This is a genomic window from Pseudomonas sp. UBA5568 (assembly GCF_002425525.1).
Lineage (GTDB): Bacteria > Pseudomonadota > Gammaproteobacteria > Pseudomonadales > Pseudomonadaceae > Aquipseudomonas > Aquipseudomonas fulva.
On record NZ_DIMK01000058.1, the window covers coordinates 1 to 57,671 of the forward strand.

The window sequence follows — 57,671 nt, forward strand, 5'->3', positions numbered from 1 at the left end:
CCGTCGCGCCCAAGGCAGCCGGCGCCGCTGTGACGGCAGCCCCCACCTCGGACTATGGCCGCTCAGTGGTGCTGAAAAACAGCAAGCTGATGCAGATCACCGATGCTGCGGGCTGCAAGTGGGTGCTCAATAGCACCATCATCAGTGAAGGCGACACCCTCACGTTCGGCACCACGCCGGCCATGCCCTGTCCGGCTTCCGGCTTTGGTGCGGGCAATTTTGAGAAGATCAGCTGGAAAGCCGAAGGCACCTACCGCGGCAACGACTGGAATCGCATCTACGTCCACCCCAGCGCCTTGATGTTCAGCAAGCGTTACGAGGCGGCGGTCAAGGACAAGTCGGTCAGCTACCTCACGGCCGAAGCGGACCAAGTGGCGTTGCTGGTGGGTGAAATTCCCGATCGGAACATGAAGGTATACCTGGCGTTCGCCCGTCCTACCTACGGCGCTGTAGGGCCGTTCCTCGCCGACCCGTACTACGTCGGCGTAACCCCGGACGACGCCTTCGCCCTGGACCCGGCGAAATACAAGGAGACTGCGCTGCAGGCCTTCGACCTGATCAAGAACGCATCGCCGAGCACCACCGATGTGGCCGACCTGCTCATCGTCAAGGACCTGTCGGCCATTTCCAATAGAATCTGGGGCAACGACGACCAGAAGATCGTGCGCAACCGCATCGGCATGGGCCGCCAGGGTCTGTACTTCGATGTGCGCAACGGCACCAACTGGGCGCAGCAGCGCGAGAAGCAGCGCGTGCGTGAAGCCCGCAATCGTCAGCAGCAGTTGGCCTGGGAGCACACCCGTGTGCTTGAGCGCTACCAGCAGTTGCAGGAGCGCATGGGTGAATTCAAGGGGCGTGAAACCGAGGCACTGGCGCAGATGGCCGGCATCAAGGTGCGTTTCCCTTCGCCGCTGCAGCAGCAGGACCCTACGTCGTCGCAGAACGTGACGCCGATGATGGTGCATGTCACCGGCAAGAAGGGCGAGTTCTACACCGTCGACTACCCAGGCGAAGGGCGTCTGCTTGCCGAGCAGCAATACCCCGAAGGCTGGTACGTGGCCCAGGTTGCCAACGCCACCCCTTACTACCCGCTCGAAGACGGTCGCGCCATTCCTACCTACCGCGCCTACAGCGTGGGCGAGCCGAAGGCCTGCGAGCAGGAGCGCTGCGCCGATCGCGTGTCTTATGGCGCCGTGCTGGCCAAGGAATTCCCCAATGCAGGCATCGACTCCAACTGGACGCCCGAAGTCTCCCAACAGTTTGTGAACGACTGGAAAAACGCGTCGGCACAGGTCCAGTAAGGCATAACCCATGATCAAGCAGATGAACGCAAAGCAGAAGTTGATTGGCGGTGTGGCGGTCGTGGCGGTAGCGCTCGGCGTCACCTATGCCGTGGTGTCGAGCAGTGGCAAGAAGCAAGCCATGGCGTACTACGAAGACTTCAAAGAACGCTACTTCCTTGAAGACGTGCTGTCCGAAGGCGACATTTCGTATTCGGCGCTCTCCGGTAACCTGACAGTGGCCGACCCGGAGGTCCGTGTGGCCGCCGTGCAGACCAACGGCGCGCAACAGTTCATGCGCAGCATGGCCGGCGTGATGGCCTCGATGCGCGGCATGGACATGCACGAAGGCCTGGGCAACTGGGCCGAGTACCAGATGAACGCACTTGAATCACGCTACGTGACCGGCGTTTTCCTGAAGGCCGATGCGTTGAAACTGTCGCACAGCGGTGACAGCAAGGATGGCGAGATCCATGTCCAGTTGCTGGGCATGCAGATGGCCGACCCGTATATCGCGGCCCAGGGCCAGGACATCGTCCGTGTCGCCGATGTGAGCGACGAAATCCAACCTACCGCCGAGCTGACGGCCAACGGCCGCGCGAGCCAGGCGAAGATGCCTTGGGGGGTGAACCTGGCGGCGCGCCAGCCTGTCACAGGCGCTTTCCTGGTCAACAGCACAGGGCAATTCGGGACCAGGATCGACCTGGACCTCACGTTGCAGCGCTCCAGCGATGGCGAGGGCGTGATGACGTTCGTGGTCACTCACCGCAACGACGGTTCGAAGGTGGGCGAAATCGTGCGCAAGGCCACCTTGCACTCGATGCCCGAACTCGATGATGTGCAGGCCCAGTTCAAGGCAGCCCTGGGCGGCCAGATCGTCGCCGCCTTCAGCCCGCCTTCTGGCCTGGCCATGTTCAGCGAGGCAGTGTCGGAACTGGCGCGCAAGGCCAAGGTGGAGCGCTATGAGCTCAGCTACAGCGGCTTCAAGCCCGTGCTTACGGCATTCGAAGCCTTCCAGCACACCACGCCCAACGCCAAGTTTGCCGACTTCTGCCAAGCGGTAGGGTTTTCTAGCTGGAGCAGCGACTTTGGCACCAAGGCCAAGCAGCACAGCGATTCGGAATGCGCCATTGCGCAGAAGCTGGCGGCTGGGGACGACTTCGAGGAAACCTACAGCTTCAAGGAAGGCAAGAGCCTGTACGCCGCGTTGTTCGTGAGCAAGGCGTATGAGCTGGAGACGAACTAGGAGGTTGTTGGGGCGGGCCGTGTGCTAACCGCCTGCATGCCCGGGCCGCGTTGCGGCCCATCGCGGCCGGTCCGGTGCCCCGGCAAGGCCGTTCCCACACGGACTGTGTGACGCCTGAGTTAGCGGCCTTGCCGTTACGCCCCCCCTGGGCGTCACCCACCTACCACACCCGCTCATCCCCCACATCTTCAAGCACCTGCCCCAAATCCAACTCAACGGACAGTGCAATCAAACTGGCATGTCCATCCTCGCCCTCAGGCCAAACCGTCACCTGGGTGTCCGCTGCCAGCACAAGCTGATCGCCGCTTTTCATCAGCTGCTGCGTGCCATCGGCCTTGATAACCCTCAAGCCACCGGCGGTGGCGAACAGAAGCAGGTCGTTGACCGGGTTCAGCCGGGCTGCAGCACGCAAGTGGCGGTACTCCACGATCCAGCCCTCGGCCAGGAACGTCTTGCTCAGCTGGTAGTTCAGCGAGCATTTGAGCGACAGGTCATCCAGTGCCGCGATTACCTGGTCCTGTGGCAAGCCCTTGGGCATGAGGCGGGCAAACTCGCTCAGGTTTGCCAGTGTCACGTGTTTACGGGCAGGGCTCATGCCAGTGTCCTTGTAGATTCGATGCCGTTACGCACAGGTGCAATTGAGATCGACGTCACGCCACAAGCGTGATGGCGACGTGCGCGGCAATGCCTGCCGCCACGCTGAAAATCAAACTCCGGGTGAAGTAGGCCACGATCACCACCGGCACGGCGGCCAGCATGTCGGCGTTCATGGCCATCAGCGAGCCGTCCTTGGCCATCAGCAGCGCGGGCACGGTGATGCTGGCGATGATCGCCACGGGCAGATACTCGATGACGTCGTTGAACACCTTGGGCGTGCCCTGCATTCGGAACAGCAGGGGCGTGGCCCGGGTGAAGTAGGTGATGGCCATCATCAAGGCCACCGCGCCGATCAGGTATTTTTCTTCAGGCATAGGCCTACTCCGCAGCCCACGGCCGTAGCCACGAACACATTCAAAGGGGAGGGGTACAGCGCGTTGAGCAGGCAGGTCGCGGCAATCACCACCAGGGCGACGATCAGCTTGGGCCGGCTGTTGCACAGCGACACCAGCACGAAGATCATCATGGCGGTCAGCGCGTAGTCCAGCTTGAATGCAGAGAAGCGACTCAGCGCATCGGAGGCCACGGCGCCGAGCAGGGCGCCGGCAATCCAGCTGGCGTGGCACCAGGTGTTGAACTGCAGCAGGTAGCCAGGCGGGGTGTACTTGCCGGCTTGCAGGCGTTGGCTGTGCAAGGCGAACGATTCGTCGGTCAGGCCAAAGGCATACATCAGCTTTTGCGACCTGGAGATGCCCAGCCCATCGCTCTGCTTGGCCATGTACATGGCCATGAGCATGTGCCGCGAATTGATCAGCAGCGTTGACAACGCGATGGTCAGCAACGGCGCACCCGAGGTGATCAGCGCCAGCGCCGCGAACTGCGCGGCGCCTGCGTAGACGAACACGCACATCGCCACCGGGAGCCACAAGGGCAGCCCGGCGTTGATGCACATCACGCCAAACACGAAGCTCACGACGAAGTAGCCGGTGATCACCGGCAAGGCATCGACGAAGCTTTCCCTGCGCGAGACCGGGTGCAAGGCGAGGTCGGTCATAGATCGACCTCGCAGGTGATCTCGCCGCGCGTCTGGCTGAAGCCCTGTCGGTTCCAGAACCGCACAGCCGACGCATTGTCCTGGTCGATGAACAGGAACACCCGGCGGATGCCATGCTGACGGAAGTCGTTGAGGATCGAGTTGGTCAGGGACGTGCCGATGCGGCTGTGGCGATAGTCCGGCGACACTGCCAGGTGGTTGATGGTACCGCGTGTACCCATCGTCCCCCCGGCCACGGCACCGATGATCGCCCCGCTGTGGTTTTCCGCCAGGTAGCAGAACGTGTTGTCATGGCTCAACAAGCCCTTGAGCAGGTCCTCGCTCTGCCAGTCACAAAACGCAATCTCGTCGAACCGCTTGAGGAAATTGACCAGGCGCGTGGCATGAAACGGCGTGGCCTTCTTGATGGTCAGGCCGTTCATGCGGTCGGGCACGGCAACGCTGCGCGTTGCCTGCTCAAGGCTATTTGACAATGTCATGTTCGGTCCCCGGCCGGGAGAAGGAGATGGCGATGATCTGCCGATAGCCCATTTCCGATTCGCTGGGGTTGGTGGCCGGGGTAACGTAGTGCTGCAGCTCGCGGTCGAGGAAATACGTGGTGTCGAGAATTTCCTGGTAGGTGCCGGAGTCGATCACGTTCGACTGTTTGTCATAGACCTTGCTGGTGGCGCCTTCGATGTTATGGCGGCCCCAGAAGTGCACGCCGCTGAAAGGGTAGCCATCGCAATGGATGCCTTCTGGCGTGATTTCGATCTGCTCGCCGGGTTTGACCTCGATGCGGATCTGGTGAACCTGGCACTGCCAAGGCACGTTGTGCAGCTCTTCGGGCAGCACGGCCTTGTACACATCGAAGTCCAGCTTGATCAGGGCGCGCAGCACCGGTGAGTTGAAGACATCGCTGGACACATCGTCAAAGTGGCGCCGCATGCCACCCACATACTGGTTATGGGCCTCGGACTGTTCATAGGCACGGTGTTCGAGCTGCTGCAGCTCGCCGGTCGCCGGGTTGAAGTCGAAATCGCTGTAGCGGCGGTAGCGGGTACCCTTGTCGGCCTGGCCGTAGTACTTGTCCACGCCCATGGTTTCCCAGCTCTTGGAGAACGCCACGAAATGGCCAAAACCGCCATTCAATGCGAAGTCCTTGCCCAGCACGTTGACTGTCTTGTTCAGGCGCAGTGCGTCATCAATATTCCGTTTGAGTGTAAGCATTGGCATCTCTTCCCGTTGAAATCTGGGCGCCAATCTAGCAGGCGAAATGATGGCAGAAACTTCACTTTTTTTTGAGGTGCCTCAACCGCCGCTTGTTGCCAGCCGACGTACCGAGCAGACAGCGGCGGCGGTTGTGCGTTATCCTTCCAGGCCTTGTTGCATGCGGGCTTGAGCACGTCTTGGGAGGGGTGTCGAATGGATATCAAGGTGCTGCGAAACATCGCCAACGTCGCGAGAACGGGGTCGATCACCGATGCCGCCGAGCAGGTCCACGTGACGGTGCAGGCGCTGGCGGCGCAGTTGAAAAAACTGGAGGATCACTGCGGCTTCAAGCTGTTTGACCGCACCAACAAAGGCGTGTCGCTGACGCAGGAAGGGGTCGGGATCCTGCCCCATGTGCTGGAGATCGTGCGCTGCTCCGAACGCATGCAACTGAAGATCAAGCAGCTGCGCGAACGCCAGAGCCAGCCATTGCGGGTCGCCCTGAACAGCACCCTGTCGATGGAGATCAACCAGCAGATCATGGCGGGTGTGGCCAGCAACCTGTCCGGGTGCAGCCCCATCTTCAGCTGTTCCGAATCCCCCGACAACCTCACCAAGCTGGCCAAGGGCGAAGCCGACATGGTGGTGATCCTGGGCGACAGCATGCCCGAGGGGTTCTATTCGGTTTCGCTCAAGGGCTTGCGCATCGAGGTAGTGGCCTGCTCGGTCAGTGGCGACACCGCCCCGTCGGTGGTCATCAAGCCGTTGCCCGAATGCCCGTACGCCTCCATCTTCTCGCGCTTCGCCAACCACCAGGGCGGCGGGCTCGAGGCAGCGACCGTGTTCCATTCCGGCAGCGAGATCGTCAGCGTGTCGATGATCAAGAGCTTCGGCGGCATGGGCGTGCTGTCGCGGGCTGTGGCCGAGGCGAACGACTTGCACGTCTGGGAGGGGTATTCCGAATACCTCGATGTGTACCTGGTGATGAAGGAGCCCTGGATCGTGGAGGAGGAGTTTCCTCAGTTCTACCCCAAGACGGCGCCGATGCACGCCTTCGAGTCGATCAATGCCTGAAGGGCCGCCAGCCTGAGACAACCTGTCGTCTTGCGCTTGGCCGCCCAATTTGTTTGTGCTGGCATTTCGGTTACAATCGGAAAAACGATTCAGTGATGTAGGTCAATGCGACAAAAGCCTGATTCGTTTTCCGGTTCTCTGGCTGCTGAACAATGATCAATAACAAGCCTGCGCTGAAGAACACGCGTTACCTGGGTCAGCCACAGGCCCACCTCCGTTCTCCTGACTGGAATTGATCAATGTTCAAGAAAGCTGGCAAGACCTTGCTGGGTCTGGCTGTCGCTGCAACTGTCATGCACGCACACGCCGCAGAAACCAAGAAAGTCGACGTACTGTTGGTCGGCGGCGGCATCATGAGCTCCACCCTGGCCGTCTGGCTGCACGAGCTGGAGCCGAGCTGGTCGATGGAGATGGTCGAGCGCCTGGACGGCGTGGCCGAAGAAAGCTCCAACGGCTGGAACAATGCCGGTACCGGTCACTCCGCGCTGGCTGAGCTGAACTACACCCCCGAAGACAAAGACGGCAACATCAACATCTCCAAGGCCATCGAGATCAACGAAGCCTTCCAGATTTCCCGTCAGTTCTGGTCTTGGCAGGTACGCCAGGGCGTGTTGAAGAACCCACGCGCGTTCATCAACACCACGCCGCACATGAGCTTCGTGTGGGGCGACGACAACATCAAGTTCCTGAAGAAGCGCTATGAAGCGCTGCAGGCAAGCCCGCTGTTCCGCCCGATGCAGTACTCCGAAGATCACGCGCAGATCGCCAAGTGGGTCCCGCTGATGATGGAAGGCCGTGACCCGGCCCAGAAGCTGGCCGTCACCTGGACGCCAATCGGCACCGACGTGAACTTCGGCGAAATTACCCGCCAGTTCGTCGGTCACCTGCAGACCCAGCAAGGCTTCGACCTGAAGCTGTCCAGCGAAGTGCAGGACATCAGCCGCAACAAGGACGGCTCCTGGCACGTCGAGTACAAGAACCTGAAGGACGGTAGCAAGTCGGCTACCGATGCCAAGTTCCTGTTCATCGGGGCCGGTGGCGGCGCGTTGAAGCTGCTGCAGAAGTCCGGTATTCCGGAAGCCAAGGAATATGCAGGCTTCCCGGTGGGCGGCTCGTTCCTGGTGACCGAGAACCCAACCGTTGCCATGCAGCACATGGCCAAGGCCTACGGCATTGCTTCCACCGGTGCGCCGCCCATGTCGGTACCTCATCTGGACACCCGCGTGCTCGACGGCAAGCGTGTGATTCTGTTTGGCCCGTTCGCGACCTTCTCGACCAAGTTCCTGAAGAATGGCTCGTACCTGGACCTGCTCAGCAGCACCACCACCCACAACCTGTGGCCAATGACCCGCGTGGGTATCGACCAGTATCCGCTGGTGGAATACCTCGCAGGCCAGCTGATGCTGTCTGACGACGACCGTTTCGACGCGCTGCGCACCTACTTCCCGAATGCCAAGAAGGAAGACTGGAAACTGTGGCAGGCCGGTCAGCGCGTGCAGATCATCAAGCGTGACGAAGAGAAGGGCGGCGTGCTGAAGCTGGGCACCGAAGTGGTGGCCTCTCAGGACCGCACCATTGCAGGTCTGTTGGGCGCCTCGCCAGGTGCATCGACTGCTGCGCCGATCATGCTGAACGTGCTGGAAACCGTGTTCAAGGAGAAGGTCGCTACTCCAGAGTGGCAGGCCAAGATCAAGGAAATCGTCCCAAGCTACGGCACCAAGCTGAACGACTCGGCCGCTGCTACTCAGAAAGAGTGGAACTACACCGCCGAAGTGCTGCAATTGGCCAAGCCGCCGGTCATCGACGAAAGCGTCGGTACCAGCGCAGTCGCGCCAAGTCAGCCGGTTGAAAGCAAGCCCGAGAACGACATGGCCCTGTAATTCACGGCCCTGATGTAATCGAAAAGCCACGGGGGTCACCCCGTGGCTTTTTTTTTGCGCGGTTTACGGCAGGCAGGGCGCAGGCGAGGTCGCGCCTTCGCAGGCATTCGGCAGCCTTGAGGGTGCAGGAGGCGATTGCTTAAGAGAATCCGGGCAAGCACAGGTCGCTCAGACCTGGCGCAAAATGCAGTCCAGCAACCCCGGAAAACGCTCCCCGAGCATGTCGCTGCGCAGCGAGTTCATGTGCGTGGTGCCCACATTGCGAGTGTGTACCAACCCTGCGTCCCTCAACACACGAAAATGGTGGGACATGCTCGACTTGGGCCGCCCTCCGTCCAGCTCGCCGCAACTGGCCTCGGTCACCCCAGCAAGATGGCGGACGATGCCCAGGCGCACCGGGTCGCTCAAGGCGTACAGCACGCGTTCGAGAATAAGGTCATCAGGATTGGGATGTTTGTAGGCTCGCATGGTCTGCATGATACCGGGGCTTTCCATTATTGCCATAGTTCGATTATGATCGAACTACAGTATTCAATGATCCTGGAGTGTTCCATGGCAGCCCTGTTCGAACCCTATACCCTCAAAGACGTCACCCTGCGTAACCGCATCGCCATCCCGCCGATGTGCCAATACCGCGCTGAAGACGGCATGATCAACGACTGGCACCATGTGCACCTGGCTGGCATGGCCCGAGGCGGCGCCGGTCTGTTGGTGGTCGAGGCCACGGCGGTATCGCCCGAAGGCCGCATCACCCCAGGCTGCGCCGGCATCTGGAGCGATGCCCATGCCCAGGCGTTCGTGCCCGTGGTGCAGGCGATCAAGGCGGCCGGCTCCGTGCCCGGCATCCAGATCGCCCACGCCGGTCGCAAAGCCAGCGCCAACCGCCCATGGGAAGGCGATGATCACATCGCAGTCGATGATCCACGTGGCTGGGAAACCATCGCCCCGTCGGCCATCGCCTTCGGTGCCAACCTGCCCAAGGTGCCGCGCGCCATGACCCTGGACGAAATCGCCCGGGTCAAGCAGGACTTCGTCGATGCAGCGCGCCGTGCACGCGACGCCGGCTTTGAGTGGATCGAGCTGCACTTTGCCCACGGTTACCTGGGCCAGAGCTTCTTCTCCGAGCACTCCAACCAGCGCACCGATGCCTACGGTGGCAGCTTCGAAAACCGCAGCCGGTTCTTGCTCGAAACCCTGGCAGCGGTACGCGAAGTGTGGCCTGAGCACCTGCCGCTGACAGCTCGCTTCGGGGTGCTGGAATACGATGGGCGTGACGAGCAAACCCTGGAAGAGTCCATCGAGCTGGCGCGCCGCTTCAAGGCCGGCGGCCTGGACCTGCTGAGCGTAAGCGTGGGCTTCACCATTCCTGATACCAACATTCCATGGGGCCCTGCCTTCATGGGCCCGATTGCCGAGCGCGTGCGCCGCGAAGCCGGTATCCCCGTCACCTCGGCATGGGGCTTTGGCAAACCGGAGCTGGCCGAGGCGGCCGTACGCGCCGAGCAACTGGACCTGGTCTCGGTCGGTCGTGCTCATCTGGCTGACCCGCACTGGGCGTATTTCGCGGCCAAGGAGCTGGGCGTGGAAAAGGCTGCCTGGACCTTGCCAGCGCCCTATGCACACTGGCTTGAGCGGTATCGGTGATCGGGCTGGGGCTGCGCCTGCAGCCCCCCCATCTTTACTTCGGCTTACCAACGTGGGTAGATCAGACACGGCTGCGCTTCAAACCTCAGCTCTGATCGCACCATTGACGAGACGGGGTTGAGACGGTGTGACAGGCGCACGCTGTGGCTGTGGCTGTAGAAGATCAGGGTAGGATTCAAGGTTCTCCTGCCACTCCAACGTCCCGACCAATTCAATGGCTTTTTTATTGTGAAACGCAGCCAGCGATTCGGCTTCCATTGCGCGCACCTTTGCGCTTTTAGCATCCTTTTTTAGCTGTGAAGCCTGGGCTCGCCACTCCAACTTCAGGTGGGGCGTCGGCGCTCGGGTGCTTTGCGACAGGTGGTGGGCCGCAGCTTTGCGAAGACGAGCTACCTCAGCTCGATGCAATGCTGCCTCCTTCAGCTTGTGCTTCCGAGCGACCGTATGGCCGGCAAGTTGCCCGTGGCGATAGTCCGAAATGCGCTGAACTGTTCGTGGAGGTCTTGTACGACCATTGAAAACGGTCAGGACGGTAGGGGCTCGCCCCGATGGGTCGCGCAAATTTACAGGGTCGGCTTTGCAATAGGCATAACCATTCAGCCCACCTTGCTCAAACGGGGTCAGTGTATCCACTGACAAGAATCGCATCAGCGTAGGGCTGAAGCTTCTTACTCCATTCCCGAGCGGGTAAATGCTTGCCCTGTAGTCATAATGTTGACCTACGAATGCTACGAGTGAACAGCTGTGGCCGAAGCCCCAGGGTAGGTATGCAGCACGTCGTAGATCAATCCCAAAATGCGTATGCATATGCAGTGAGTCCATTTCAGGAAGACTGCCTCGAGCCTTGCCAGGTAATGACATTCAGGCACAGCATAGGTGACGAGGTGGGCCCTTCGACACTGTCATTTTTGGTAGGCCAAAGGACCTCTACGTTCGCTTACTTAGACTGTGCGTTATAGGTGCTGTCATCTAGATCACCCAACTGAGATCCGCGCTAATGAGCCAGGGTATTTTGCAATATTGCCTGCGCCTCGGCGAAGCACTGCTCGGCAATTGCCGAGCGGGGCTCGCTGCGGCGCAGTAGCAGGCCTACCGGGCTGTGGATGGCGGCATCGGTGACCGGCACGATGCGCAGGTGCTCGCTGAGGCTTTCCAGGCCGCAGCCCAGCGGCATGATGGCGCAGCACAGGCCAGTGGCGATGGCCTGGATCAGCTGAAAGCTGGAGTCGCTTTCCAATACAGCATTCGGTTCCAGGCCGCGGCTACGGAAGCTCAAGTCCAGCGACTGCCGGTAATGCATCCCCTTGCTCAACAGGCCCAGTGGTGTATCGCCCAGCTGGTCCCAGCGCAGGCTTTGGGCGTCGAACTGAAAATGCCGGGTATCGTGCAGCAGGCCCATGGTCGTGGTACCCAGCTCGATGACGTCGAAAAACTGCGTGTTGACCTGGTCCAGGTAGCAGATGCCCAAGTCCAGTTGGTTACGGCTCAGGCCGTCGATCACCTGTTCGGAGCTGAGCGAGCTGAGCTCGAAGTGCAGGCCCGGGTACTTGGCCCGCAACGGCAGCAGCAGTTGCATCGGGTTGAAACTGGCCAGCGGCACCGTGCCCAGGCGCAGGCTCCCCACCACTTGGCCGCGGCAATGGGCCGCCTCGGCGTGCAAGCCGTCATGTGCGGCCAGCAGGGTCCGTGCCCAGGCCAGGATGCGTTCGCCGGCCTCGGTGAACCCTTCGAACCGCTGACCGCGCTTGACGAGCACCAGGTCCAGTTCGTCTTCCAGGTTGCGCAGGCGCATGGACAACGTGGGCTGGGTGATGTGGCACAACGCAGCGGCCTGGCCAAAATGGCGAGTCTGGTCGAGGGCGATGAGAAACTTCAGTTGCTTGATATCCATGCCTGCGCCTGCTAAAGGGTTGCGCCGACAGTAACGTACCGTGGCGATAGATGCCATTGATCGAGCCGTTTGCGCTATCGATTGGACGCTGGCAGCGCATGTTACTAGCGTGACCGCCACCTCATTGGAAGGAGCTGTGCTGTGCGTGTTCAACCTGATGCGGTGTTCGTGCCGCTCAACATCGCTGTCTTGACCGTCAGCGATACCCGCACTGTCGAGAGCGATACCTCAGGTGCGCTGCTGGCGGACCGCTCGGTGGACATGGGTCACCACCTGATTGCACGGGTTCTGCTCAAGGATGATCTTTACAAAATCCGCGCTCAGGTGGCGACCTGGATTGCCGACGAGCAGGTGCAGGTGGTGTTGATCACAGGTGGCACAGGCTTTACCGGCAGGGACAACACCCCGGAAGCGGTCGAATGCCTGCTGGAACGGCGCGTGGACGGGTTCGGCGAGCTGCTGCACGCCCTGTCCATTCTGGATGTCGGCTCATCGGCCGTCCAGCGCCGCGCCTTGGCAGGGCTGAGCAATCATACGCTGGTCTGTTGCCTGCCAGGTTCTACCGGGGCCTGTCGTACTGCCTGGGAAGGCATCCTTGCCGAACAGCTCGACGCCCGGCACCGGCCTTGCAATTTCGTCAAGCACGTGCGGCTTTAGCAGGAGCGGGTGCCTACCAAAGATCCCTGGCTCAGCAGCATTGACCGACCTTTGAGCGACCTTGTCAGGGCGCCAAACCGGCTGCGCAAGAGCCCCAATCGCTCGCAGCCGTCAAGGCACCCCGGCGTCTGGTCAGTGGAAAGGAATCACCCCACGTGCCTGAGCATAGGTCAGGTTGCCTCGGTGAATCCGCAACTCCTCGCCCACGGCAGCGCTTCTGACCTGTTCCCTGTAACCCAGCTTGCGCTGCCGCCACAGTTTCAGATGACCTTTGCCGAACGCCGTCGGTGCGGCGGCCGCGTCATTGAAATGAAAGTGAGCGGCCCACAGGGGCTTGCCGCGCTCGCTGTCTGGCGCTTCGAGCACATCGATGCGGTACTCATCCAGATAACCTTCGGCCAGCGCCTGCCGCGGCCCTTGATAGGTCACCCGCACCAGCCCTTGCTTGTGCAAGTAGTGCAAGCCTTCTGCACTGGGAAAGCGTGTGGTGCTGTGCAGCTTGACCAGCACCTCGCGTTTGCCGTCGCGCAAGGCCACCAAGGCATCGTCCAGGCGTTGCAGCAGTTCAGAGTCCGCTTCACTGTCGGCTAGCTGATCGCGCAGTGTCTGCACTTCCCCTATTTGTGCATCGAGCATCGACGTCAATGAATGGCTATCGATATCTTCTTCGACCAGCTTGCGCGCTTTGGCAAGTACGTTCTGATTCTGAGCAAGCATCCCTTCAGCCAGCGCTTGTTCCTGACGTTCGCTTTCCGGTGTGGGCGCCCTGGGGGGTGATACCTTGCCCACAGCAGGCAGTTGTTCGACCCATGTGCCACTTTCCCGGGTGAAGGTATGCAGTGCCGTCTGGCTGAAGGTCCCGCGAACTTGCAGCACAGGCTGCCCATCCACGATCGACTCCGAACCGATCACCGTCTGGCCGGCCGCTGTCTTGGCCACCTGCAACGCCTGCCGACGGTACACCGGACGGGTGGTGGAGTGTTGCTGGCCGACGGCCTGCTCGCGTAATGCGATGACCAGCGCGTCGCCGGCCATGGTCTTGAGCTCGACCATCTGTTGTCGATACGCCTCGAGGCGCTCGATATCCACGAGCTCGCTGCCCAGCTGGGCAATACGCTGACTGTTGAGAATGGCGGCCGAATATTCATCCCAGGCACTCTGCAGAATATCGATACGCTGAGCAGTCTGCAGGTCGGTGAACAGGGACAGATGGTGAGCATTAGCGGCCACCCGCAGGCGCTCCCCGGCAAGTGCAGCCCTGAATACCGCGTAGTGCGCATAGTCTTGCAAGGCCTCAAAACGCAGCGCCATCTCAACCAGGCCCATGGCCTGGAAGAACCGTATGTTTGGCGTGGTGGTGGTGCGCGCTTCGATGATCTGGGCGATGGTCCTGTCCGCTGCGTGAGTGCTCGGTACCGTCATGTCCAAATCGGTAACAGCAAGCAGCCGATCGAGCGCCGCCATGTATTCGATGATCAAAGGCTGGTCGATAATGATGCTTTCAAGCACTTCACGGTACTGGTCATACGCGGCTTGGCGCACCTCAGGTGGCGCGGCGTTGAGCGCCGTGGTCAGTCGGTCATACTCACTGAAGCGACCGGTATGCAACTGCTCTTCGATGATGAACTGCCCATAGCCAATCAAGTTGCGCCTGACATCTGCCAACGCCTGCCGCTGTTCTGGCGCATAGCTGGTGCTGGCCATGTAGCTACGGTCATCGAACAGGGCAACCATGTTGCGCTCGGCCTCAAGGTAGCTCTGGAAAATCCCTACAGCGGATTCGATACGCTGGCGGCGCAAGTTCTTTATCTGCGCCAGCAACTCCGTATGCCGTTTGGCAAACAGCCCGGTTGCCCGCTCGAACTGGGCATGCTGTTCAGGATCTTGCGGCGGCGGTTGCTTGAGTCGCTCATCCACTTTCAGCCATTGAGCGCGAGCGGCCTCGATGCGTGGGCGCAGGCCTTCATATTCAACGGCGCCTCTTTCCGCGTCGTCGAGGCTTTTTTCGACCGCCTGCTGCGCGGTTCGGATCCGACGGACCAACCGCTCGCGCAAGCGCTGCTGAGTGCTTGAACCAGGTCGGTCCCCGCCGCCGCGCAGTCGCGTATCGATACGCCACCCTTGTGGGTCGCGTCTGATCAGTGGCCCCTGGCTGCCATCCGGCCCGACGATGCGGGTAAGCCCATCGGCCGAGTCGACCGCATAAGCCTTTCCTTGCAGCCGCACATAGCGCCCATGCTCAAGCTCATACAAGCCTTCCAGAGGCCCTTGCTTGATCACCGACCCGCCGTCCAGGCTTACCGAGGCAGCCATGGCTTGCAATCGCGTGCGTTGAACCCCGGATAGCTCATTGAAACCCTGGGCGCCCCGCCATGCAAAATCGAGTTGTGTGGTCGCTTGCGCCTGCAGTGCCTCGACCGTGGACACACTGCCCGGCTCAGGCAATGGCAACGGATCGATATCGCCGCCCAGTCGCACCGAGGCTGGATCGATACTCAGCCCAGTCTGCGCCCCGGCGTGGGGCGGCTCCGTTCTGGGAAGCTGCGCATGGATCAGCACCATCAGTGTGTTGTTCAGCAGATCCACCACAGCTTGGGTTCGATCCGTAGCGCTGCCTTCAAGCAGCAGTTTCAGGTCCTCGGCTACTGCAGTCATACCGATGTACAGCAAGGCAATCGAAGAGATCGGCCCCGGTAGAGCGGGCGCGACCACGTTCAGCAACTGCCAGGCAAACGTCTTGATGGACTGCCAGCGTAACTCGCTGTTGCTCATGGCGCTGCGGTCGGCCAGTTCGAGCAGCATCGAGCGCTTGGCTTCGAACAGGTTCGCATCGATGTCATGGGTCCAGAACGTCAGCGCGAGTTCAACAGGGGCTGGCTTGCTCAGTGGCGCGTACGGATCGAACACCCAGTGGGGCAGATGGGGCTCTTTGAAGCCGCCCTTGTCGTAAACGGCCCGGTGCGCTTGGTCGAGCCATGCCAGCACCTCTTCCTGCACGCGGCCGGGCTGGGCAATCTCCTGCATGAGGCCGTGCGGGTCCTTGAATTGTTTGAGCGCGCCCCTGTGCATCGGACAGTACAGCAACAGTGCGCCGCTATTGGCCACCTGGATGACGAAGAAACCGTGCGCCTTGTCGACCAACTGCGAGTCGGGCGAGCGCTTGAAAGCCAGGGGCGCGATGGCCAACGCCTTCTCATTGCTTGCGGGTAAACGGCAAAAGCTTGCCACCGCCGCATAGCTGCGTGAGTCGATATGCCCGGTACACAGCGCGAAGGCAGCATCGAGCATAAGGCCCAAGCGCCATTGCGCCGCAAAGGCGTTGAGGTGGCTGGCTTTGTACTGTTCATCCCCAAGCAAGCCATCGAGGTAGCGCGGATAGGTGCCGCCTATGTCTACAGTGGCAACCAACTGGCGCAGGTACTCGGGGTCAAGCCACGAAGGGATCTGCCCATGGGTGCGATGGGCTACAGCGGCTACAGGGCTTGCGCCGGTTGCCTCAAGGCGACCGATGGCGTACTCGGTCAACGTCAGCGTCTTGCTTTCTATCAGCTGCGGGAAACCCAGCCCATGGCCGTCATTGGCGTAGGTATTGACGGTCAGTAACAGGTCATCCGCGTCGAAGGCGCCGTCTGCAGGGTGATCGGCCAGCATCTGTTCGCGTAGCTTGCGCCGCGCATAGGGTTGCAGATCATCCGGTTCTGCAGGGGGCTGGGCATTTGCCTGGGAGGCCTGCAACACGCAAACATCTATCAGCGCCTGGAGATAGCGGCTCTGACTGTTGAAGTCTGCGTTCAACAATTTCTCAGGCAGATCGATGGCCAGCTGTTGAGTGGGCAGATCGGCCCTCTGGGCGAAGAACTGCGAGGGGTCGACCACGGCCTGGTAGGCAGACGCCAACTCATCCACCGTGTTCAGATCGCTCAACCGTACACGGTTCAACCGCGACAGCAGGATTTCAAGCAATACGCCGGACAACAAGGCAAACGCGTTACCGTCAGCTTCGTAGAGCGCCCACGAAAAACCGTCATCGGTCGCTGTCGGCCGGTACTGCGTCTGCAAGTAGGTGCCAAAGTCCTCTAGCGAGGTGAAACCTTTCACATCCCCTGCAGACGTGCACCAGAGTGTCACGTTGGCCACTTCGCTACTGGCGTTCACCAGCAGCCCAGGCAGCAGTTCACGGGTGCTGGCTTCGCCCAGGCGCCAATGCATGCGTACGGTATGCACGGCAAAACCCTCGGTTCTTTCGAGCAGCAGATCCTGCAAGCATCGCTGCTCATCAGCGGTCAACGCCTGATCGGCCAACCCACTCAGAAGCCCGGCGCGAAGCACCTGTTGAACCCAGGTATCGTGATCGTTGCCGTTGCCTGCATTCCAGTAGTCGATCTGAGCCTGTGCAAAGCACGCATGAAGGGTCGGCAGAAACGCATTGAATGCGTCGTTAAGCGTGCCGGGGTCGACAAGGTCATCATCGGCTGTTTCGAACGCATCGGGGATGGCAAAAAAGCGAAGCGGTGGTTTGAGGCTGAAGCGGTCCTGGCGGGAAAAATCCACCGGTGCGCCATCAAGAAAGCGTTGCAGCACAACCTCGACAAGCGGGGTAACTGTCCAGTAGCCGTCCACGTGCCAGCGAAGAAATTTCAGCGGTTCGGCCGTTTTCATGTCGGGGCGGTGAACGGCCACCTTGGGGTAATGCGCGATGATCAGGTTCATCAGTTGCTCGCCTACCACTTGGCGCAGGGTAGGGCGGTTGCCAAAGCGCATGGCGATGGCACGATTGAGGTCATGTGGTGCAGGTGGATGGGGGTGGGAAGAGGGCATGCTTGGAGCTCCTTGTGGGTTCTAACCACAATGTTCCAAGCGTGCCAAGGCACCCGGTGCTATCTATGTGCTGCACATCGGTCAAGGCCTTTGGCTGCGCCCAGGCATGGCGCCGTGCTGTCTGCACTTGCCCGCCAGCCTGGACCAACATTCTTCGAATAAGTCAAGAACCGACCTGTTCAAATCCCTCGCACCGTGCTACAAACTGGTTAAGCAATGATCTAGCTGCTTGATAACGAAGGGAAAATCATGACGAAGTCGGAGCTGATCGAACGTATTGTCACCCATCAAGGGCTACTCTCGTCCAAGGACGTAGAGCTGGCCATCAAGACCATGCTTGAACAGATGTCACAATGCCTTGCTACCGGTGATCGCATCGAGATCCGCGGTTTTGGCAGCTTCTCGCTGCATTATCGGGCACCACGGGTAGGTCGTAACCCCAAGACCGGCCAGTCGGTCAGCCTCGAAGGCAAGTTCGTTCCGCACTTCAAACCCGGCAAGGAATTGCGTGATCGGGTCAATGAAGAAGAAGACGAGGCTCACACCTGATTTCCTAGGAGCAACCCAATGCGTAACCTCAAGCGTGCAATGGCAGCTGTCTTCGTTCTGCTGCTGGCGGCTGTAGTGCTGTTCTTCGTGCTGGAAAACCAGCAGACCGTAGCCTTGACCTTGTTTGGCTGGGTTGCGCCACAGGTGCCCGTGGCAGTGGTAGTGCTGGCAGCGTTGATCATTGGCCTGGCCGTTGGGCCTTTGCTGGGCGCCTATGGCGTGCAGCGCAGCAAGGGCAAAATCCGTGCTTCGGCCCGCGAAGCGGCGCTGAGCGGCAAATAAAGATTTTTCTTAGGTTGCTTTAGGAAATGCCTGCCTATTAAAGCAACGGTCACCATGGACTAATTGCTCACTTCGTTTTAGCCCCTGGCGAGAGTGCGCAGCATGGATTACCCCGGCCTAACCCACCACGGCGCGGTACGCGGCGTGACGGGTTCCTGCCATCAGCTTCATTTAGGTCCTGGCGTCAGCCTGCTGGTCGACTGCGGTGCCGAGCAGGGCGCCGATGCCACACCGGGCGCGCAGGGCAACGCGCTCGGGTTCGACATCACTGGCATCCAGGCCCTGATCGTCACGCACGTGCACCTGGACCACGTAGGCCGCATTCCGGCATTGCTGGCCCAGGGGTACCGCGGCCCCATCCTCTGTAGCGAGCCCTCCGCCAGGTTATTGCCCCTGGTGCTCGAAGACGCCTTCAAGCTCGGCATCGACAGCACACCTGCCCAAGTGGCCCGCTACATCGCCCTGGTACAAAACCTGATCGTGCCCCTGCCTTTCGGGCACTGGCATACCTTGGTTCAGCACCCGCAGGTGGCTTGCGCCATTCGCTTGCAGCGTGCGGGTCACCTCTTGGGTTCAGCCTACGTCGAATGCGACATCCAGCACGGGCCAAACAGCACGCGCTATGTATTTTCAGGTGACCTGGGCCCGGGCAACGACCCCTTGCTGCGCCCCTTGCAGCCCCCGGAGCACGCCGATGTGCTGGTGCTGGAAAGCACCTATGGCGACCGCCTTCACCCACCCACTGGTGATCGCATCCAGCGACTGGAAGCGGCCATCGACCGCGCACTGGCCGATCACGGCACCTTGCTGATCCCGGCCTTCAGCCTGGGGCGCACCCAGGCACTGCTCCATGACCTCGAAGATGTCCTGCACCGCAAGGCCTTGTTGGGCAAGACGGGCCCCTCGCCACAAGGCGAGCCCGTGTATTGGTCGCAGCTGCCGATCATTCTCGATTCGCCCCTGGCCCAGCGCATTACCCAGGCCTACCGCGACCTGCACCCTTATTGGAACGAGCAGGCCAGGGCGCGCCTGGCAGATGGCCGCGACCCGCTCGCGTTCGGCCAACTGATCAGCGTAGACACCCACGCCCGTCACCAGCAGGTGGTCAACTACCTAAAAAGCACCGGCAGGCCCGCCATCGTCATTGCAGGCAACGGCATGTGCTCGGGCGGGCGCATCGTCAATTACCTCAAGGCCATGCTGGGCGACCCCAGGCATGAAGTGATGTTCGTAGGCCATCAGGCCAAGGGCACGCCCGGTGCGGTGATCCAGGCCAGCGAACGGGGGCAGGGCCTGGGCCAGGTGGACCTGGAGGGGCAGTACTACAGCATCTGGGCCAAAGTGCTGACCCTCGGTGGCTATTCAGGCCACGCCGACCAGGCCGGCCTGGTCGCCTTCGCCACCAGCAGCGAGCGTGCCCCGGCGCGCATTGTGCTGGTGCATGGCCGGGCCGGTGCGAAAACGGCGCTGGCACAGGCGCTGCAGCGGCGCACGCAGGCGCTTGGCTGGCCAACCCAGGTGGAAATCGCAAGATAATGCGAGCGATTCACGGAACGATGGGCGCCGACGTTGTCTGATACACACCACGGCTCACCACCCCCTCGCGCGACCTGCCCGAGGCGATCACCAGGTAGGGCATGTCGGCCACGCTGGCCGCAGCCTGCGCGCAAGCTACAAAGCGTATTCTCTGGTATTCTTCGCCGTGATGCTTGCGTCTCGAGCCTATGGATAGCCAGAGATTACTCACGCTAGGCGCGTAACTTAGCGGCGTTGCGCTGTGCGCGACGACGATCAGAAATAAGACTCATGCTGGCCAATTGAACCATCAACTGGCTGTTAAGGATCCGAATATGGAATTGATCCCGGTTATTCTTTCCGGTGGCGTTGGCAGCCGTTTGTGGCCTGTTTCTCGTGAGGCTCACCCCAAGCCGTTCATGACCCTGCCCGACGGGCAAAACCTGATTCAGAAGACGTTCCTGCGCGCCTCCAAACTGGACGGCGTTGCAGAAGTTCTGACCGTCACCAACCGTGAACTGCTGTTCAAGACCGAAGACGAATACCGCGCCATCAATACCCAGGGCCACCCCCAAGGCTATATTCTCGAACCGTTCGGTCGCAACACCGCCGCCGCCGTGGCCGCTGCCGCCCTGCAACTCCAGCAGGTGCATGGCCCGCAGGCCTACATGCTGGTGCTGGCTGCCGACCACCTGATCCAGGACGAAGCGGCGTTCTCCCAAGCCGTAAACCGAGCGGTGCACCTGGCCGAGCAAGGTTGGCTGGTCACCTTCGGCATCAAGCCCCAGTACCCCGAAACCGGCTTCGGCTACATCGAAGCGGCCGCCGATGGCGCGCTGGACGGTGGCCTCAAGGTCGCGCGCTTCGTCGAGAAGCCCGATGCCGCCACCGCCGAAGCCTATGTAGCCGCCGGCAACTATTTCTGGAACGCCGGCATGTTCTGCTTCCAGGTCGGCACCGTCATCGAGCAGTTCCAGGAACACGCCCCGGACGTGCTGCACGCCGTGGCCCAGACGCTGGAGGCCTCGCGCCACACCACCGCCAAGGGCTACAGCTGCATGGCGCTCGACCCCGACACATTCGCCAATGTGCCTGACATCTCCATCGATTACGCCCTGATGGAGCGCTCACGCAAGGTCGCGACCATTCCCTGCGACATCGGCTGGAGCGACATTGGGTCGTGGAACGCCGTCAGCGAACTGACCGCCCCGGACGAATCGGGCAACCGCTTCGAAGGCGAAGTGCTGGCCCACGCATCGAGCAACAACTACGTCACCACCGAAGACCGCCTGGCGGCCCTGGTCGGCGTGCAGGACTTGCTGGTGGTCGACACCCCCGACGCCCTGCTGATCGCCCACAAGGACCACGCCCAGGACGTCAAGCACATCGTCAAGCGCCTGAAAAGCGATGGCCACTCGGCGCACCTGCTGCACCGCACCGTGCATCGCCCCTGGGGCACCTACACCACCCTGGAAGACGGCGAGCGCTTCAAGATCAAGCGCATCGTGGTCAAGCCCAAGGCATCCCTGTCCCTGCAGATGCACCATCACCGCAGCGAGCACTGGATCGTGGTCAGCGGCATGGCCGTGGTGGTCAACGATGACAAGGAGCTGATGCTCAACACCAACGAGTCCACGTTCATCCGCGCCGGTCACAAGCACCGCTTGCAGAACCCGGGCGTGATCGACCTGGTGCTTATCGAAGTTCAAAGCGGCGACTACCTCGGCGAAGACGACATCGTGCGTTTCGAGGACAATTACGGTCGTTGCGACGCCTGAGTCCAGGCTTTCCCGTCGGCCCGTCGTGCCTGGCCAGGCACCGGGCCGGTCTTCGGTCGCCCACCGTGGCCGGCTATCCCTGTTCAGACTGTCGGCGCCCCTGGCGCCACCGCATTGAGTGAGACGTATGTACCCACCCATCCAGACCCGTTGTTTCAAAGCCTACGATATCCGCGGCCAAGTGCCTGCCGACCTCAACGATGACGTGGCCTACCGCATTGGCCGCGCCCTGGTGGCCGAGCTGGGCGGGCGCACCTACGTGGTGGGCCGTGACATGCGCCTGGAAAGCCCCGGTTTGTCGCTGGCGCTGATCAAAGGCCTGACCGAAGGCGGCGCCGATGTGATCGACATCGGCCTGTGCGGTACTGAAGAAGTGTACTTTGCCACCAGCCATCACCAGGCCGACGGCGGTGTGATGATCACCGCCAGCCATAACCCCAAGGGTTACAACGGCATGAAGCTGGTGCGCGAGCAGTCCCGCCCGATCAGCGGCGACACGGGCCTGAACGACATCCGCCAGCGCGTCGAGGCCGGTAGCCTGGGTGAGCCTGCCGCCAAGCCCGGCCAGGTGCGCGAGGTGTTCGACAAGACCGCCTACATCGACCACCTGCTCACCTACGTCAACCTCGACACCCTCAAGCCGCTCAAGGTGCTGGCCGACCCCGGTAACGGCGCTGTGGGCCCGGTGATCGAGCTGCTCAAGGCACGCCTGCCCCTGGACATCACCCTGATCAACGGCGAGCCGGACGGCAACTTCCCCAACGGCATTCCCAACCCGCTGCTGCCGGAAAACCGCGACCTGACCCGCCAGGCCGTGCTCGACACCGGCGCCGACATGGGCATCGCCTTCGACGGCGACTTCGACCGCTGCTTCTTCTTCGACAACCAGGGCCGCTTCATCGAAGGCTACTACGTGGTCGGCCTGCTGGCCGAGATGCTGCTGGCCAAGCACCCTGGCAGCAAGATCATCCACGACCCACGCCTGACCTGGAACACCATCGAACAGGTGGAAGCAGCCGGCGGCGTGGCCATCCAGAGCAAGACCGGCCATGCCTTCATCAAGGAGCGCATGCGCGCCGAAGACGCCGTATACGGCGGCGAAATGAGCGCCCACCACTACTTCCGCGACTTTGCCTACTGCGACAGCGGCAACATCCCGTGGCTGCTGGTGGCCGAGCTGATGAGCGTGACCGGCAAGACCCTGGCCCAGCTGGTGGACGAGCGTATCGCCAAGTTCCCGTGCAGCGGCGAGATCAACTACGAGGTGGCCGATGTGAAAGGCACCATCGACAAGATCCTGAACCACTACCTGCCGCAAAACCCCAGCGTCGACCGTACCGACGGCATCAGCGTGGCCTTCGCCGACTGGCGTTTCAGCCTGCGCGGCTCCAACACCGAGCCCCTGCTGCGCCTGAACGTGGAAAGCCGTGGTGATGAAGCGCTGGTGGCGCAGCACGTCGCGCAAATCGCCCGTTTGATTCAAGGATAACTATGTTAGGCATGTTTCGGGGCGTCTGGGATTACCGGGGCTTCATCCTCACCTCCATCAAGAACGAGTTCATCTCGCGCTTTGCCCGCAGCAAGCTAGGCGGCCTGTGGATGATCATCCACCCCCTGGCCCAGGTGGCCATCTACGCGTTGATCCTGTCCAACGTGCTGGGCGCGCGCCTGCCCGGCATCGACAACAAGTACGCCTACGCGCTGTACCTGATTGCCGGCATCCTGGCCTGGAACCTGTTCGCGGAAATCGTCGGGCGCTGCCTCACGGTGTTCATCGAACAGGGCAACCTGATGAAGAAGATGCGCTTTCCGCGCATTGCGCTGCCGGTGATCGTGGTGGGGTCGTGCCTGCTCAACAACCTGTTGCTGTTCATCGCCGCCATGATCATCTTCGCCTTGCTGGGCCATGCGCCCAACGCGCAGATGCTGTGGCTGCTGCCCCTGACCCTGGTGGTGGTGGCCTTCGCCGTCGGCCTGGGCCTGGTGCTGGGTGTACTGAACGTGTTCTTGCGTGACATTGGTCAGGTGGTGCCGATCATCATGCAGGTATGGTTCTGGTTCACGCCGATCGTGTACTCGGTCAACATCGTGCCCGACTACCTCAAGGGCACCCTGGACATCAACCCGATGTATGCCATCGTCACCGGCTATCACAACGCGCTGGTCTACAAGCTTGCGCCGAACATCGCCGAACTGGGCGTCACGGTCGCCATTGCCCTGGGCCTGATGGTACTGGGGCTGTTCCTGTTCCGCAGGGCTTCTGCCGAAATGGTGGACTCGCTATGACACTTCTGTCCGTCAGCAACGTAGGCAAGGCCTACCGCAGCTACCGCTCCGAATGGCAGCGCATCGCGCGCTGGTGCTACTTGCCGGTCAAGGCCAGCAGCGAGCATTGGGTGCTCAAGCACATCAGCTTCAACATCGAGGCCGGTGAATCCATCGGCCTGGTGGGGCAGAACGGCGCGGGCAAGTCCACGCTGCTGAAAATGATCACCGGCACCCTGCAACCCAGCGAAGGCACCGTGCGCGTCAACGGCCGCATCGCCGCCATCCTCGAGCTGGGCATGGGCTTCAACGCCGAGTTGAGCGGGCGTCAGAATGCCTACCACGCCGCCGGCCTGATGGGCTTTACCACCGACCAGATCGACGGCGTGATCGACGACATCGAGGCGTTCGCCGAAATTGGCGAGTACTTCGACCAGACCGTGCGCACCTATTCCAGCGGTATGCAGATGCGTGTGGCCTTTGCCGTCGCCACGGCATTCCGCCCCGAAATCCTGATCATCGACGAAGCCTTGTCGGTGGGTGACAGCTACTTCCAGCACAAGAGCTTTGGCCGCATCAAGGAATTCCAGCAGGCTGGCACCACGCTGCTGATCGTGTCCCACGACCGCGCCGCCATTCAGGCCCTGTGCAACCGGGCGATCCTGCTGGACGGCGGCACCGTCATCAAGGACGGGCCACCTGAAGAGGTGATGGATTACTACAACGCCCTGATCGCCCAGAAAGAAAACGCCACCGTCGAAGTGCAAACCCTCGAGAACGGCGCAGTGCAAACCCGCTCGGGCAGTGGCAAGGCCAGCATCGCAGGTGTCTCGCTGCTCAACGCCCAGGGCGCTGCCGCCGAATACGTGACCGTGGGCGAGGACGTCTGCCTGACCGTGGACGTGGCCATCAACGCCCCGTTGCCCGAACTGGTGGTGGGCTATGTGATCAAGGACCGCCTGGGCCAGGACGTATACGGCACCAACACCCACCACCTAGGGTGTGCCCGCAAGGACCTCGCCCAGGGCACGCAGCTGTCGTACCGTTTCCGCTTCCCCGCCAACCTGGGCGTGGGTTCTTATTCCGTCGCCGTCGCGCTGCATGCGGCCGATGCCCACGTGGTGGACAACTACGAGTGGCGCGACCTGGCCTTGGTGTTCAACGTCGTCAACGTTTCGGAAAGTACGTTCGTAGGCCTTGCCTGGATACCTCCGACCGTGGAGTGCAGTAATGGATAGTCGATTCTACCGGGCGTTCGAAGACCGCCATCGTGGCTCCCGGGCGCTGATCGCCAGCCGCCTCGAAGTCTACCTGCCGTTTCTGGCGCCGCTCAAAGACCTGTACCCCCAGGCGGGCGTGCTGGACGTAGGCTGCGGCCGTGGCGAGTGGCTGGAAATGCTGATTCGTGAAGGCTATGACGCCAGCGGTGTGGACCTGGACGAAGGCATGCTCGAAGCCTGCCGCGAACTGGGCCTGCCGGTGCGCACCGACGATGCGCTCAACGCGCTGCGCCAGTTGCCCGATGCCAGCCTGATCGCCGTCAGCGGCTTTCACATCGCCGAGCACATTCCCTTTGCCGTGCTGGAAGAAATGGTTGGCGAAGCCATGCGGGTGCTGCAACCCGGCGGCTTGCTGATCCTGGAAACGCCCAACGCTGAAAACGTAGTGGTCGGCACCAACAATTTCTTCGTCGACCCCACCCATGACCGCCCGATCCCCAGCCTGCTGCTGTCGTTCTTGACCGAGTTCAAGGGCTTTGCCCGCTCCAAGGTCCTGCGCCTGCAAGAAGCGCCGGACCTGCGCGAGCCGGAGCGCAAGCTGGGCGTGATGGACGTGCTGGCCGGCACCAGCCCGGATTACGCCGTGGTGGCGCAGAAGCAGGCACCTGCCGACGTACTGGCCGCGTTCGACGCACCGTTCGAGCAGGTGTATGGCGTAGCGCTGGACGAATTGGCCTCGCGTTATGACCAGGCCCTGGAGGGCCGGTTGAATACCCTAGAGAATCAGATGGCAACCGAAGTACATGACCTGCTCGGCTCCCTGAAAGCCGAACAAGCCGAGCGCGTGCAATTGCTCGAGGCAGGGTTTGCGCAAGAGCGCGAGCGCTTGCAAGCTCAACTGGACAACGAGCGCGAGCATGCCCAGCACGCACTGGCCCAGGCACGCGAGCAGGCCGAACGGCTGCAACTCGAGATGAACACCTCGCTGAGCAACGCCCACCACTGGTACCTGCGCGCCACCGCGCTCGAACAGCAGTTGACCACATTCCAGAGCAGCACCGTGTGGCGCGCGACCACGCCCGTGCGCAAGCTGGGCCACCTGGTCAAGCACCCTCGCAGCGCCGCAACAACCGCCAAGCACACCCTGCGCCGCGTCGCGCCCCATGCACGGCTGTGGCTGGCCCGTCGCCCTGCCGTCGAGCGCAAGGTCAGGGCCCTGGTTCAACGCAGCCCCTGGCTTACTGGCGTGTTGCGTGACCTGTTGAAGGTGCCAGCGCCTGCAGTGCCTGTAGAGGCCAACGACCCACAGCACGGTTTGATCGACCATGCTCCATTGACCCCACGGGGGCGCCAGATCGAAAGCGCGCTCCGTGCTGCCGTGACGAAGGGCCAGAAGTAATGCGTATCGTAATTGACATGCAGGGCGCGCAGACCGAAAGCCGTTTCAGAGGGATTGGCCGCTACAGCATGGCGTTTGCCCAGAGCATCGTGCGCAACCGCGGCGAACACGAAGTCTATCTTGTGCTCAACGGCATGCTGCACGAGAGCATCGAGCCCATCCGCACCGCGTTCATCGGCTTGTTGCCTCAGAGCCATATCCGCGTGTGGTACGCCGAAGGCCCCGTTGCCGACAGCCACCCGAACAACCTGGCGCGTCGCCAGACGGCCGAACACATGCGCCAGGCCTGCATCGACGCGCTCGAGCCGGACGTGATCCACGTGACCAGCTCGGTGGAAGGCTACATCGATGACGCGGTGATCGGCAGTGCCACGCTGCACCATGATGCGCTGGTCAGCGCCACGCTCTATGACCTGATCCCGCTGGTAAGCCCCAAGCAGTACCTCGACGGCAACCCGGCCTACAAAAGCCACTACCTGGCCAAGGTCGGCGCATTCCAGCAGTACGATCTGCTGCTGTCGATCTCGGACTTCGCGCGTCAGGAAGCACTCTCCCTGCTGCCGCTGGATGAGGCGAAAGTCGTCAACGTATCCACCGCTGCCGATGACGTCTTCTACCCGGTCACGCTCGCCCACGAAGAGCGTCTGGCGCTGCTTGAGAAATTCGGCCTGCGCGAACCGTTCGTGCTGTACACCGGTGGCGCCGACGAGCGCAAGAACCTGCCTCGCCTGATCGAGGCCTTCGCAGCCGTCAAACCCAAGCTGGGTGAGACCCAACTGGTATTCGCCGGCAAGATGCCGCAATACCACGTGGACCTGTACCGTCAGCATGCCCGTGACCAGGGACTGGCCCCGGACGACCTGGCATTCACCGGTTTCGTCAGCGATGCCGAGCTGCGCAGCCTGTACAGCATCTGCGAGCTCTACGTATTCCCGTCCTGGCACGAAGGCTTCGGGCTGCCGCCGCTGGAGGCCATGAAATGTGGCGCGCCCGTGATCGGTGCCAACGCCTCCAGCGTACCGGAGGTCATTGGCTGGGATGAGGCAACCTTCGACCCACACGATCCAGCGGCGATTGCCAGCAAGCTCGAGCAAGCCCTGCTGGACGACGCCTTCCGCAAGGCCCTGGCCGTTCACGGGGCAGACCGCGCCGAGCATTTCTCGTGGGACCGTACAGGGCAGGCCGCCCTCGAGGCCTTCGAACACGCCATGGCCCAGCGCCAGGCCGACCAGGCGCACATCGAGCAGCCGCGTGACCACCTGCAGCAGTTGATCGAAACCCTCAGTGCCAGTGCGCCGCTGCAAAACGGTGAGGTCAGCGTCGAGCGCCTGGCCAAGGCCGTTGATTACTCCGTGCAACCGCCTACGGATGTACCAAGCCTGTTCGTCGACATTTCGGAGCTGTGCAAGCACGACGGCAAGAGCGGCATCCAGCGCGTGGTGCGCAGCATTCTGCTGGAATGGCTGGTCAATCCGCCTTCGACCTACAAGGTCGTACCGGTGTACACCACGCCTGCAGAGCCGTACTACCGTGAAGCGTCGGCGTTCACCGCCAAGTTCCTGGGCCAGGAGCCGAACGATGCCTTGCAGGACGAAGTCATCAGCTACCGTGCTGGCGACGTGTACCTGGGCCTGGACCTGTTGATGGATGTGCTGCCGCACAAGAAGGCCTACTTCAACGCCATGCGTGACCACGGCGTCAGCATCCTGTTCGTGGTCTACGACTTGCTGATCCTGCAACTGCCGCACTGTTTCGTCGAAAGCCTGCACGAACACTATGCGAAATGGATACGGACGGTGGCTGAATACGACGGCGCCATCTGCATTTCCCAAGCCGTGGCTGATGAGCTCAATGACTGGTACCTGGAGCACATGCCTGCACGCAAGCGCCCGTTCCACATTGGCGCCTTCCACCTGGGCGCCGACCTTGACCAGTCCGTGCCATCGCTGGGCTTCCCGGAAGACCCGGCCATGCGCCTGGAGGCGCTGGAAGACAACCCTACCTTCCTGATGGTAGGTACGCTGGAACCCCGTAAAGGGCATGCACAAACGCTAGAGGCGTTTGAACAGCTATGGGCCGATGGGGTACAAGCCAATCTCGTGATCGTGGGCAAGCATGGCTGGCTGGTCGATGAACTGGCGCGCAAGCTCGAGCACCACGCCGAGCGCGGCAAGCGGCTGTTGTGGCTCTCCGGTGCCAGCGACGAATACCTGGAGCACCTGTACCAGGAGTCCGACTGCCTGGTGGCCGGCTCCTACGGTGAAGGCTTCGGCTTGCCGCTGATCGAGGCCGCGCAGCACAAACTGCCAATCATCGCCCGGGACCTTGCGGTATTCAGGGAAGTGGCCGGTGATCACGCCTGGTACTTCGAAGGCACGCACACAGAAGAAATTGCCGAGAAGATCAAGCAATGGCTGGGGTTGTTCGAAAAGGGCGAACACCCTCAATCCACCGAAATGCCATGGTTGACATGGAAAGCCAGCGCACAACAGCTGGTGGCTGCAATCGATAAGTGCGCGTTCTAACGCGCCTATAAAACACACACTGGGGCGTTTGCAATGAGTTCAAGGTTGGGTTCCACGGGGAGGACGGGCCTGGCGTTAGCGTTGGCTATCGCCGTCTGGTTCGTGTGGCATCATTTTCCTTCGGGGTTCATCGCCGGTACATCGTCGTACTGGCAGTCGGAAGTCGACGACGTTACGCAATACATCTCTGGCTTCCACGCGTTCTTCAGTGCGCCTTTCGGGTATCCGCTGCTGGCATTCGACAGCATCAATTACCCGCAGGGCACGCGCGCGACGTTCATGGACACCATTCCGCTGTATGCGCTTATCCTGAAACTGGTGGTGCCCGCGTCATACGCACCGTTCAACCCCTACGGCGTGTGGGTGGGCCTAGCATTCCTGGGCCAGGCCGTGTGTGGCTGGTGGATACTGCGCGAGCTTGAGGTCAAGTCCTGGCTGGCACTGGTGGCGCTGGTGGTGTGCCTGCTGATCTTCCCGGCCTTTACAGCGCGTGTGACCCATATCTCGCTGATGACGCACTGGATCCTGCTGGCAGCCATCGCGCTCTACTTGCGTGGGCAGCGCCTGGGGCAGGTGCCCGTGGCAGGCTGGACAGCATTGTTGGTGGCCGGCTTCTACATCAACATCTACCTGTGCGTGATGGCGAGCGCCATTTATGTCGCCAACTGGCTGGCCAAGCCACGGCACTACCGCTGGGTGGACGTGCCTCGGGCGTTGTTGCCGTTCCTGATCATCGGCGCCAGCCTATGGGTGACCGTGTTCCCCATGGACTCCACGAACGTGGCCAAGGAAACCGGTTTCGGCACGTTTTCCATGAACCTGCTGGCACCGTTTTCAGGGGGTACGTTCTTCCCCATCGAAAACGCCGAAATGCCGGGGCAATACGAAGGCTTCAATTACCTGGGCCTGGGTGTCTTGCTGGGGTTGCTGGCCGGCCTGGTACTGGGCGGGCGCAGGGCAGTGAGGTGGGCGGCGGACAACTGGCCGCTGGTGCTGGTGATGCTTGGGCTCACCCTGTATGCACTTTCCGACAGCATCTACTGGGGCACCCACCAGGTGCTGGTGCTGCATTACCCCGCGTTCATGGAGGCCATCACTACGCAGTTCCGGGCCTCTGGCCGGTTCTTCTGGCCTGTAGGGTATGCGCTGACCATCGCGGCCATCGTGTTGCTGTACCGCAGGCTGCCCAAACGCGTTTTCGCGCTGGCGATGTTGGTGTTGATCGTGGTGCAGGTGGCGGACATGTCCATCCAGCGCCACCGCTTGATCGATGGCGCCAAGCGCCCGGCAACACCAATCCTGACCCAGGCTGCGTGGGACGCCCAGATAGCCGATGGCATTCAGTATCTGTATTTCTTCCCCAAGTTCCGCTGCGGGCGCTCGGACATGATCCTCAGTACGCTGATGCCGACCATGCGGTATGCCGTCGAACACGGGCTCAAGATCAACACCGGCTACGTGGCACGCGCCAACTCCAACTGTGCAGTGGAAAGCACCCAGGCCGAAATTGCAGGCTCCGATGCGCGCCACTCCCTGTATGTATTCGTCAAGGGCGATTTCCCTGAAGTGGGCCAGGTGCTGGCGCTGTTCCCAGCCGACCATCAGCCCCAGTGCACCGAACTGGATTACGCCCATGTGTGCAAGTTTGACGTGGACAAGGAGCGCCACTGATGAGCCAGCCCAGGCGCTTGTTGTCGCTGATCTCACCGTTCTACAACGAAGAGCGCGGTGTTTGCGCGTTCTTCGAGCGTGTGGACGCCCTGTCAAAGGCGTTGGCCGATCGCTATGACTTCGAGGTCATCGCGATCAATGACGGCAGCAGGGACCAGACCTACGAAGAACTGCTCAAGGCCCAGGCGGCTTACCCGTACGTAACGGTCGTTGACCTGTCACGCAACTTTGGGAAAGAAGCCGCGCTTTCAGCTGGCCTGGACTTTGCGACCGGCGATGCAGTCGTGCCCATCGACTCCGACCTTCAGCATCCCCCCGAAGTGGTGCTGGAGCTCGTTGCCAAATGGGAGGAGGGCGCCGAAGTGGTGCTGGCCAAGCGCGTGGATCGGCGCACCGACCATGCGGTGCAGAAGTTCACCGCCAACGGGTTCTACAAACTGCACAACTCCATCTCGGACATCCACATACCCGCGGACGTGGGCGATTTTCGCTTGATGGACCGCAAGGTCGTCGAGGCGCTAAAAAGGCTTCCTGAAAACCGTCGCTTCATGAAGGGGCTGTTTGCCTGGGTAGGTTTTCGCACCGCCACCATCGAATACCAGGTGGCGCCACGCAGCACCGGCAAGACCAGCTTCAACACCTGGAAACTCTGGAATTTTGCCATCGAAGGCATCACCAGCTACAGCTCGGCCCCCTTGCGCATATGGACTTACCTGGGCTGTGCGGTATCGGCCATGGCCTTTGTGTATGCGGTTTACCTGCTGATCAAGACCCTGTGCTTTGGCGCCGATACGCCCGGCTATGCCTCGTTGATGATCACCATCCTGTTCGCCAGCGGCGTGCAGCTGATCGGCATAGGGGTGCTTGGGGAGTATGTCGGGCGGATCTTCGTCGAATCCAAGCGCCGGCCCGTGTACATCGTGCGCGAAGTGGTCAAGACCGACCGATGATCATTCCGGGCAAGTACTACCAGTTTCTGCGTTTTGCCTTGGTCGGCGTGGCCAACACGGCGGTGCATGCCGGCGTGGTGATTTTGCTGATGGAAACCCTGGCGCCGCCGGCAGCCGTGGCCAACGCGTGTGCATTCATCGTGGCCAACCTGATGTCCTACTGCATCAACAGCCGGTTCACCTTCCGTGTGCCGATGAGTTGGCTGGGATACCGGCGCTTCTTGCTGGTCTCACTCGTGTCACTGGGCCTGACGCTGCTCATCACCTCGTGGGTCGAATACATGGGTTGGCACTATGGCGTGGGCCTGGTGATGGTGGTCTTCATCGTGCCAGTGCTCAACTTCATGGTGATGAAGCTCTGGGCATTCGCCCCGGCCAAGTCATGAAAACGCCACCCTGCCGCCACGCCCACCGCAATGACTATTTTTTGGAATACGTAACAGGACTCAAACTATGACAATTGGCCAGCAAGAACACCTTTCGCCTGGCAGCGTACAACCTTGCGAAGATCGCGCGACCAGCATTGCGGTGGTGATCCCTTCCTACAAAGTGACCGCGCACATCCTGGGCGTCATTGCCGATATTGGCCCGGAAGTCGAGCGCATCTACGTCGTCGATGATTGCTGCCCGGAAGGCTCCGGCCGTTATGTCGAGGAACACGCCACCGACCCGCGTGTAGTGGTGCTGCGCAACCCGGAAAACCAGGGCGTGGGCGGTGCGGTCATGACTGGCTACCAGGCGGCTATCCAGGACGGCATGGACATCATCGTCAAGATCGACGGGGATGGCCAGATGGACCCAGGCCTGCTGATGAACTTCGTCACGCCCATTCTTGAGGGCACGGCCGACTACACCAAGGGCAACCGGTTCTACGATCTGGAAGAAATTCGGGCAATGCCCAAGATTCGCCTGTTCGGCAACGCTGTCCTGTCCTTCATGACCAAGTTCTCGTCCGGTTACTGGGACCTGTTCGACCCCACCAATGGCTACACGGCCATCCACCGTGACGTCGCCCGCCACCTGCCGTTCGCCAAGATCAGCCGTCGCTACTTCTTCGAGACCGACATCCTGTTCCGGCTCAATACCCTGCGCGCGGTGGTGGTGGATGTGCCCATGGACGCCAAGTACGGCGATGAAGTCAGCAACCTGAAGATTTCCAAGATCGTGGGCGAGTTCCTGGCCAAGCACGTGCGCAACTTCGGCAAGCGGATCTTCTACAACTACTACCTGCGCGACATGTCGCTGGCGTCCCTGGAGCTGCCGGCTGGCCTGCTGTTGCTGATATGGGGTCTGGTCTTCGGCCTGTCTCACTGGGCTTCGTCCATCTATACCGGCGTCGCCAACTCTGCCGGCACCGTGATGCTGTCTGCCTTGCCGATATTCCTGGGTATCCAACTGATCCTCGCCTTCCTGGGGCAGGACATCGCCTCCGTCCCCAGAAGGCCGTTCCACCTATCGCGGTTGAAGTCCAAGTTCAAGGCAGGTAAGCGCCCATGATGTATGCCATTGCAATTCTATGCGTCGTGGGTATCGCGACCGGCCAGATCATGTTCAAGCTCAGCGCCAGTGCGCTGCAGCGCGCCGGCACCATCTTCGACCTCAAGACCCTGATGATTCTGGGTTCTGCGTTCGCACTGTACGGTGTGACCACCATCGCCTGGGTGTGGGTGCTGCAAAAGATCGAACTGGGCAAAGCCTACCCGCTGATGGCATTGGCCTTCGTGCTGGTGCCCATCGGCAGCCACTTCATCTTGGGTGAGCGGTTCCAGGTCCAGTACTTCATCGGCGTCGCATTCATCATGTTCGGCATCGTACTGGCCGTTAAGTCCTGATCGGGCGCACATGCAGCAGGTTGTGGAAATGAAGAGCAGTAGAAGGGATAGGGCAGTATGAAGTTGATAGAAAGGTCGCAGCTGAACGCGACCGTGGCAGTCGCGGCAATCATGGCACTGGCCTTCGTGCTGCTGATGATGCGTTCAAGCGGTATCTACCCAACCGTCTTCGGGGATGAATACACCTACAGCTCGATGGCACGCGTGCTGCCGCTGTCGAGCGCATCGATACCCAACTACCTGTACCTGAGCATCTACAAGTCCACGTTGATGTGTGGCGACGGGTTCGTGGGTTGTACCAAGCTGCTCAATGCCCTGTTCTTCGTGCTGGCCTCGCCGTTCATCTTCATGGTGGCACGCCGGTATTGCAGTGCGCGGGTGTCGGTGTTGATCGTGGCCCTGAGCATGCTCGGGCCGATCAACGGCTACACCACGTACTTCATGCCTGAAGCGTTGTTCTACCTGACGTTCTGGATCAGCGCCTGGTACTTTCTGACCCTGGCCTCTAACGCGCCTTGGCAACGCTGGGCGCTGCTCGGCGTGCTGATGGGGTGTTCGTCCCTGGTCAAGCCGCATGCGCTGTTCGTCATCCCAGCCTTCTGCCTGTGCATTGCCTACTTTGCCTACAAAGACCAGGACCGCTGGTTCGTGACGGCGGTAAAAAACGCCGCTGTGTTCGTCGGCGTCATGTTGCTGACCAAATTTGGCTTCAGCTACCTGGTCGCCGGCAAGGCAGGCCTGACGCTGTTCGGCAACTTCTACGCCACCACCCTTGAGTCCAGCGCCTCCAGCATCGACCGGTACCTGGCCATCCTTAAAGCGGCGCCGACCATTGCGGCCGGGCACCTGCTGGGCAATGCCGTCATGTTCGGCTGCGCCTTGGCGATCATCATCACCACCAGCATCGCCACATTGCGAACTCGCGCCATCGGCGAGGATGGGAAGTTTGCCTTCTTCACCCTGTTCCTGCTGCTGAACCTGATCGCCGTGGTGGCGTTGTTCTCGGCATCCGTGGCCGGCACCAACGCCGTCGAAACCGCGTTGCGCCTGCACATGCGCTACTACGACTTCCTGTTCCCGTTGCTGTTCATCGCCGCCGGTGCTGAACTGGCGGGGGCCCGGCTCACGGCGCACCGTTACGTGCGCTGGGGCGTGGCGATCGTGGTGATGGGCGCTGTGGTGTATGCCGGCATCACGCGCATGTACCCGTTTACCCTGAGCTTTATCGATAACCCTGAGCTGCGCGGCTTTACCGCTGGTAATCGGGCCTTCTACGTACTCGCAGGGCTCTCGCTGATCAGCTTGATGCTGTGGTGTGCAAAGCCGCGCAAGGGCTTGCAGCTGTTCGTGTTCGTCTTCCTGCCGCTTTCCATTCTGGTCAGTACGGTATACGCCAGCATGTCGCTGCTCGAACGCAGGCATGCAGACGTGTATGACAAGGCCGGGATGTTCGCGCGTCAATACCTGCCCGTCAGCGAGCGTCCACATCTGCTGGTGGTAGGGGATAACCCGGCCTCGATTCTGCGGGCACTGTACTGGGTGGAAGATTTGAACGCAGGCCCGGACTTGTCGTATAAGCCAGGCGAAATCTACACCGCCGACCAGTCGCCGGCTGACAAGAGATGGATCCTGGTAGTAGGGGATGTCGAGTTTGCCAAAGGCGACTTCAAGGTCCTCAAGCTCAATGGCTTCTCGTTGGCCAGAAAGCTGCCCAAGGACAACCCGCTGCTGCTCGATTTCCGCTCAAACATCCACACCGAGTCGGTAGACACGTTGCGCGGCCTGTCCCATGCCGAAAGCTGGGGCGCCTGGTCCGAAGGTGACACCGTGACGTTGCAGTTCTCACGGCCGCTGCCCAAAACCTTCACGCTGGAAATCAACGCCAAGGCGTTTGGCCCCAACCAGGGCCGCACCTTTGAAGTGAAGGTAGATGATCGCCGCTATCCGCTGAAGCTGAGCGGTGAAGTGGAACCGTATAGCTTGAAGATCGACAACCCCGATGAAGTCAGCAAGCTGACCATCAAGGTACCCCAGGCCACTTCGCCCGAGCAGCTGGGTATCAGTGGCGACAAGCGCATGTTGGGGATTGGGCTACGGCAGATTGTGATTCGGGAAGACAAATAGCAGTGCTGTGACGGTACCTATGCGCTTGGATCGATAGGTACCGTCAGGGCAGGGCAGTGAGCACCTTGCCGAATCAACAACCCGCCGCTCAGTTCGCCATGCCAGCGTCAGCATCGTCCATCAACGTCTTGGCCAGTGCGCCCAGGTAGTACGCAGCCCATACCAATTTCGGGTTTTCGTCCATCAAGCCGCTGATGGTCAGCTTCGACGAGGCCGACACCTAGTGCTGTCAAACAAATGGGTGGCAGCTGTACGTGGGTTGACAGACCGGTCGACAGAGGAACTTACCCGGCGCACGCGAACGTGCCCCACGCACAGCCACCATAAGGGTGACACTACCTTTTTGTCGAAACAGCCTGCCAAAGCCGGTCGTTGATGAGCAACGACGGGGTGAGACTAGGGCTGCGCCTGAACAACGGCAATCGAAAAAAGGCGATGGGATTGTGTTTGGGAAATGGGCTACAGGAAAGGCGTAAATTCCGATCAATAGGCCGGCTGCGGCGGTACCCACGCCCTCGGAAAAATACAAAACCGGCAGTTAAGCGTGGTGCAGGCGAATCGAACGGTGCGATGAAACGCTGATCTGCTCCAGAAGGGGACCGGTTGGGTTAGTTAGGTGTTAATGCAGAAACCTGCCGCTCTCGCTGTCGCAGCCAAGCTTGGGCGGGGCGCTCCAAGTACCGATGGGTGGCAAGGCTCAGGGGTATGAGTACAGCAAAAAACAGCACCATCACCCACCCTTGATAGAACACTGCTCGTGAAAGCGCCAATGCGTCGAAGGCCATGGCGAATATGATCTGCAATGGGAAATGAGTGAGGTAGGACGAGTAACTAATGTCGCCCAGCCACGCCCAGCGCCGCGCCAGACCGGGCCAGCGCGAGCCCGCGGCCGCCAGTGCGGCAATAAGTAATGGGTAGCACACGTAAAGCAGCAACGGGTTGTTCAGCCCGGCAGGTGTTTTCAAAAGCCAGATCCAGGCCACCAGACACAGTGGGCCTGTGATGAGCAGCGCACCCCCATCGCCCAGATACCGGCGCACCCACGTCAGCACGCCATAGGTCATGCCACCGACGAAAAAGCACACCAGACCACTACCCAGTTTGTAGATGTCTGGATAAAGGAAGCTGCCAATCGCGATGGCCGCCAGGGTCAATGGCCATTTCCAGCGCTTGGTCAGGCAGATGATGAAGAAGATCGCGTAGAGCAACACTTCCACCGACACCGACCACACAGGCGCGTTGAAGGACCAACCCTTTTCCAAGCCCCAGGCCGGCACCATCAAAATATTCAGCACCGCGTGATAGACGTCATTGAATGGATAGACGAAATAGGTGCCGTGGCTGCTGAGATAGGCCCATTGCAGGGCCACGACAGCCATGAACGTGACGATGTGCAAAGGGTAGAGCCTGCTAAACCTGTCCTGGGCAAAACGTGACACCGTCAACGAGCGACAGCTGATGCCGTTTGCGAACAACCAGTAGAAAACGAACCCCGATAACGTGAAGAACAGCTGCACAGCCAGGTTGCCATGCCGATACAGCATTTCAAACGTGCTGAAGAACGGTTGCTGTGCTGGGTCGAAGTCATGGGCGGCGCTACCCACGTAGAAGAAGTGCTGCCAATGCCAGAACACGACACACAAGGCAGCCAGGCCACGCAGTACATCCAACGTATAGAGCCGATTACTGGGGTTAGAAAGAGTCATGTGTGCTGCTTGATAAAGGAGGTAAGGAAGGTAAACGTTGATCCAGCCAAAACTGAGTCCGGCATTGCGGTCACTGGCGCTTTCAAATTGTGTACTAACGCTGAACGCTGCCACCTGGGCCTATGACCATGATCATGAGCCCTCCCTGCCGGGGGCGGAGTATACGCTGGCTTGGGATAGAGCACCCAATGAGCGTGTGTGCGAAGAATCCCCAGACAGCGCGATTGGGTGCTATGGGTATGGCCTGCGCTCAGCTCGCCAAGCCAGCCTCAGCATCGTCCATCAGCGTTTTGGCCAGCGCACCCAGATAGTATGCAGCCCACACCAGCTTCGGGTTTTCGTCCATCAAGCCACTGATGGTCAGCTCCTGCGCGTACCCCATCAGTTCAGAGGCTTGAGCACGGGCGTGCTCACACGGTATGCCGGGTTCGATGCAGAACAGTGGCTCGGTTTGCTGTTTGCCTTGGTAGAACTTGGTTTTGCCGGCGGTGACGCCGGTGTGATGTGCGGTCATTGATTGATCTCCCTGCCTGTTTGCTGCCAGGGCTGCAATGCGGGCGACCTTGCTTGGCAATGGTCAGCCCACCACAGCCCCAGCTGGCTTCAATGCATTGCTCGAGGTTCTCTGGGCCTTTGCACCTGCAGAAGCGCCGACTCCAGCAATGCCCGCAGCGCCTCGAGTTCATGCAAAGACGTCATGATCAGAATAGATGTCGGAGATCTGGGCTGTAGCAGCAAGGCCTGATGGGCGACGGTTGCGGCGCATAGCGCGTGATCCGAGGCTTGAATCAGGGTGTCTTCCAGGGAGTGGATGTGGTGCGGTGGGTCGGGGACGATCTTAAGCATCGCGTATGTCCTTTGATCAGTGCGGCCGCCTCTTGCTGTCAAACAAGTGGGTGGCAGCTGTACGTGGGTTGACAGACCGGCGGACATAGCAAGTTCCGGCGCACGCAAGCGTGCCCGCACGTACAGCCGCCATCAAGGACGAGCTGATTTCTATGTACCGTGACGGCCTGTCAAAGCCGTGCCGTTGATAGCCAACGACAGGGCGAGACTAGGTCGCTTCCAGAATGGCCGCAACGGAAAATAGGGAGGATGAGTATCTTTGGGAAATGGACTACAGGGAAGGGGTAGATTCTGATTTTTCTGCTTTCAGAGGTGCGCAGCTCAGGTGCTTGAGAATAGATTCAAGCGTCTGCGCTGAAGAGTTATGAAGGTAAAAACTGGAAAGTAACGGAAGCCTCTAACAAGGTCTGTTAAGCCGGTGATCGCAGAAGCTCGGCATCGTCTGTCTGCGCTTTGCAACGTCCGAAGCTGAGCGTTCTTCTGCACCAGGAGCGACGCGGATTCGAGCCAAGCTCCTCGGCGTTCCTCATTCCAAGATCGATCCTTTTATCCGCATGGAAGCGACGACTTCGAAACCGTCGAGTAGCCCGTTCAGTTTCTGAGGGATCATCACACCAGCACCGTCAATCGGCTCGGTCGAGGTTTTAAGTGCGTCAGCCTCAGGTATAAGCGCTCGAGCATTCGCCCCAGTGCTCTGTTATTTCGTCGATCCCGAACCTGTTAACACACCGCTAAATCTTCGTCCGAGACTTCTTAAGGTTTTGCCATCCCAGGATTACTTTCCGTTGGTGACCGAGGAATCTACAAACACTGACTGCCGGGTGGGCACGCTGCTCAGCTCGCCATGCCTGCCTCCGCATCATCCATCAGCGTTTTGGCCAGTGCACCCAGATAATACGCAGCCCATATCAACTTCGGGTTTTCGTCCATCAAGCCACTGATGGTCAGCTCCTGCGCGTAACCCATCAGCTCAGAGGCTTGAGCACGGGCGTGCTCACACGGGATGCCGGGTTCGATGCAGAACAGTGGCTCGGTTTGCTGCTTGCCTTGATAGAACTTGGTTTTGCCGGCTGTAACGCCGGTTTGATGTGCGGTCATTGATTGGTCTCCCTGCTTGTTTGCTGCCAGGGTTGCCATGTGGGCGACCTTGCTTGGCAATGGTCAGCCCACCACAGCCCCAGCTGGCTTCAATGCATTGCTCGAGGTTCTCTGGGCCTTTGCACCTGCAGAAGCGCNNGCATAGCGCGTGATCCGAGGCCTGAACCAAGGTGTCTTCCAGGGAGTGGATGTGGTGCGGTGGGTCGGGGACGATCTTAAGCATCGCATAGTACCTTCCAATCGGGCCCCCTCCCGACTGCTGTCAAACAGAGGGAGGCAGCTGTACGTAGGTTGACAGACCGGCGGACTATGCAAGTTCCGGCGCACGCAAGCGTGCCCCACGTACAGCCGCCATAACGCGAGCTGTGTGCATAATACCGTTACGACCTGTCAAAGCCGTGTCGTTGATGAGCAACGACGCCCTGAGAGTAGAAGCGTAGAAAAGAGGTCGCAATGGTAAATGCGGGGTCAGAGTATCTTTGGGAAACGGACTACAAGGAAGGGGCAGATTCTGATCTTTTTGCTTTCTGAAGCTTAAGCCTGCGTGCTTAACACCAGACTCAGTCGCTTACCGGGAAAAGCGGGCCGCTCTAATCATCGAAGCGGGTGAATCGCTCGCAAGCGTTTCTTACTATGGCGAGACTAGGTGTCGGGCAATCAGAACTGCTTAGGCTGTAGTTGCTGACAAGGCCAAGCCTTACGCGGCTTGGCCCCGTTGCAGGATTACTCGAACACTTCAGCGTTAGCCAACGCCACGCCGAGTTGATCCTTGCCAGACAAGCTCGGGCTGAAATCAATCGGCCACTCGATAGCGATTTCCGGGTCATCCCACGCGATGCACCGCTCACTGGCAGGCGAGTAGAAATCGGTGGTCTTGTACAAGAATTCAGCGGTTTCACTCAGGGTGACAAAACCGTGCGCGAACCCTGGCGGGACCCACAGCTGATTCTTGTTTTCCGCAGAAAGCACCGCACCGACCCATTTGCCGAAAGTGGGGGAGGAGCGACGGATATCGACCGCCACGTCGAACACTTCCCCTTGGACCACGCGCACCAGTTTGCCCTGGGCATGAGGGGGCAACTGGTAGTGCAGGCCCCGAAGCACGCCTTTCACTGATCGAGAGTGATTGTCCTGAACGAAATCGGGGCGCAGGCCAGTGACTTCTTCAAACACATTGGCGTTGAAGCTTTCGTAGAAGAAGCCCCGGTCATCGCCGAAGACTTTTGGAGCGAACAGAAGGACATCAGGGATGGCCAGAGGGGTAGCGTGCATCAGAAAACCTTTTCGCTAAGCAGGTTACGCAGGTACTGGCCGTAGCCATTTTTGAGCAATGGCTGGGCCAGGCGCTCGAGTTGTTCGGCATCAATCCAGCCTGCACGGAAGCAGATCTCTTCTGGGCATGCCACCTTCAACCCTTGGCGGCGCTCCATGGTCGCAATGTACTGGCTGGCATCGAGCAGGCTGTCGTGAGTACCTGTGTCCAGCCATGCATAGCCACGGCCCATGATCTCGACATGCAGCTGCGCTTGTTGCAGATACAGGTTGTTGAGGTCGGTGATCTCCAGCTCGCCTCGGGCCGATGGCTTCAAGCTGCGCGCCAGGTCGACCACTTGGTTGTCGTAGAAGTAAAGGCCCGTCACCGCATAGTTGGACTTCGGCTGTGTTGGCTTTTCTTCCAGCGACAATACGCGCCCGGCCTCATTGAATTCGGCTACACCATAACGCTCAGGGTCGTTGACGTGGTACGCGAACACGGAGGCGCCCGTTTCGCGTTGGCCCGCGTTCAACAGCAGCGACTGGAAGTCGTGGCCGTAGAAGATGTTGTCGCCCAGCACCAGCGCAGAAGTGTCGTTGCCAATGAAGGCCTCGCCGATGGTGAATGCCTGAGCCAAGCCATCAGGGCTTGGCTGCACGGCGTAGGACAGGTTCAGGCCCCATTGGCTGCCGTCGCCTAGCAACTGCTCGAAGCGTGGGGTGTCCTGCGGCGTTGAAATGATCAGGATGTCGCGGATACCGGCGAGCAGCAGGGTGCTCAGCGGGTAATAGATCATGGGTTTGTCATACACCGGCAGCAGCTGCTTCGATACCGAGAGCGTCGCGGGGTGCAGGCGTGTGCCTGAGCCGCCGGCCAGAATAATTCCTTTACGAGCCATGGGAATCCTTACTTATGGATTTCGTCTAGCATACGTTTAACGCCTTGCTGCCAGGGCGGCATTTTCAACTTAAACGCGCTTTCGAGCTTGCCCAGTGCCAGCCGCGAATTTCGCGGGCGCGGCGCGGGTACAGGGTAAGCGTCGGTATTGATCGCTGATACTTGATCAGCGTTCACTTTAAGCGATATGCCCCTGCAAAGCGCGTCCTGCAGCACTAATTGCGCATAAGCGTGCCAGCATGTTTCACCCGATGCAGCCAGGTGGTAGATCCCGGCAAGGTGAGCGTTCGCGGGCTGGTTGACCACCTGGCGCACGACATGGGCTGTAACGTCCGCGATCAGGTCAGCACCGGTTGGGGCGCCGAACTGGTCAGCTACCACGCTCAAGGCGTCCCGCTCCTGGGCAAGACGCAGCATGGTCTTTGCAAAGTTATCACCGCGGGCAGCGTACACCCAGCTGGTGCGCAGGATCACGGCCTTGGCACCGCTGGCTTCTATGGCCTGCTCACCCTCAAGCTTGGTACGGCCATAGACCGACAGCGGGCCGGTGGCTGCGGTTTCTTGCCGAGGCTGATCACCGCTGCCGTCATACACGTAGTCAGTGGAGTAATGAATCAGCCAAGCGCCCAAGCGAGCGGCTTCACGCGCCAGTAGGGCAGGGGCCTGAGCATTGATAAGCGCTGCTGCCTGAGGATCACCCTCTGCTTTATCCACGGCTGTATAAGCGGCCGCGTTGACGACTACATCAGGCGCGAGCAAACGAACTGTGCTCGCCAAAGCATCCAACTGGCTCAAATCGCCACAGAGCTCGCCGTCACCCTGACGGTCCAGTGCGACAACTTCACCGAGCGGCGAAAGAGACCGCTGCAGCTCCCAGCCTACTTGCCCGTTTTTCCCCAACAGCAGGATTTTCACGCTTCATTTGCCCCGTATTGCTTAGCCACCCAATCACGGTACGAACCGTCCATCACGCCCTGCACCCATTCCTGATTGGCAAGGTACCAGGCGACAGTTTTGCGGATGCCGGTATCGAACGTTTCCGCAGGTTTCCAGCCTAGCTCGCGCTCGATCTTGCGTGCATCGATGGCGTAACGGCGGTCGTGGCCCGGGCGGTCTGTCACGTAGGTGATCAGCTCGGCGTAGTGTCCGACAGGCGCACCGGTCTTTTGGTTGATCACATTGCGCGCGGACGCTGGCGCCAGTTCATCGAGCAGGCCGCAGACGGTACGCACGATATCGATGTTGGCTTTCTCGTTCCAGCCGCCGATGTTGTAGGTTTCGCCTGTGGTGCCGGCTTCCAGCACACGACGGATACCCGAGCAGTGGTCCTCGACGTACAACCAGTCCCGAATCTGCTGGCCGTCACCGTAGACCGGCAACGGTTTACCCGCGAGCGCGTTGACGATCATGAGCGGGATCAGTTTTTCGGGGAAGTGGAACGGCCCGTAGTTGTTGGAGCAGTTGGTGGTGAGGACTGGCATACCGTAGGTATGGAAGTAGGAACGCACCAGGTGGTCACTGGCGGCTTTGCTAGCGGAGTAGGGGCTGTTGGGGGCGTAGGGTGTGGTTTCAGTGAACGCCGGATCGTTTGGCGCGAGTGTGCCGTACACCTCATCTGTTGAGACGTGGAGGAAGCGGAAACCTTCTTTCTCCTGCCCGGTCAGACTGCTCCAGTGCGCACGTGCGGCCTCCAGCAATCTAAAGGTGCCCATGACGTTGGTCTGGACGAATGCCTCAGGCCCGGTAATAGAGCGGTCTACATGAGATTCGGCTGCAAAATGGACCACGGCGCGGGGGCGGTGCTCGGCGAACAGCTTGGCCAATAGCGCCGGGTCGCAGATGTCGCCTTGGACGAAGTGGTGCTGTGTGTTGCCTTCAAGGGACTGCAGGTTGGCTAGGTTGCCTGCGTAGGTGAGGGCGTCGAGGTTGAGGATGGGTTCCTCGTGATGCGCGCACCACTGCAGAACGAAATTTGACCCGATAAAACCGGCTCCGCCTGTCACTAGAATCATTAATTTACACCTAGTCCAAATTTAGTTATGGAGCGTCGTTGACGATAAAGGGGAACGATTAGCACGTAGAGTTCTACATGAGCTTGCCTAAATCGTTACGCTGACTAAGAATAACCCAGGTTTCACTAGCATAGCTACAAGGGCAGCTCGGTATAACTGATACGATACCGTGTTAGCAATCGCATTGAGCAGAAAAAATCTGATGCCAATTCGCTTTTCAGCCAACCAGCAGCCAAATATTTTTAAGTAGCAATGCTGCTATATCAAGTGTAGATTCAACCTAACTAATAGAGATGTCTTGCCAATTGACAGGCGCCGCGCCATCACTTAAGGCATGGTGAAAGTTGCTGCAAATATTAACAGCGAGATCAATGCAATCTGCTGTGATCACGCTGATCGGTATTTTATAAGTCCTGTGCTGATGAACTTTCATGGAGTAATACTTTTGATGAGGAACTGGGTTAGTCATGAAGATGAAAATTTATCTTCTTCATTTGACATGTTGCTATTATTTCATTGATAGTATTGGGCAGAATCTGTCATTGATCAAGCTTCAGTCTTTATCTGTTATGCCTGTTTGGTTGGTTTCCGATAGTGATCGCATAAGGATAAACGTGACGGTTTAGAGCCAATGTGTAACTCTTGAACGAATGAGCGGCTTCGGGTTCGCAAGTTTGTCAACTTATTCAAGTCCGGAGGTTGAGTTGAAATCAATGCTGGCGTTAAAAAAAATAATTAATGTGATGATGGTCTGCTGGAGTATTGTGTTATGGACATCAGTGCTACAGGCCTCGGAAAATAACACCTACGGATGCGACCAGTCACACCAGCTGGAACCTCATGCCTTCAGCGTCATCGCTAACATTGATTTTCACTCTCCAGATGATGACTCAGTCTCGAGAGAGCTTGGCTCTATACTTACCTACCCCCAAGGTTTTTACATAGATGAGAAGGACAATGAGCTGTACTTGCTGAGATATACTGATTCTTTACCTAAAAAAGCTATTTTAGAAATATACGATTGGCCTGCTGGAAGCTATAAGAAAACTTTGTATTTGAAAGATACAGGGGGCGTGATCTCAGAAGGACTGTACGTCAGTAGTAGTAATGGTAAGAGCAGATCTGCTTACATTAGAGCGAAAGAGGGGATAAAAGTATATAATTTTACCTCTGATGCTAAAACGACTGAAAAAGTAGCAGGTGAATATATAACTAAAATTTCCATGGCGCAGAGTTTTAGTTTCTTTGCAGGGCAGTGGTATGTTGAGGCACCAGAGGATGGTGGGCAGGCCAGAACTGGGCGAGGAAAGTACAATGTTTATGCTGAAAACTTTATAAGGGAGGGGGTTAGAGATTTCGATCCCCGCATAGCAGGATATGGAGATTCAGAAAAAAGGGACTTGCTAAAGCACCAGGGGTTTGCAAAATTCAAATCCGGGTTTGTTATGAGTATAGGTGGATTTTGGAGGAGATCTTGGCCAGTCACAGGGTACAGTACACAGGGAGTAGCTATTTTTAGTAACGATAGTAAGTGCAGAGTGATTTACACTATAGCTGCAGATCGATTGAGTAACATGCTGGCGGGTAAAAAATTTGCAGTGGACCGTTTGGAGAATGAAGGCGTGCAAATTTTGCAAGACGGAAGCGTTATTCTCCTCAATATCTACCAGATTTATCGAAAGCGGCGAGGTGGAATTGTTATATTGCAGGTCGATATAAACAAGGCTGACGTTGAATAAGATATTCTGAAGGGGTGCATAACTTTGGAGTTCTACGGAAAAGCATCCCAATGTCTTAAGCTTGTATTAGATTGAGTAATTCTGATACAAATTTGCTGAGAAGCGAGAGGTGAAGTCCTTAGAAGATACAGGATTAAAAGTACGTGAGTATGGATAGAATACTAAAAAAGCAGGGGTTGTAATTTTTTCCAAATACTCAGCCTAGAGGTTGAGTCTTATTCGGAGATGGATGTCAAGCTCGTCATTTAAGATTAATAAAGTTTCGTCCAAACCGACTACCATTGTGTGCAGTGAATTCTTCTGTGCTCTAGAGAAGCCTAAATATCCGGGCTCTATATTGTGTTTTCAAAAGCAGGAAAATAATCTAAATGCTGTTGAATTCAATGTGATAGTCGGTCGGTGGGTTACGATGTGAGCTTCCTAAGGGTTTAGGTTAGCTTTTGCAAAGCACTGCCAGCGCCATATATCAGTACACATGTCATGAATAGTCTTGCTGGTTTTCCAAGATAGAAGGTGATTAGCCTTATCCGGATTGGCCCAGGTAGCTGGCAAGTCGCCAGGTCTTCTTTCAGTAAGATTGATATTTATTTTCTGACCGCTAGCTGATTCAAAAGCTTTTACCATGCTCAAGACAGAAGTGCCTTTGCCTGAACCTAAATTTACAGTAATCATACCAGTGTGAGTCTGCAAGTAATCGAGCGCCGCTAAATGGCCTGCTGCAAGATCCATTACGTGGATATAATCTCTTACTCCAGTCCCATCCTCAGTTGGATAATCACTGCCATATATGTTCAATGTTTCCCGTCGACCTTCTGCTACTTGGGCAATAAAAGGTAAAAGATTGTTGGGGATGCCGGTAGGATTCTCACCAATAAGGCCCGAAGGGTGTGCCCCTATGGGATTGAAATATCTCAAACACGCAATACTCCATGAAGAATCTGCTGCACTTAGGTCCGCTAGAATCTGTTCGGTCATTAACTTGGTGCGACCATATGGATTACTAGGTCCCACAGGTGAACTTTCATCATATGGTGGCTGGTGAGTTTCACTGTAAACGGTTGCGGAGGATGAGAAAACCAGCGTCTTTACATCAAATCGCTCCATGGCATTTATAAGGTTTAGCGTCCCCTGCAGGTTAGTCGTGTAGTAACTTAGAGGTAGGCTTACAGATTCTGCTACAGCTTTTTTCGCAGCAAAATGTATTACACCAGTAAATTGGTGTAAAGAAAAAATCTCATCGAGGAGATCTCCGTCCAATAAGCTTCCTGCAATAAAGGTGATCTTCTGTGAGCAAATGTCCTCAAGTCTATAAATGACCCCTTCGTCACTATTAGAGAAGTCATCAAGAATAACATATTCAATCGAGGCTTCACTTAGAGCCGTGCACATGTGGGAGCCAATAAAACCAGCCCCCCCCGTAACCAAAATTTTTGCAGAAGACATGTTTTCTCCAAAAATAGACGCTCTTTAACAGAGCGGCTATAGCATGACGATTAATCGGGCCTGTTTAGCAAAGATTGCCAACCAGATTTCCAATTATCAATGTCATAAGATTCATTTACTGCCCGGCAGTTTTGTTTGAGATTTTCAAGTAGGGTAGGATCCGAAAGCAGTCGGTCAATGGCTTCAGCAAGTGCTTCTATGTCGCCATTTTGCACCAAGAGTCCGTTTGTACTGTCCTTTATTATTTCAAGTGGGCCATACAGAACCTTGTAAGAGATTACCGGACACTCTTGGACCAGACTTTCGAGTAACGTAAGGCCAAACCCCTCATACCTACTAGTAAAAAGAGAAAAATCTGCATTGGCGAAGCATTCTAAGGGTCTGTCAGTATAACCGTTTAAACGAATCCTGTTCTCTAGTTTCAGGCTCTTTATGAGATCCTTCAAGGAAGCTTCTTCAGGCCCAGTGCCAAAAATTTCGTAGTTAACGGATGGATGCTTTTCCGCAATCAGCGAGAATGCCTTTATCGAGTCATCGATGCGCTTAAACTTGTCAAGTCTTGATACCGTCACTATCCCCTTCTTCTCTGTGCTGGCCGCTACTGGCAATGGAGCAGGATGAGATATAACTAGACATTTCTCTATTGGAATATTTGCATCGCGAGCGAAATCGCTCCGTTGAGCATTTGTAAAAAATACAAATTTATCAATACAGGAATTCATCGCACCGTATTGTGAAAACCAAGACTTATACTCGCGGTTGGCAGTCTGGTCTTTAGTGTGTGTGGTATGAATTGCGGCGACAGTCCGAGTAATTGGGGTTCGAGCATTAACCTTAAGAAAAGGCAACGTCACAGGTTCATCGGATATGATGAATTCTGGAGCGTAGATATCAAGGCACTTTTTCAACCATTCGGCCTGTAGATCTTCCAAGGAATTATACTGCCTTGCAAAGCCTCGACTGTCATAGGCTATAAAACGGTAATTCTTCTCTGCTGGGGATATCCAGTGGGACAATACTGGAATGCCGCTAGGGCTGTAATATATTCTATACCTAGCTGAGAAAGTTGTATCTAGATATGTCCGAGATACTATTGTGCCTAGATGGTTGAATGTATCGCGTGCTAGTGGTTTCCACGGCTCCTGAGGGTCGTGATAGGTAATCGCCGACAGTACATTGTTGGCTGTATAGGATTCGGCTCCAAGGAAAATTCCGTCCTTGAAGTATCTTGTTGTATTTCCATTGGCATGTTCTTCTGTGACTTTGTGTGCAAATTCACGGAGCTCATCAAAGTTGCCTAAAGGGCGAACTACTTCGCCATCGTTACCGCGAGCCTCGCTTAGGTGTTCATACAGGCTCAGTAAGACCGCGGTGCCGAGCTTTCCAGTGGACTGCACTTGCTCAAAGATAGATCTCGCGTCAGGCTGGATGAAGGGAAGAACAAATACCGGCTTCGTACCTGATTCACAAAAAACAGAGCTCCGATCATAAACTGCTTTAGTCAGCCCGCCCCTGTTAAGCCCTATAGAAGGCACCAGCTGAAAGTAATTACGCTGACTCATTTCCAAATGCTCCTTGCGAGATATCCGAGGTGGTCAAGTTGGATTTGAACATGGCTATAGCTGATTTCATGTAGGTTTCGGCATCGAATTCGTTGTGACGCAGTTTCTTATTCATGAACTTTTTGATGCCAGCAACCAGACCATCTATGTTGTTTGGTACTAACTCGCCATATCCGTCTTTAAGCACTCCTCGGTTTCCATCGATGTCACTAGCAATAATGGTTTTGCCTAGCGCCAAAGATTCTAAAAGTACCATGGGCTGTCCTTCATGATTGGACGGAAGGATAAAACAGTCAGCTCTTTTAAGGGCAGGGAACGGATTCTCCCGCAAGCCACCTAACATGATTCTCTGACTAAGACCGAGTTCGTTTATTAGGGATTCAAGATAAGATTTCAGTGGTCCATCGCCCAGTATTAAGAGTTTTAGGTTCGAGTACTTAGTGGCAATTTTGTCAAACGCATGTATGAGCTTTGCTTGATCCTTTTCTGGAGAAAGTCGACCAAGCGTGAGAAGCAACTTGGAGTCACCAACCCAAGCGTCAAGATCTGGATCTATAGGAAGCGAAGCACGTGTAATAATTTCTTCTGGATTTATTGTGTTAATACAGAATTTAAACTTGTCCTCGGATAGTTCAGGGTAGGCGGAAAGTTTTCTCAGATTAATGTTCTTCATGGTTTCTGAGACAGACACCAAGCTCTCATAGTATTTATAAACTGCAAAGATACCGCGCAGGTATGGATGTCGGACTTTCCATTCACTGTGCATGTCATTATGTAGGTAAATTATTGCATTTTCATTACTGGGCTTGCCTAAGCCCAGTAGGCTAGACCAAAAATAACTATAGCCCTCAAAGTTGATAATTGAGTCGAAGCTTGATGCACCCAGGACTCTTAAGAACTCGCGCTGATAAAGATTCTCGAGTAAACCCCACATCTCAGCATTTTCCAGATGTCTGTGTGTATTAAATCTCTCGAGTATCAGGCTTTCCTCTGGCGTGAGAACCATCTGTCCGACGCGTGCTACTGTGTTTATGTGGGAGGGTAGCTTCGAGTACTTCTGTAGCCTCTCTTCTGAAGAACTGACGGCTATTGGATCTATTACAATAGATAGATTGTAATCATCTTTAGGGATGTTGTTGAGTAAGTTGAGACATGACGAAGTGATGCCATTCGGAACAAATGTTCCAGGATAGATTAATAGAGATGGCTTATCGATATCGCGGGTTTCAATATTAAAATCGTCACTGTCTTTAAGGAAAAATTCGATAGCGCGACTAGTCGACAAGCCATCCTCTAGAGGACAAAACTTCGTAATGGCTTCGATGTGCTTTTGTGAAACCTCGTAATTTTCTAGCAGCGCAATGATACTTGATTTGGTTTCCTCGATTGTCGAGCAGAGAGGCCCTGGCATTTCTTCAAAATTGAAATACAGTCCCCTTTCTTCTGTATACTTTTCGAGGTCATAGGTGTAAAAGACGATAGGTTTTTTTACAGGCAAAAAGTCGAAGAATATACTTGAATAGTCGGTCACAAGCAAATCAACGATGCTCAGCAGTTCCCCAGTATCTATACTTTGATCAGCGATAGTGACAGGAAGATTGAGTTTTTTTATAGCTGCCTCGGAGAAGTGATGACCTCGGAAGACAATTTGGCACGGTAGCGTCGCTAGTGCTAATAAATCATTTTCAATCTGGATTGAGTCGATCTCAGCATGCCCGTGCGCTCCTCGCCATGTTGGAGCATACAGTACTACTGGGAGGTCGTCCTTTAAAAACAGAGACTGCAATGTAGCCTTTTTATCCGTGAGGGAGGCGCTAACGGTAACATCTATTCTTGGATACCCAGTTTGGGCGAACTTACCTGTGTATATGCCTTTTATGTCATAGCGATCAAGCATGATACTTGTAGTATGGTCATTAGGGCTAAGTAAGTGGCTAGCATGTAAAAAATTACGACTCACATTCTTGTGAGCCATGAAGTCATCTTTAATGTCTTTTCCCAGATGTTTGATTGGTGTGCCATGCCAAGTATTCAGATAGCTTTGCTCAGGACGACGAATAAACCATTCAGGGAAGGTCACATTATTGATAAGATGACTAGCTGTTGCCAGGTAACAGATATATGCGTCTGATTGTCGTTTGATGTAGATGACATTATCAATGCGATTGAACTCATCGGGAATGAGGTCCTCATCATTCAAAACCCAGACATGAAGCCAATCTTGGTAAGCGGGGTCCTGTATTAGCTTTTTGAAAATTGCGAGTGGATTACACGACATTGTGCTAGCTAAGAAGCTTTCGTAGACAATTGTCTTTTCTTTGATAGGGTGTGTCAGATAAGCAGCATACATCATGCGCTGCGTTATTTTTACTTGTTTTTTTGGAAGTTGCGGCTCATTCGGGAAGACCTCCTTGAACAGTTTGGTATCAATATAAGTCTTGCTGGCCTCTTCGAACCTGTCTAGTTTGAACAGTGCCGTTGCATATTTAAGCAGCAGGTCTGGAGTAAAAGAATTCGCTCTCAATATCGCAGAAGCATAGGCTTCAGCAGCTTTTTCCCAATCAAGCTCAGCTTGTAAGGCGTCGCCCAAAGCTGCATAATTTTCGGAATCGTTAGAGTAAGTTGTAACAATATTGGTGAGTGCTGACGATTTCTTTATTGAATTCAGGTAATTGTCCGGTCGATTTGGACGTGACATCTCATTTTGATCAAGCAGGTCTGGTCGTGAGGCCTGTTGCCACATATAGAAGTGCTGCGCACATTCCTCAAATTTATTCTGCTTGAATAGGCAATATCCTAGCCTGTATTGCAGGTCCGATGTAAATGCGCTTCCGAGACCTAGGGCAGATTTGTACATCTGTTCAGCAGCGCTATAATTACCGAGGCGCTCATTCACAGAACCTAGCCTGTAATGCCAGTCGGCATTTTCAAATTGCAATCCTATAGCGTTCTCAAGGCTGGATTTTGCTTGTTCCCATTCATAGCATTGCATAAGAGCAGTGCCTAGTCGAAAATGAATTTCTGCATTTCTCGATTGTTTGCGCAGCTGAGATTTATAAGATTCTACAGCATCCTGCCAATAACCCCGTTCTTGGTCATATAGGCCCACGCCTACATGCTTGAACTTACTGTCCGGATTCAACTTCAAAGCTGTGGAGAATTCAGATGTCGCTTGGTTTAATTTTCCATTTTTCTTCAGTACATAGCCATATCTGTAATGCCAGACGTGATTTGAATGATCCAATTTGATGGCGTGAGCGAAAGACTGCTCAGCTTTTTCAAATTGATTCATTTTTTCATACGCTTCGCCGAGTTTGTAGTGCGTCGAAGCATCCATCGAGTCGAGATGGATTGCTGAGGTCAAAGTCTCAATTGCCTGCCACCATGCTCCTTTGTCAGCTTGAAGACTGGCCAAGAGCTTATAGGTGTCTATGCACTCGGGGTTGCTTCTGATTATTTTGAGATATACCCCTTCCGCAATTTCCGACTGCCCATGGTCACGGCTATATTGTGCGATTCTAAGAAAAGTAGATGTGTCGAGATCTTTTCCGTCTAAATTTTCAACCGCTAATGTTAAAGCTTTGAAATCTTCTGGCGAAGACGGTTTAGTTGATAGGCCTTGATCTTTTCCGAATTTGTAAAAGTGCGTGAGAGGATTTAGGCAGTCAGTTGCACCGTTCTGATGTATGAGCCAATACCACGCGGTGTCAAATTTTTTGGATGGATTTCTCAGCTCTTTCCAACCATGTTGAATGTAATGAATTAAAGGGTTAGTGCCCGTTGATGCTACATCTTTATAAGTACTGAGGTAGTATCGATTATCAAATAACTCGCAGGGGTTCTGGCCCTCTTTGAATGAGTGCTTCAGATAATGAGCATGAGAGCCATACTCCCCTCCGATCTCTTTATAGACACCGCTATTTAAAGAGCCAGGATACCTTGTTTGATAGAATTCTTTGTCGAAGATCTCACTGCGGATCAGCAAAGAAAAGTCAGCGGGTTCTTTGAGGTGTTTGCTAATAGCCAACTTTTTAGCTTCGCTACTATCCTTCATTTTCGAGGCAAGATAAGATGCAAAAGGATTATTTTTTTTGGGTACACCTGCTTGCTCTCTATAAAGCTTAGTCTGGAAGTTGGGGTTGGGGTTCCTGTTTTCATCTGCACCAAAATAAACATAGTGCGCGATTGGGTTTATTCCGCTTTTGGCGACATCGGGATAAGATTTGTAATAATAATCAGCATCAAATTCCCCGCTGCTTTCAATGATCTGCAGAGCATATTGATGAAGGATACTTTGTTGGTTCATTTGACTGGTCCAGTTTAAATTTGCGATAGCTAGGCGTTCTGGCTATCAGTTCTCATCATTGAGCGAAGTTTTGATTTCGGTTGTTGATATTGAGGGGGTGCGCCCGAGGTATAAAACTTCGCAATACTCCCTGAGGTGATCAAACTTACCTTCCCAGTCATCGCCCATTACAAAGATATCTGCGCCATATTTTTTAATGTCTTGAATTTTTTGCTCCCAGGTGTCTTCAGGAAACACATGGTCCACATAACGTATCGATTCCAAAACGATTTTACGGTTTTCATAGTTCAGCAACGATGACTTATGCTTTCCAGCGTTAAACTCGTCAGATGACAGCCCTACCACCAATTTGTCACCTAGCTCTCTAGCTCGACGGAGAAGATTAATATGCCCGCGATGTAATATGTCAAAAGTTCCATAAGTAATAATAGTTTTCATCTTAATCCCTAGTCTATTAATTGTTTGACATGCTGTATTAATCGGAAGGAGCTCAGGTCGTCTATATACTTGTGGAAAATTTGTTTTTTCCAGACGTACGTTGAGTCTCCTTGCCCCTGTTGGGCGTTAGCGGTGTGTTCTTTCAGTGCAGTGATCAGCTGTTTTCCATTGCAGCAAACCACTCCAGGGAACACATGCTCTAAATCATAAAACAACCCACGCTCCACGCCTGCGTAGTACTCATAGTCATAAGCAAAGCTCACCATCGGCTTACCCGTCAACATGAAGTCTATGAAGCAACTCGAGTAATCCGTGATAAGTAAACGTGCGGATCTGTATAGGACCTCGACGTTAGGGTAATGTTCATCGCTCAGATCCAGCGCGCCCAGTCGTTGCAACTGTTGCGCATAGGACCCCGAACGGTCAGCCATATGCTCTCGTACCCCAAGCACCAGATCGTTCTCTAGCAGCCATCCCTCCAGCTGCTTTAGCTCGTTTTCTGTGAACTGATAGCACGCATTAGCCGCTCCATTACGGAATGTCGGCATGAACAAAATCAGCCCGCGTCCTGCCAACGCACTCTCGAGCTTTTGGCTCTCCGCCTGCAAATCCTTCGGCAATTTTTCGAAGTCGCGCAGAATAAAATCGTTCCGGGGAAGCCCCGTTTGCCATACGTCGTTGTAGCTCAACGGATAGAAGGCCGCTGCCATGGCCATCGTGTCGATGCTCGATGAGCTGATCACGGCCCTGCAGCGGGCGTGCTCCTCAGCGATGGCATCACGCCTGTTCTGCTGGTCAAGTGACGCATAGCCTATGCGTTTAAGCGGGATACCGTGCCAGAGGTTGATCAAGTCATGCAGATCGCTTGAAAGCGGATAGACAAGATTACGCGTAGGTGTGTGTTTGATGAACAGGATTTTAGCGCGCAAGAGATGGTATTGGCCTTCGGGGCTTTCCAAGGATACGACAAGGACGTTTCTGCCCTCCACGTTTACCGGTTTGCCGCGGGTCAAGATGATCTTGAAGATACTCTCATCATCTTTGATCTCTTCAAAAACTGCACGCTCGTTGCCGGAGAATACGCCAGAGAAGGCGCATACCGGGAATGCCCACCAATGGTCGTACTTGGGCACACGGTGGTCGGCTTCGATGAATTCAGCATGCGTCAGCAGGGTAGCGGGCACCTGCTCGTTGTCTGGCAGCCTCGACGTGCCGATGTACAGATTGCGCTCCAGCACCTCCTGATCGGTAATACGTGTCAGGTTGCGCTCCATGGTCTGCACGTCAGCCTCAGGTGCGCATGCCAGGATCTTTTCCTTCCATCTATACAGCTTGGCTACTTGGTAATGGTTGGCCGTCAGCAGGTACCGCTTGAACAGCGGAAAGCCTGCCTCCAGCAATTTGAAATGCTGGTTGCTGTAAATCGGATGGAACGGATAAAGGCTACTGATGAAGGTATCGAGAACGAACCCGCGTGTAATCAGGTAGCGTGTCAGACCGATTTCGTATTTGAAAATCACGTTCTGCTTGTTTGGCTGCTGAACAACCGTACTCAACAGCTTACGAAAACCGGGGTCAGACAACACGGGCCTGCGATAAGCCACAAAATAAGACCCTATGAGGAAGTCGTAGGTATCGTCCTCTTCAAAACGGTCTAGCATCGAAGCGCGCACGGTGTCCATCGCGATGGGCTGCTTGAACTGATTGCTCGGCTCCGCCTTGGTTTTGGCTATCCCTTTCGTCGCTTGAAGCCCCCACCAGTCACAGCGGCGTTCATCCATCTGCTCGAAGACATCATCGAAGTCCTTGACCAGGTAGCAGCTGTCGTTGGCCAACAGCAACTCATCGTATTGGTCGATGGTGTCCCAGCCCACCAGTGAATTTGCCAACAGGGCATAGGAGCCAAAGTCATAGCGTTGGTGCCGGCCCGCCCAAGCGTCCTTGACGATACCCTTCAGCTTGAGCAGCTCGCCGTCTTGCATTACACAGTCGGCAAGATAGTAAACATCGGCATGGGCACTGAGTGCTCGAAGGTACTGGACTACATAATCGTCAACCAGTCCATCAGGGTCGTATCCCGCGAACAAGCAAATGCGCTTGACGGGCCGTTCAGGTAGCCAAGCCGACTGCGTAGTCTGCGCGAAGGGGCCTTGCGGACGTGGCAAGGCGTTCGATTCAATGCCTTCGTGCAGGAAGTGCGCCAGTGGATTGATGGCGTCACTGGCTGGATCCAGGTAGCTCGACCAATACCACCAAACATCGAAGTCTTTGCAGGGCTTGCGTAGCTCTTTCCAGCCATCGGTGCAGAAGTGATAAAGCGGATTCATGTCACACTGCGCGACATCCGGGTTCATCGACAGGTAGTAATGTGTATCGAAATACGCATTTGGGTTGCGGTTTTCACGCGCGCCGTGTCGCACGAAATGCACCAGAGGATCAATGCCAGCAGCCGCCACGTCCGGGTACTGACTCAAATAATACGTCGCATCAAACGTGCCGGATCGCCATAAGGTGGCAATGACCACATCAGAGCCTGCCTCTGGGGGTGGCGGCGCAAGCTCAAACGACATCGGCTGCCTCCTGATGACCGCAAAGAGCTTTGGGTTTGGTCGCATTGGCACGCCAGTCAAACGTACGCTGTGCAGAGTCCAAGTCGGTTAAGTTGTATACCTTACCACCCCCATACCGAACCTGGGTTGTTGCACGAGGTGGCAATGCCAACCCGCCATAAGGGCCACTGAGGTAATCGTGGCTCAGTGCAGGGTGGTAGAAAGGATCTTGCTCACCTTGGGAGAACCAGCGATCCGTGAAGTTTTTCTGCTCACGCTGGGCCCGCGCACGTTTTTCGGGAGCAATATCCTTACCTCGGCTTGCGGACTCGGCATGGATCAGTTGCGCTTGGGCACACCAGATGATCTTGAAGCCCAGCGCACGTATGCGCATACAGAAGTCGACATCGTTGAAGGCAACTGGGTAGCGAACCTCGTCCAATCCACCTAATACCTCGAACAGTGGTGCATGGACCAACAGGCACGCAGCTGTAACGGCAGTCTGCTGTCGGGTCAGTAAATTGCTGGCCAGGTAGCCTGCGTCGTGCTCGGCCAACTGATTTCCGGCATGCGCAGCCAGGCCATTGATACCCACCACTACGCCGCCGTGCTGAACCATGCGATTAGGCCACAGGAGTTTGGCACCCACAGCCCCGACCCCAGGCCGCATCAACTGGCTGATCATTTCCTTTAGCCAGTTACCGTCGAGGATCTCGATGTCGTTGTTGACCAAGCCGATGACCTGACCCGTAGCGTGATGCACTGCCGCGTTGTTGATCTCTGAATAGTTGAACGGATAGGGGTGCGGGATAACCTTCACCCCCCGGCTCGGCAACTCGGCGAGATACTCGAGGGTTTCCGGTATCACGGACAGGTTGTCCATGACGATGATTTCCAGATCCGGATACTCTGTTTGATTCAGCAACCCTTCGATGCAAGTACGAAGTAGGGCGACCTGATCTTTTGTCGGAACGATCAAGCTGACCTTTGGCAGCGGGAGCGGCAGTGGCCAAGTGACGTGCAGCAGCCCTGGGTGATCAGCCAGCGGCGCTACTTGCGCTCCGGGTGCAAGGGCCTCGCATAACCAGTTGATTGCCCGCAGTCGTTGTTGGCAAGCCGGAGTGTGTTCCGGGCTCGAAACGCTCAATGCGTGGCGGTGATAGAGCACCTGCGGCAGATGGGCCACGCGCGCCTGCATTTCCTCGGTAATCAGTACGACAGCCGATATCAGCATGTGCCAATCGAACGCACCGTGCCCGCTCTCTTGGAGGCGTGCAACGGCGCGGCTGACTGTGTCCTTAAGGAAGACCGAGCCAGGTGTGAACGTATCTGCGCCTATGAAAGCGTCCAGATCCCAGACAGGCTTGAACCAGGGGTGGCCCGGTTCGCCATTGGGTTGGTCCTGATCGCAGTCCGCGTAGCCCCAAGCGCTGCCCTCGGCCAGCAATGCGCTGAACTGACTCAATGCATCAGCTCGCAGACGGTCGCCTGCCCAGACCGGCACAATATAACGGCAGTCTTGGTTCAGTAACTCAAGCACCACGGGTGCAATATCGCTTGATTGGGCTTTGACGAGGCGTCCAGGGCTGTTGCCAGGTAATGCGAGGCTGCCGAGGGTCAGTGCCTCAAGCGCTGCGTCCCCATCACCCATCAACAGCACGCCCACATCATTTGCCTGCTGACCGTCAGTGGGATTCGGGCGCTGGAAAGCGTTAGCCCAGGCCGGGTAGAGGTGCCAGCCGGCGCTTTTGGGTAAGCGCAGGCTCTGTTCACGCGCCACTGCCTCAATGACTGCGACCAGTGCGCTGTCGTGGTGCGCGGACAGTTGGTTGACCAAGCCCTCGATACCCTCGGGGGCGCAGCACAAGGTGATAGGGCTGCCGGCCAACGGGGCCCCGGATTCGCTTTCGATGCTCAGAACGTGAGGCTTGCCGTCGGCAAAGGCCCATGGCAGGTCTATGACAAAACCATGGTCACTGCTATCGCGATAAGCCAGGGCTTGGCTGTGTTGGTCACACACCACTTGAGCCACTTGTTGATCACCCTCACGCACGCGGATCGTCACGCGACGATGTGGGGATTGCGGGTCCCATGCCCACCCACTAAGGCGCAAGCCGCCGGTATGCCAGACTTGCGATGCGATCAGCTCAGGCTCTTTACCAAACGGCGCGGGTAGCGTGATGTCGCCGTCGAGTGAAAAGGGCTCGTTAGCAATCTTGACGCTGATGTGCCCGGCCTGATTCAGCCAGGCTTGGCGCAACTGCACGGCAAACCCGTTGAACTGGTCGCCCTCGGTGGCGTTGGTTTCGTACAAGTCTGCACGAGCCACTGCCACACTCGCGCCGTCGATAAAGATTTCGACGATCAGTTTCTGTGCG

The 57,671-nt window shown here is 57.2% G+C and carries 46 protein-coding genes and 1 pseudogene; 22 read left to right on the forward strand and 25 right to left on the reverse strand.

The genetic code is table 11. The features are described from left to right. Both B2S33_RS19560 and B2S33_RS19565 read left to right on the forward strand, forming a co-directional pair. A partial coding sequence (locus B2S33_RS19560; protein WP_288650890.1) for a hypothetical protein occupies positions 1-1,301 on the forward strand: 1,301 nt, incomplete at its 5' end. 10 nt (positions 1,302-1,311) lie between these two features. Next, positions 1,312-2,526 (forward strand): hypothetical protein, encoded by a 1,215-nt coding sequence (locus tag B2S33_RS19565; protein ID WP_288650891.1) that lies wholly within the window; start codon positions 1,312-1,314, stop codon positions 2,524-2,526. Positions 2,527-2,686: 160 nt separating this feature from the next. Here B2S33_RS19565 and B2S33_RS19570 read toward each other — a convergent pair whose 3' ends face one another. The 5 genes from B2S33_RS19570 to B2S33_RS19590 are packed head-to-tail and all read right to left on the reverse strand — an operon-like array spanning position 2,687 to position 5,386. Next, a complete protein-coding gene (locus tag B2S33_RS19570) occupies positions 2,687-3,121 on the reverse strand; it encodes a hypothetical protein (RefSeq protein ID WP_050587304.1) in 435 nt (144 codons plus the stop codon). 55 nt (positions 3,122-3,176) lie between these two features. Beyond that, positions 3,177-3,497 carry an AzlD domain-containing protein gene (locus B2S33_RS19575; protein WP_028687398.1) on the reverse strand — a complete coding sequence of 107 codons (321 nt, stop codon included), beginning with the start codon at positions 3,495-3,497 and terminating at the stop codon, positions 3,177-3,179. Beyond that, a complete protein-coding gene (locus B2S33_RS19580; protein WP_027914243.1) occupies positions 3,476-4,177 on the reverse strand; it encodes an AzlC family ABC transporter permease in 702 nt (233 codons plus the stop codon). Before B2S33_RS19580 ends, B2S33_RS19575 begins: the two co-directional genes overlap by 22 nt. Next, on the reverse strand, positions 4,174-4,656 hold the full coding sequence (locus B2S33_RS19585; protein WP_028687400.1) for a GNAT family N-acetyltransferase: 483 nt from the start codon (positions 4,654-4,656) through the stop codon (positions 4,174-4,176). Before B2S33_RS19585 ends, B2S33_RS19580 begins: the two co-directional genes overlap by 4 nt. Further along, positions 4,640-5,386 (reverse strand): 2OG-Fe dioxygenase family protein, encoded by a 747-nt coding sequence (locus B2S33_RS19590; protein WP_027914245.1) that lies wholly within the window; start codon positions 5,384-5,386, stop codon positions 4,640-4,642. The genes B2S33_RS19585 and B2S33_RS19590 overlap by 17 nt, the downstream gene beginning before the upstream one ends. 195 nt (positions 5,387-5,581) lie before the next feature. Here B2S33_RS19590 and B2S33_RS19595 point away from each other — a divergent pair, with 195 nt between their 5' ends. Next, on the forward strand, positions 5,582-6,442 hold the full coding sequence (locus tag B2S33_RS19595; RefSeq protein WP_042139635.1) for a LysR family transcriptional regulator: 861 nt from the start codon (positions 5,582-5,584) through the stop codon (positions 6,440-6,442). Positions 6,443-6,681: 239 nt separating this feature from the next. Further along, complete coding sequence (gene mqo, locus B2S33_RS19600; RefSeq protein WP_027914246.1) at positions 6,682-8,322, forward strand: malate dehydrogenase (quinone); 1,641 nt, start codon at positions 6,682-6,684, stop codon at positions 8,320-8,322. A gap of 168 nt (positions 8,323-8,490) precedes the next feature. Here the strand turns inward: mqo and B2S33_RS19605 are convergent, their stop codons facing one another. After that, complete coding sequence (locus B2S33_RS19605; RefSeq protein WP_197874246.1) at positions 8,491-8,826, reverse strand: ArsR/SmtB family transcription factor; 336 nt, start codon at positions 8,824-8,826, stop codon at positions 8,491-8,493. A gap of 48 nt (positions 8,827-8,874) precedes the next feature. Here B2S33_RS19605 and xenA point away from each other — a divergent pair, with 48 nt between their 5' ends. Then, positions 8,875-9,966 carry a xenobiotic reductase XenA gene (xenA, locus tag B2S33_RS19610; protein ID WP_288650894.1) on the forward strand — a complete coding sequence of 364 codons (1,092 nt, stop codon included), beginning with the start codon at positions 8,875-8,877 and terminating at the stop codon, positions 9,964-9,966. 78 nt (positions 9,967-10,044) lie between these two features. On the opposite strand, the gene B2S33_RS19615 is transcribed toward xenA, so the two are convergent. From B2S33_RS19615 to B2S33_RS19625, 3 genes and pseudogenes are all read right to left on the reverse strand, one after another. After that, the gene (locus tag B2S33_RS19615; protein WP_288650929.1) at positions 10,045-10,224 is read right to left on the reverse strand and encodes a hypothetical protein; all 180 of its coding nucleotides are present in this window, start codon (positions 10,222-10,224) and stop codon (positions 10,045-10,047) included. A 345-nt stretch (positions 10,225-10,569) separates the two neighbouring features. Further along, positions 10,570-10,827, reverse strand: a pseudogene (locus B2S33_RS19620) (hypothetical protein); the annotation flags it as partial. A 133-nt stretch (positions 10,828-10,960) separates the two neighbouring features. Continuing rightward, a complete protein-coding gene (locus B2S33_RS19625) occupies positions 10,961-11,857 on the reverse strand; it encodes a LysR family transcriptional regulator (RefSeq protein ID WP_242810189.1) in 897 nt (298 codons plus the stop codon). A gap of 141 nt (positions 11,858-11,998) precedes the next feature. Here B2S33_RS19625 and moaB point away from each other — a divergent pair, with 141 nt between their 5' ends. Continuing rightward, positions 11,999-12,514, forward strand: coding sequence for a molybdenum cofactor biosynthesis protein B (moaB, locus tag B2S33_RS19630; RefSeq protein WP_288650896.1), 516 nt, complete (start codon positions 11,999-12,001; stop codon positions 12,512-12,514). A gap of 132 nt (positions 12,515-12,646) precedes the next feature. Here moaB and B2S33_RS19635 read toward each other — a convergent pair whose 3' ends face one another. Continuing rightward, on the reverse strand, positions 12,647-17,332 hold the full coding sequence (locus tag B2S33_RS19635; RefSeq protein WP_288650898.1) for a dermonecrotic toxin domain-containing protein: 4,686 nt from the start codon (positions 17,330-17,332) through the stop codon (positions 12,647-12,649). 249 nt (positions 17,333-17,581) lie between these two features. Between B2S33_RS19635 and ihfB the strand changes: the two genes are divergently transcribed. The 15 genes from ihfB (at position 17,582) to B2S33_RS19710 (ending at position 35,442) form a co-directional block, all read left to right on the forward strand. Next, positions 17,582-17,881: an integration host factor subunit beta gene (ihfB, locus tag B2S33_RS19640; protein ID WP_023536263.1), complete on the forward strand. Its 300-nt coding sequence runs from the start codon at positions 17,582-17,584 to the stop codon at positions 17,879-17,881. Positions 17,882-17,899: 18 nt separating this feature from the next. After that, on the forward strand, positions 17,900-18,163 hold the full coding sequence (locus B2S33_RS19645) for a lipopolysaccharide assembly protein LapA domain-containing protein (protein WP_288650900.1): 264 nt from the start codon (positions 17,900-17,902) through the stop codon (positions 18,161-18,163). 102 nt (positions 18,164-18,265) lie between these two features. Next, on the forward strand, positions 18,266-19,699 hold the full coding sequence (locus B2S33_RS19650) for an MBL fold metallo-hydrolase RNA specificity domain-containing protein (protein WP_288650901.1): 1,434 nt from the start codon (positions 18,266-18,268) through the stop codon (positions 19,697-19,699). Between the two features lie 314 nt (positions 19,700-20,013). After that, positions 20,014-21,456 carry a mannose-1-phosphate guanylyltransferase/mannose-6-phosphate isomerase gene (locus B2S33_RS19655; protein WP_027914253.1) on the forward strand — a complete coding sequence of 481 codons (1,443 nt, stop codon included), beginning with the start codon at positions 20,014-20,016 and terminating at the stop codon, positions 21,454-21,456. A 127-nt stretch (positions 21,457-21,583) separates the two neighbouring features. Beyond that, entirely contained in the window at positions 21,584-22,945 is a 1,362-nt protein-coding gene (locus tag B2S33_RS19660) for a phosphomannomutase/phosphoglucomutase (RefSeq protein ID WP_027914254.1), read from the forward strand. 2 nt (positions 22,946-22,947) lie between these two features. Next, positions 22,948-23,742 (forward strand): ABC transporter permease, encoded by a 795-nt coding sequence (locus B2S33_RS19665; protein WP_027914255.1) that lies wholly within the window; start codon positions 22,948-22,950, stop codon positions 23,740-23,742. Beyond that, positions 23,739-24,959: an ABC transporter ATP-binding protein gene (locus tag B2S33_RS19670; protein WP_288650903.1), complete on the forward strand. Its 1,221-nt coding sequence runs from the start codon at positions 23,739-23,741 to the stop codon at positions 24,957-24,959. The genes B2S33_RS19665 and B2S33_RS19670 overlap by 4 nt, the downstream gene beginning before the upstream one ends. Then, positions 24,952-26,340, forward strand: coding sequence for a methyltransferase domain-containing protein (locus B2S33_RS19675; RefSeq protein ID WP_288650904.1), 1,389 nt, complete (start codon positions 24,952-24,954; stop codon positions 26,338-26,340). Before B2S33_RS19670 ends, B2S33_RS19675 begins: the two co-directional genes overlap by 8 nt. Beyond that, positions 26,340-28,865 (forward strand): glycosyltransferase family 4 protein, encoded by a 2,526-nt coding sequence (locus B2S33_RS19680; protein ID WP_288650906.1) that lies wholly within the window; start codon positions 26,340-26,342, stop codon positions 28,863-28,865. Before B2S33_RS19675 ends, B2S33_RS19680 begins: the two co-directional genes overlap by 1 nt. Before the next feature lie 81 nt (positions 28,866-28,946). Then, on the forward strand, positions 28,947-30,536 hold the full coding sequence (locus B2S33_RS19685) for a DUF6311 domain-containing protein (RefSeq protein WP_288650907.1): 1,590 nt from the start codon (positions 28,947-28,949) through the stop codon (positions 30,534-30,536). Next, the gene (locus B2S33_RS19690) at positions 30,536-31,486 is read left to right on the forward strand and encodes a glycosyltransferase family 2 protein (protein ID WP_033736971.1); all 951 of its coding nucleotides are present in this window, start codon (positions 30,536-30,538) and stop codon (positions 31,484-31,486) included. The genes B2S33_RS19685 and B2S33_RS19690 overlap by 1 nt, the downstream gene beginning before the upstream one ends. Beyond that, a complete protein-coding gene (locus tag B2S33_RS19695; RefSeq protein WP_023536239.1) occupies positions 31,483-31,872 on the forward strand; it encodes a GtrA family protein in 390 nt (129 codons plus the stop codon). Before B2S33_RS19690 ends, B2S33_RS19695 begins: the two co-directional genes overlap by 4 nt. 67 nt (positions 31,873-31,939) lie before the next feature. Next, the gene (locus tag B2S33_RS19700) at positions 31,940-32,983 is read left to right on the forward strand and encodes a glycosyltransferase family 2 protein (protein WP_080992900.1); all 1,044 of its coding nucleotides are present in this window, start codon (positions 31,940-31,942) and stop codon (positions 32,981-32,983) included. Next, a complete protein-coding gene (locus B2S33_RS19705) occupies positions 32,980-33,318 on the forward strand; it encodes an EamA family transporter (protein ID WP_023536240.1) in 339 nt (112 codons plus the stop codon). Before B2S33_RS19700 ends, B2S33_RS19705 begins: the two co-directional genes overlap by 4 nt. Before the next feature lie 57 nt (positions 33,319-33,375). Further along, positions 33,376-35,442, forward strand: a complete 2,067-nt coding sequence (locus B2S33_RS19710; protein ID WP_028687409.1) for an ArnT family glycosyltransferase — start codon at positions 33,376-33,378, stop codon at positions 35,440-35,442. Between the two features lie 88 nt (positions 35,443-35,530). On the opposite strand, the gene B2S33_RS19715 is transcribed toward B2S33_RS19710, so the two are convergent. The 9 genes from B2S33_RS19715 to rfbB form a co-directional block, all read right to left on the reverse strand. After that, on the reverse strand, positions 35,531-35,662 hold the full coding sequence (locus B2S33_RS19715; protein WP_308811858.1) for a DUF3077 domain-containing protein: 132 nt from the start codon (positions 35,660-35,662) through the stop codon (positions 35,531-35,533). A gap of 388 nt (positions 35,663-36,050) precedes the next feature. Continuing rightward, the gene (locus B2S33_RS19720) at positions 36,051-37,262 is read right to left on the reverse strand and encodes an acyltransferase (protein ID WP_349681307.1); all 1,212 of its coding nucleotides are present in this window, start codon (positions 37,260-37,262) and stop codon (positions 36,051-36,053) included. 136 nt (positions 37,263-37,398) lie between these two features. Further along, positions 37,399-37,662, reverse strand: coding sequence for a DUF3077 domain-containing protein (locus B2S33_RS19725; RefSeq protein ID WP_128610742.1), 264 nt, complete (start codon positions 37,660-37,662; stop codon positions 37,399-37,401). 89 nt (positions 37,663-37,751) lie between these two features. Then, positions 37,752-37,994, reverse strand: a complete 243-nt coding sequence (locus B2S33_RS19730; RefSeq protein WP_049696416.1) for a hypothetical protein — start codon at positions 37,992-37,994, stop codon at positions 37,752-37,754. An 834-nt stretch (positions 37,995-38,828) separates the two neighbouring features. Then, the gene (locus tag B2S33_RS19735) at positions 38,829-39,092 is read right to left on the reverse strand and encodes a DUF3077 domain-containing protein (RefSeq protein WP_288650928.1); all 264 of its coding nucleotides are present in this window, start codon (positions 39,090-39,092) and stop codon (positions 38,829-38,831) included. A gap of 723 nt (positions 39,093-39,815) precedes the next feature. Further along, a complete protein-coding gene (gene rfbC / locus B2S33_RS19740; protein WP_028687412.1) occupies positions 39,816-40,364 on the reverse strand; it encodes a dTDP-4-dehydrorhamnose 3,5-epimerase in 549 nt (182 codons plus the stop codon). Then, positions 40,364-41,245 (reverse strand): glucose-1-phosphate thymidylyltransferase RfbA, encoded by an 882-nt coding sequence (gene rfbA / locus B2S33_RS19745; protein ID WP_288650908.1) that lies wholly within the window; start codon positions 41,243-41,245, stop codon positions 40,364-40,366. Before rfbA ends, rfbC begins: the two co-directional genes overlap by 1 nt. 8 nt (positions 41,246-41,253) lie before the next feature. Next, entirely contained in the window at positions 41,254-42,159 is a 906-nt protein-coding gene (rfbD, locus tag B2S33_RS19750) for a dTDP-4-dehydrorhamnose reductase (RefSeq protein ID WP_288650909.1), read from the reverse strand. Further along, complete coding sequence (gene rfbB, locus B2S33_RS19755; protein WP_288650910.1) at positions 42,156-43,256, reverse strand: dTDP-glucose 4,6-dehydratase; 1,101 nt, start codon at positions 43,254-43,256, stop codon at positions 42,156-42,158. The genes rfbD and rfbB overlap by 4 nt, the downstream gene beginning before the upstream one ends. Before the next feature lie 704 nt (positions 43,257-43,960). Here rfbB and B2S33_RS19760 point away from each other — a divergent pair. Further along, entirely contained in the window at positions 43,961-44,995 is a 1,035-nt protein-coding gene (locus B2S33_RS19760; RefSeq protein WP_288650912.1) for a hypothetical protein, read from the forward strand. 420 nt (positions 44,996-45,415) lie between these two features. On the opposite strand, the gene galE is transcribed toward B2S33_RS19760, so the two are convergent. The 6 genes from galE to B2S33_RS19790 are packed head-to-tail and all read right to left on the reverse strand — an operon-like array spanning position 45,416 to position 57,130. Beyond that, a complete protein-coding gene (gene galE, locus B2S33_RS19765) occupies positions 45,416-46,438 on the reverse strand; it encodes a UDP-glucose 4-epimerase GalE (protein ID WP_288650913.1) in 1,023 nt (340 codons plus the stop codon). Between the two features lie 50 nt (positions 46,439-46,488). Next, on the reverse strand, positions 46,489-48,000 hold the full coding sequence (locus tag B2S33_RS19770; protein WP_288650915.1) for a glycosyltransferase: 1,512 nt from the start codon (positions 47,998-48,000) through the stop codon (positions 46,489-46,491). Further along, the gene (locus B2S33_RS19775; protein WP_288650917.1) at positions 47,987-52,306 is read right to left on the reverse strand and encodes a CDP-glycerol glycerophosphotransferase family protein; all 4,320 of its coding nucleotides are present in this window, start codon (positions 52,304-52,306) and stop codon (positions 47,987-47,989) included. Before B2S33_RS19775 ends, B2S33_RS19770 begins: the two co-directional genes overlap by 14 nt. A gap of 45 nt (positions 52,307-52,351) precedes the next feature. Beyond that, entirely contained in the window at positions 52,352-52,744 is a 393-nt protein-coding gene (gene tagD, locus B2S33_RS19780; RefSeq protein ID WP_288650918.1) for a glycerol-3-phosphate cytidylyltransferase, read from the reverse strand. A gap of 8 nt (positions 52,745-52,752) precedes the next feature. Continuing rightward, complete coding sequence (locus tag B2S33_RS19785; protein WP_288650919.1) at positions 52,753-55,314, reverse strand: CDP-glycerol glycerophosphotransferase family protein; 2,562 nt, start codon at positions 55,312-55,314, stop codon at positions 52,753-52,755. Continuing rightward, the gene (locus B2S33_RS19790) at positions 55,304-57,130 is read right to left on the reverse strand and encodes a glycosyltransferase family 2 protein (RefSeq protein ID WP_288650921.1); all 1,827 of its coding nucleotides are present in this window, start codon (positions 57,128-57,130) and stop codon (positions 55,304-55,306) included. The genes B2S33_RS19785 and B2S33_RS19790 overlap by 11 nt, the downstream gene beginning before the upstream one ends. Between the last annotated feature and the right edge of the window lie 541 nt (positions 57,131-57,671).

Excerpts from the sequence above, each read along its gene's own strand:
- B2S33_RS19730 (WP_049696416.1), bottom strand. The coding sequence starts at position 37,994 with ATGCTTAAGATCGTCCCCGACCCACCGCACCACATCCACTCCCTGGAA.
- B2S33_RS19575 (WP_028687398.1), bottom strand. The coding sequence starts at position 3,497 with ATGCCTGAAGAAAAATACCTGATCGGCGCGGTGGCCTTGATGATGGCC.
- B2S33_RS19590 (WP_027914245.1), bottom strand. The coding sequence starts at position 5,386 with ATGCTTACACTCAAACGGAATATTGATGACGCACTGCGCCTGAACAAG.
- B2S33_RS19690 (WP_033736971.1), top strand. The coding sequence starts at position 30,536 with ATGAGCCAGCCCAGGCGCTTGTTGTCGCTGATCTCACCGTTCTACAAC.
- B2S33_RS19700 (WP_080992900.1), top strand. The coding sequence starts at position 31,940 with ATGACAATTGGCCAGCAAGAACACCTTTCGCCTGGCAGCGTACAACCT.
- B2S33_RS19770 (WP_288650915.1), bottom strand. The coding sequence starts at position 48,000 with ATGAGTCAGCGTAATTACTTTCAGCTGGTGCCTTCTATAGGGCTTAAC.
- B2S33_RS19660 (WP_027914254.1), top strand. The coding sequence starts at position 21,584 with ATGTACCCACCCATCCAGACCCGTTGTTTCAAAGCCTACGATATCCGC.
- ihfB (WP_023536263.1), top strand. The coding sequence starts at position 17,582 with ATGACGAAGTCGGAGCTGATCGAACGTATTGTCACCCATCAAGGGCTA.
- B2S33_RS19705 (WP_023536240.1), top strand. The coding sequence starts at position 32,980 with ATGATGTATGCCATTGCAATTCTATGCGTCGTGGGTATCGCGACCGGC.
- rfbB (WP_288650910.1), bottom strand. The coding sequence starts at position 43,256 with ATGATTCTAGTGACAGGCGGAGCCGGTTTTATCGGGTCAAATTTCGTT.
- B2S33_RS19570 (WP_050587304.1), bottom strand. The coding sequence starts at position 3,121 with ATGAGCCCTGCCCGTAAACACGTGACACTGGCAAACCTGAGCGAGTTT.
- galE (WP_288650913.1), bottom strand. The coding sequence starts at position 46,438 with ATGTCTTCTGCAAAAATTTTGGTTACGGGGGGGGCTGGTTTTATTGGC.
- B2S33_RS19675 (WP_288650904.1), top strand. The coding sequence starts at position 24,952 with ATGGATAGTCGATTCTACCGGGCGTTCGAAGACCGCCATCGTGGCTCC.
- B2S33_RS19735 (WP_288650928.1), bottom strand. The coding sequence starts at position 39,092 with ATGACCGCACATCAAACCGGCGTTACAGCCGGCAAAACCAAGTTCTAT.
- B2S33_RS19585 (WP_028687400.1), bottom strand. The coding sequence starts at position 4,656 with ATGACATTGTCAAATAGCCTTGAGCAGGCAACGCGCAGCGTTGCCGTG.
- B2S33_RS19665 (WP_027914255.1), top strand. The coding sequence starts at position 22,948 with ATGTTAGGCATGTTTCGGGGCGTCTGGGATTACCGGGGCTTCATCCTC.
- B2S33_RS19645 (WP_288650900.1), top strand. The coding sequence starts at position 17,900 with ATGCGTAACCTCAAGCGTGCAATGGCAGCTGTCTTCGTTCTGCTGCTG.
- B2S33_RS19635 (WP_288650898.1), bottom strand. The coding sequence starts at position 17,332 with ATGCCCTCTTCCCACCCCCATCCACCTGCACCACATGACCTCAATCGT.
- B2S33_RS19655 (WP_027914253.1), top strand. The coding sequence starts at position 20,014 with ATGGAATTGATCCCGGTTATTCTTTCCGGTGGCGTTGGCAGCCGTTTG.
- B2S33_RS19775 (WP_288650917.1), bottom strand. The coding sequence starts at position 52,306 with ATGAACCAACAAAGTATCCTTCATCAATATGCTCTGCAGATCATTGAA.
- B2S33_RS19670 (WP_288650903.1), top strand. The coding sequence starts at position 23,739 with ATGACACTTCTGTCCGTCAGCAACGTAGGCAAGGCCTACCGCAGCTAC.
- B2S33_RS19785 (WP_288650919.1), bottom strand. The coding sequence starts at position 55,314 with ATGTCGTTTGAGCTTGCGCCGCCACCCCCAGAGGCAGGCTCTGATGTG.
- B2S33_RS19680 (WP_288650906.1), top strand. The coding sequence starts at position 26,340 with ATGCGTATCGTAATTGACATGCAGGGCGCGCAGACCGAAAGCCGTTTC.
- B2S33_RS19565 (WP_288650891.1), top strand. The coding sequence starts at position 1,312 with ATGATCAAGCAGATGAACGCAAAGCAGAAGTTGATTGGCGGTGTGGCG.
- B2S33_RS19595 (WP_042139635.1), top strand. The coding sequence starts at position 5,582 with ATGGATATCAAGGTGCTGCGAAACATCGCCAACGTCGCGAGAACGGGG.
- B2S33_RS19625 (WP_242810189.1), bottom strand. The coding sequence starts at position 11,857 with ATGGATATCAAGCAACTGAAGTTTCTCATCGCCCTCGACCAGACTCGC.
- B2S33_RS19710 (WP_028687409.1), top strand. The coding sequence starts at position 33,376 with ATGAAGTTGATAGAAAGGTCGCAGCTGAACGCGACCGTGGCAGTCGCG.
- B2S33_RS19615 (WP_288650929.1), bottom strand. The coding sequence starts at position 10,224 with ATGGAAGCCGAATCGCTGGCTGCGTTTCACAATAAAAAAGCCATTGAA.
- B2S33_RS19605 (WP_197874246.1), bottom strand. The coding sequence starts at position 8,826 with ATGGCAATAATGGAAAGCCCCGGTATCATGCAGACCATGCGAGCCTAC.
- B2S33_RS19695 (WP_023536239.1), top strand. The coding sequence starts at position 31,483 with ATGATCATTCCGGGCAAGTACTACCAGTTTCTGCGTTTTGCCTTGGTC.
- rfbA (WP_288650908.1), bottom strand. The coding sequence starts at position 41,245 with ATGGCTCGTAAAGGAATTATTCTGGCCGGCGGCTCAGGCACACGCCTG.
- B2S33_RS19650 (WP_288650901.1), top strand. The coding sequence starts at position 18,266 with ATGGATTACCCCGGCCTAACCCACCACGGCGCGGTACGCGGCGTGACG.
- xenA (WP_288650894.1), top strand. The coding sequence starts at position 8,875 with ATGGCAGCCCTGTTCGAACCCTATACCCTCAAAGACGTCACCCTGCGT.
- tagD (WP_288650918.1), bottom strand. The coding sequence starts at position 52,744 with ATGAAAACTATTATTACTTATGGAACTTTTGACATATTACATCGCGGG.
- rfbC (WP_028687412.1), bottom strand. The coding sequence starts at position 40,364 with ATGCACGCTACCCCTCTGGCCATCCCTGATGTCCTTCTGTTCGCTCCA.
- B2S33_RS19725 (WP_128610742.1), bottom strand. The coding sequence starts at position 37,662 with ATGACCGCACATCACACCGGCGTCACCGCCGGCAAAACCAAGTTCTAC.
- B2S33_RS19580 (WP_027914243.1), bottom strand. The coding sequence starts at position 4,177 with ATGACCGACCTCGCCTTGCACCCGGTCTCGCGCAGGGAAAGCTTCGTC.
- mqo (WP_027914246.1), top strand. The coding sequence starts at position 6,682 with ATGTTCAAGAAAGCTGGCAAGACCTTGCTGGGTCTGGCTGTCGCTGCA.